This window comes from Rubellimicrobium arenae, from assembly GCF_017916275.1.
Taxonomy (GTDB): domain Bacteria; phylum Pseudomonadota; class Alphaproteobacteria; order Rhodobacterales; family Rhodobacteraceae; genus Rubellimicrobium; species Rubellimicrobium arenae.
The window spans coordinates 224,327-279,609 of sequence record NZ_JAFMST010000007.1 but is presented as its reverse complement, the minus strand read 5'-3'; the positions used below and the strand labels follow the sequence as shown (position 1 = coordinate 279,609).

The window sequence follows — 55,283 nt, the reverse complement described above, 5'->3', positions numbered from 1 at the left end:
AGGACGGCGCCGCCCCGCTCGACGTAGTCGGCGACGTTCTGGAGGTATTCGTTGGGCAGGATGCCCTGCCGCCGGTACCGGTCGAAGATGACGAGGTCGAAGTCCTGCAGCTTCTGGACGAACAGCTCGTAGGTCGGGAAGGCGATCAGCGACAGCTCCTCGACCGGCACGCCGTCCTGCTTTTCGGGCGGGCGCAGGATGGTGAAGTGCACGAGGTCCACCGAGGCGTCGGACTTGAGCAGGTTCCGCCAGGTCCGTTCGCCCGCATGGGGCTCGCCGGACACCAGCAGAACGCGCAGCCGGTCCCGCACGCCGTTGATCTGCACCACGGCGGCGTTGTTGCGGGCCGTGAGCTCGCCTTCCGCTTCGGGCGTCTCGAACTGGAGCACGTTCATGCCGCCATGCGGCAGCACCAGCGGAAGCTCCATGTCCTCGTTGATCGGGACGTCGAACTTCATCGGGGCGCCGCCGTCCACGGCGATGGTCAGCGGGACCGTCGCCGCCTCGGGGGCCGCGCCCTGGTCCTCGACCCGGATGGTCAGGTGCAGCTCCTCGCCCAGGATGCCGAAGGCCGGGGCGTTCCGGACCACCAGCCGCCGGTCCCAGTCGCCCTCGTGGCCGGTCAGCAGGGTGTGGAGCGGGGCCGGAAGGGGCGGCGCTGCCGGGAGGTCGTGCACGCGCCCGTCGGTGATGAGGACCATGCCGGCGATGCGGCCCTGCGGCTCCTGGGCCAGCGCCTCGCCCAGCGCCCCCATGACCAGCGAGCCGCCGTCGCCCTCGGCGTCGCCGACGCGGACGACGCGCAGCTCGGTGTTGGGCCGGGCGGCGACCTCGGCCTCCAGGCCCGCCAGGGCCTCCTCGGTCTGCTGCGGGCGGTCGGCGATGCGCTGCGACGCGCTCTCGTCCACCACGGCCACGACGATGTCGGTCAGGGGCTGCCGCTCCTCCTCCTGGAGGGAGGGGTTGAGCAGCGCCGCAAGCAGCGCCACCCCGGCCAGCCCCCGAAGCCACCAGCCCGACAGCCGGCGCCAGGCGGCCAGGATCACGGCCACGTCGACCAGCGCCACCGCCACCCAGATCACGGGCCAGGGCAGGAGCGGGTCGAAGATGATCTGATCCGCCGTCATGTCACGCCTGTTCCTTCAAGCTGCGTCCGTCCGTCATCGTGCCTGCTTCCGCGAGGGCGCCGGGGTCATTGCCCCAGCCGCTCCAGCAGGGCGGGCACGTGCACCTGGTCGGATTTGTAGTTCCCCGTGAGGACGTGCATCACTAGGTTGACCCCGAAGCGGAACGCGTATTCGCGCTGCTGCTCGCCCGCCATGCCGCGCCCGACCGGGTAGAGCGGCGTGCCGTAGTCGTCCACCGCCCAGGCGGACGCCCAGTCGTTGCCGCCGATCACCACCGGCGTCACGCCGTCATTGAGGTCGCGGAAGGGCATCCCCTCGGCCTGCTGGGCGTCGGGCGGCGCGGCTTCGACCCAGACCTCGGGGTCGTTGAACCGGCCCGGGAACTCCTTGAGCAGGTAGAAGGTCCGGGTCAGCACATGGTCCTGCGGCATCGGCTCGAGAGGCGGGATGTCGAGCCCGCGCGCGATGGCCTGGAGCCGCTCCCCTTCGGGCGTGGCGGTGCCGAAGCCCCCCATGTCCGCGTCGCGGGTGTCGAACAGGATCATCCCGCCCGAAGCGAGGTAGCGGTTGAGCTTGTCGTAGGCCGCCCGCGACGGAATCGGCATGTCCGCCGTGACGGGCCAGTAGAGCAGGGGGAAGAACGACAGCTCGTCGGTTTCGATGTCCACGCCCATGGGGGCGGTGGGCTCCACGGCGGTGCGGCTCCAGAGCGTGTTGGACAGCCCCAGCAGGCCGGCCTGCGCGGTGTCGTCCACCTCCCGGTCGCCGGTCAGCACATGGGCCAGGGCCACCTGCTCGGTGGCGGCCAGGGCAAAGTCGTCGGCCTCCGGGTCCGGCGCGGCCTGGGCGTCGGCCAGCGCGGCGGGGTCCTGGGCCGCCGCGGGAACGGGATGCCAGGCCAGCATGAGCGCGGCCAGCACCGCCACCACCCCGGCGCGCGCGCCCCGCAGGCGCCCCGACAGGAGCAGGGAGGCGAACACGTCCACCAGGAGCAGCCCCAGCGCCAGCGCCAGCAGCGCGCCCTTGAGCGGCAGCTCCCGCGCGACCTGAAGCCCTTCGAGGCGCACCGAGGCGGGCCAGGAGGCCGGGGCCAGCGTCGTTTCCGCGTTGATGGCGTTGATCGCGATGCGCCGATCCTCGCCCGCATAAAGGCCGGGACGCAGGTCGGGGCCGGCGCGCCCGCCCACCAGGCGCTCTCCCGGGACGCCCGGCTGGGTGTCGAGCTGCGTGAGCCGCCCGTAGGCGTCCAGGGCGGCCTCGGGCACCCAGGTCGTGCCCTCGAGCTCCGCCTCGGTCGGCGGAGCCGCCCGCGAGGACACGGCCAGCCGCTCCAGCATCTCGACGAAGAGGCCGGACAGGGGCAGGGTCGACCACTCGGCATTGGCGGTGACGTGAAAGAGCACGACCTGCCCTTCGCCCAGCTCCTTCCGCGTCACGAGCGGCGTGCCGTCGCTGAGCTGGGCGATCACCCGCTCGGCCAGGGTGGGGTCCGGCTGGGCCACGACCTGGGCGTCGACGGTGACGTCGGGGGGAATCGCGAGGCCGAAGAACGGCGAGCCGTCCTCGAAGGGCGAGAGCGACCTGGGCTCGCCCCAGCTCATGGCGCCGCCGACGGCCCGCCCGCCCGCCCGCAGCCGCACGGGAAGGAGAGGGTCCTCTTCGGTGCGGGCGAGATCGGAGGCGGCCAGGCGCGGCCCCGCAAAGCGCAGCAGCAGCCCACCCTCCTCGACCCAGGCCGTCAGGTCCTCGGTCTCGGCGTCGGACAGCTGGGCCACGTCGGCCAGGGCGATCACGTCGGGGTTGGCCAGGATGACGTCCGAAAGCGTGCCTTCGACAAGATCCGCATTGGGGGCGAGCGCCTCGCGCAGGTAATGGAGCGGATCGAGCAGGTCGAGCGCCTCCCGCTCGCGGCCGCCCGCCACGAGGCCGATCTCGCGCCGACGCAGGCCGTCGTCCGTCAGGGCCACCGCCGCGGCCGACCGCAGGCCCGACAGCTCGAACCGGGTCACGCGGTTGCGCAGTTCGGCGGGCAGCTCCAGGCCGACCTCCGCCTCGGCCGCGCCGGGCTCGAAGGCCAGGGTCGCGGTGGCGAGCTGCCGTTCGGCCCCGGCCGGATCGAGCCCCATGGCCGCGACCGGGATCTCGCCCGCAGGGCCGGTGGGCGAACGGATGGCGGACAGCACGATGGTCCCCTCCTCGAAGCGGGCCGGCCGCAGGGCGACGATCTGGCGCGGGGCCTGGACCACGGTGACCGACCCCTTGTCCTCCAGCACCCGCAGCAGCGTGGCCCGCCCGTCGCGGGCCAGGCCGTCGGACAGCCAGACCGTGTCGAAGCCGCCCTCGACCTGCCCCAGCGCCTCGGCCCAGGCGGCGTCGGCCTCGGCATCGGGGAGCCAGGGCTGGGGTGCGAGGTTCGGCAGATGCTGCAACGCGGCCTCGGCATCGTTGAAGACCGGAGCGCCGGTGGGCGGCGTGGTCAGCGCCACCACGGCGGCCGTGCGCCCCTCTCGCGAGGCTTCGCCCAGCAGCGTCTCGGACCGGTCCATGCGCGCGGCCCAGTCGCGGGCGTCGGCCCAGGTGCCGTCCAGCACGATCAGCAGCGGGCCGGTGCCGCCCCGGTCCTCGCGCGGGTTCAGGATCGGACCGGCAAAGCCGAGGATGACCGCCGCGACCGCCAGGAGGCGCAGCAGCATGAGCCACCAGGGCGTGCGGTCCGCCTGCGCTTCGCGATCCTCCAGGCCCAGGAGCAGCGCCACGCCCGGGAACCTGCGCCGGATCGGGGCAGGAGGGACGGCCCGCAGGATGAGCCAAAGGACCGGCAGCGCGACCAGCGCGGCCAGCAGCCAGGGGGCGGTGAACCCGAGGGGACCCAGCATCCACATCAGATGCGCCGCTCCAGGGCCGCATGGAGCCAGAGCAGGGCGCGCGCGGGCACCGTGTCGGTGTGGTGGGTCGAGAACATCCAGCCCGTCGCCCGCGCGAGGTCAGCCAGCCGGGCCTTCCGCTCGGCCAGCCTGTCGAGATAGCGGGCGCGAAGCTCGCCGGCCTTCAGGGTCTCGTGCCGCAGGCCGCCGCCCATGCTTTCGAAGATGGTCCGGCCCTGGAACGGGAACGCCTCCTCCTGCGGGTCGAGGATCTGGAGCATCGCCCCCTTGATGCCCCGGTCGGCGCTTTCGGCCACCGCGCGCTCGATGGGCGCGGGGTCGCCCAGGAAGTCCGAGACGAACAGGGCGCGGGACCGTGGCGGCATCCCGGTGGTGTCCGGCGCCACGTACTCCTCCGCCCGGTCCTCGGACAGCGAGGCCGCGAGCCGGGCCAGCATGGTCGCCCCCCGGCGCGGCGGAAGCCCGTCCGCGCCCCCGAGGCCCACCCGCTCGCCCCCCCGGACAAGGAGGATGGCGGCGGCCAGAGCCAGCAGGCGCGCCCGGTGACCCTTGGCGGGCAGGGCGGGCACAGAGGCAAAGGACATGGCGCGGCCCCGGTCCACCCAGACCATCACGGTCTGCGCGGTCTGCCATTCCTTGTCCTGCACGAAGGCGACGTCGGCGCGGCCCGATCGCCGCCAGTCGATTATGCGGGAATCGTCGCCCGGCTGGGCGGCGCGGTATTGCCAGAAGTCCGCCCCCATCCCCGCGCGCCGCCGCCCATGCTCCCCCAGGACGATGGTGGCGGCAAGGTGCTGCGCCTCGGCCAGGAGCGCCGGCATCGGGCCGGCCAGGGTTTCGGCCTCGGCGCGCAGACGGGCCGGGGCGGCGGGGATCTCCGCCGTCACGCGGCGGCCTCGACGCGGGTCGTCTCGGTGGCCACGCGTTCGATCAGGTCGGTCAGCTGGGCGCCCTGGGCCCGGGCGGCGAAGGTCAGGGCCATCCGATGCTCCAGGACCGGCACGGCCAGCCGCCGCACATCCTCGGGCGACGGGGCCAGGCGCCCGGTCAGCAGCGCCTCGGCCCGCACGGCAAGCATCAGGGCCTGCGCCGCGCGCGGCCCCGGCCCCCAGGCGATCTGCTCGTTCATGTAGGCGGGGGCGTCCGGTCCCGGACGGCAGACGCGCACGAGGTCGAGGATCATCTCCACGATGGCCTCGCCCACCGGCATCCGCCGCAGCAGCGCCTGCGCGGCCAGCAGCTCCCCGCCGCTGAACACCGGCTGCGCCGCGGCTTCCTCGGCCCCCGTGGTGGCCAGGAGGATCTCGCGTTCGGTGGCGCGGGTCGGATAAGGCACGTCGATCTGCACCAGGAAGCGGTCGAGCTGCGCCTCGGGCAGGGGATAGGTGCCTTCCTGCTCGATGGGGTTCTGGGTCGCGAGGACGTGGAACGGCACGCCCAGGGGACGGTGCTGTCCGGCGATGGTGACCTCGCGCTCCTGCATGGCCTGGAGCAGGGCGGACTGCGTGCGCGGGGAGGCGCGGTTGATCTCGTCCGCCATGAGGAGCTGGCAGAAGATCGGCCCCTCGATGAACCGGAAGGCGCGGGAGCCGTCGGCGCCGGTCTCCAGCACCTCGCTGCCCAGGATGTCGGCCGGCATCAGGTCCGGCGTGAACTGGATGCGCCCGCCCCTGAGCCCCATCACGGTGGCCAGCGTGTCCACGAGCCGGGTCTTGCCGAGCCCCGGGAGCCCGACCAGGAGCGCGTGACCCCCGCAGAGCAGGGCCGTCAGCGTCAGGTCCACGACCCGCTCCTGCCCGATGAAGCGCCGGGCGATGGATCCGCGGGCCTCGGCGAGGCGGGCCTCCAGGTTCTCGATCTGGGTGACCAGACTCGCATCGACCATGACAACACTCCCCTGCGGCCCTATCTTCGCAACATAGGAGTAGAACGGCCCCTGGGGATGGGAAAGACAAACAAGAGTGAGACGGGCGCCAGCGCCCCCCCTTCCGCCGAGGGACTGGCCCATGCGGCCCGGGCCGAAGGCCGCCGGGGACCGCCGCCGGTGCATCTATGGAACCCGCCGCATTGCGGCGACATCGACATGCGCATCGCGCGGGATGGCACCTGGTTCTATCTTGGGACGCCCATCGGGCGGCCCGCGATGGTCCGGCTCTTTTCCTCGATCCTGCGGAAGGACCCGGAGGGCTACGTCCTCGTCACCCCGGTCGAGAAGGTCGGGATCACGGTGGACGACGCCCCGTTCGTCGCGGTGGACGTGGAGGCGCGGGACGGCGCCCTGACCTTCCGCACCAATGTCGACGAGGAGGTGACCGCCGGCCCCGACCACCCGATCCGGGTGGTCCGCGCCCCCGGGACGGGCGAGCCCTCGCCCTACCTCCTCGTGCGGCGCAATCTCGAGGCGCTCATCGACCGCAAGACGTTCTACAGGCTCGTGGACCTCGGCGAGGTCGCCGGGCATGATGGGCGGGACTGGTTCGGCCTGCGGTCGCAGGGGGCGTTCTTTCCGATCATCCCGGCCGAGGACCTGCCGGACTGATCGCCGCCTAGCGCTGCGCGAGCAGCACGCCGGCCGCGACCACGGCGGCCCCCGCCGCCTGCATCCAGGACCACTGGCCCCCCAGCGCGATCAGGATCAGCATGACGTAGAAGGGGGCGAGGTTCATGTGGAAGCTCGCGATCGCGACCCCCAGGCGGTGGATGCTCAGGATGAACAGGAGCTGCGACAGCGCGAGCGCCCCCATCCCGTACACCGCCAGGAGCCCGAGGTCGCTGGCCCGGAAAGGGTCGGCGGGCAGGGCGGTCCAGCCCAGCGCCGTCGCCAGGGCAACCAGCGCCGTCATCGCCACGCAGGCCCCGGTCAGGGTCGCGGTGGTCTGGCCGAGGCCGGACAGGGTGGGAAGCTGGCGCACGGTCATGTAGCTGCCCCAGGAATAGACAAGGCTCGAGCTCACGGCGAGCACCGCGCCCAGCCACAGGTTGCCCTGGCCCGCCCCGCCCCCCATCGTCGCGATCACGCCGCCCGCGATGGTGGCGGCCAGGCCCAGGAGGAAGGCCCGCGTGAGCGGACGCCGCTCGTAGATCCACTCGACCAGGGTCGCCGAAAGCGGCGCGATGGAGGCGATCACCGCCACCGTCACCGGATCGGTGGCCGCCTGGGCGAAGATCGCCGCGACCGCCGCGCCGCCGATGCCGATCGTGCCGATCAGGAAGCAGCGGCCCCAGGGCACCCCGCGCGGCCAGCCCTCCAGCGCGAGCCACACCGGAAGCAGGAGCAGGAGGCCCATCGCCAGGCGGGCCGGAACGAGGGCGAGCGGTTCCCAGTCCGACAGCAGCCCTTCGGCCGCCGGGAACCCGGCCGCCCAGACCACCATGGAGCCCATCGCCAGGAGGTTCCCCGGCAGGCGCGCGCCCGGCAGAGGGCGGGCCTCCGCAGGGGCGGTCCCGGACGGGAGGGGTCGTGCGGTCATGGACGGGCTCCGTCGGGCGAGCGGTGCGCGTGGAGCTAGCACGCCCCCGGAGCCGCGACGAGGGGTGTCGCATCCGCTTCGCGGACCCGCCGGGCCAGCGCCCCGGCGCCGGCCGGCGGGGCTATTCTCCGCCCTGGGCCGGAGGCGATCCGCCGAGGGTGGCGCGCCCGCCGGAAGGAGGTGGCGGTCCCGAGGGCGCATGCCTTAAATGCCGCCACCCTTCGAGGAGGCCCGATGCCCCGGTTCTGCGCCAATCTGACGATGCTCTTTCCCGAACTGCCGTTCCTTGAACGGTTCGGCGCGGCCAAGGCCGCCGGGTTCGAGGGCGTCGAGGTGCTGTTCCCCTACGACTGTCCCGCCCCGCAGATCCTGGAGCGTCTGGACCGGACCGGGCTCCGGCTCGTGCTGATCAACTGCCCGCCCCCGAACTATGCGGACGGACCCCGCGGCTTTGCCGCCGTCCCGGCCCTGGAGGACAGGTTCCGCAGCGACTTCCGCCGGGCCGCCCGCTACGCGGCGACGCTGGGCGCGCAGCACCTCCACGTCATGGCCGGGGTCGCGGAGGGGTCCGAGGCCCGGGCCTGCTTCGTCCGCAACCTGACCTGGGCCGCAACGGCCGCGCCCTCGCTTTCGCTGACTATCGAGCCGATCAACGGGCATGACATGCCGGGCTACTTCCTGCGCGACTTCGGCCTGGCCGCCGATCTCCTGGAGGAGGTCGGGGCGCCCAATCTGCGGCTCCAGTTCGACGCCTATCACGCGCACCGCATCACGGGGGACGTCATGGGAACCTGGGACCGGGTCCGCCATCTCGTGGCGCATGTGCAGGTCGCGGGCGTTCCGGGGCGGCACGAGCCGTCCAAGGGCGAGATCGACTACCCCGCCTTCTTTGCCCGGCTGGACGCCGAAGGCTATGGCGGCTGGGTCAGTGGAGAGTACAATCCCAAGGGCCTGACCCGGGAAGGTCTGGCCTGGATGCAGCAGGGCGCCCCCCATCCGGGCCGGTCCCCTGGCCGGGACGCCCCGTCCCGACTAGCGTAGGACGGTCACGACGCCGGAGGCCTGCCTTGATCCCCAGCCGTTTCGCGCCGATCCTTTTCGGGCTCATCCTGTCGGGGCTGATGTCCTGCATCGTGTCCGGGATCGCCACCCTGCGGGCCGCCGGGCTCGTGCCCGGCTTTCCGGGAATGTGGGCGCTGTCCTGGCTCACGAGCTGGTCGGTGGCCTTTCCTTCCGTCCTCCTGCTGGCGCCCGTCACGCGGCGGATCGTGGCCCGCCTGACCGCCTGACGGACCCAGGCGTCACTCCGCCGCCAGGCTCTGGGCCAGCCGCATGAGCTGCACTGCCTCGGTCCGGTAGCCGAACGGGTCCTCGCCCCGGTTGGCGCTGGCCAGGTCGATCGCCTGGCCGTAGCCCCAGGTGCCCAGGTGATCGTCCGCGCGCAGGAGCTGGCCCCAGCCCGCGATCGCGGCGGCAAATCGCGCCTCGGACCCGGCTGGCTCCTGGCCGGTGATGGGCGTCTCCAGAAGCCGGCTCTGCCCGCCTCCGGGCGCCTTCCAGCGGAGCCGAAGGAAGCCCAGCTCGCCGGTGCCGTCGCCGGCGGCCGGTTCCGGCCGGTAGCGCAGCGGCTCGGTCAGTTGCGCAGGGCTGCCCACCGGGGTCACCTCGTAGAGCGCGGTGACGGAATGGCCGGCGCCCAGCTCGCCCGCGTCCACCCGGTCGTTGGCAAAATCCTCGCGCCGCAGGGCCCGCGTCTCGTAGCCGATCAGCCGGTATTCGGCGACCGTGGCGGGGTTCCACTCCACCTGCACCTTCACGTCCTGCGCGATGGGAAAGAGCGCGCCGGTCAGCTGGTCCACCAGCACCTTCTGCGCCTCCTGCAGGGAGTCGATGTAGGCGGCCTGCCCGTTCCCGTTCTGCGCCAGAGCCTGCATGGTCGCGTCGTCGAGGTTCCCGCGCCCGAAGCCCAGGACCGACAGGAAGGTGCCCGTCTCCCGTTCGCGCGCGATGTAGTCCTCGAGCGCGCCGGGATCGCTGAGCCCGACGTTGAAGTTGCCGTCCGTGGCCAGGATGACGCGGCTGACCTCGCCCTGGGCGGCCATGTCCGCCGCGACGTCGTAGGCTTGCTCGAGCCCGCCCTGGCCGTTGGTGGAGCCCCCGGCCATGAGCCCGTTCAGCGACTTGAGGATGGCCCTGCGGTCCGACGCCGGCGTGGGCGGCAGCACCAGCCCCGCGCTGCCCGCATAGGTGACGATCGCGACCTGGTCCTCGGGCCGGAGCTGGTCCACCATCAGCCGGAACGATTGCCGGAGAAGCGGAAGCTTGGTCGGGTCCTCCATGCTTCCCGAGGTGTCGATCAGGAACACGAGGTTGAGCGGGGGGCGATCCGCGATGGCGGGCATCTCGCCCTGGAGACCGATGGCGACGAGCCGGGTGTCGGGGTTCCAGGGCGTCGCCATGACGCTGACCGTTGGACGGAACGGCCCTTCCCCGGCCGCGGGGGCGGGATAGTCGTAGGGGAAGTAGTTCACCATCTCCTCGACCCGCACCGCCTCGGGGGGCGGCAGCGCCCCGGACATGAGCGATTGCCGCACGACGGAATAGGAGGCCGTGTCCACGTCGATGGAAAAGGTCGAGACCGGCTCCTCGGCCGTGATCCGCAGGGGATTTGGGTCCTCGTTGGCGAAGGCCTCGGTGTCCGGCCGGGGCAGGGGGGCCAGGCCCGGCTCGGGCGCGATGACGGGAGCCGGGGCAAGCAGGGACGGCGCGACACCGTCGTCCGACCGAGGCGGGGGCTCGGCCGCGACGGCTCCGGACGCGAAGGCCTCGGCGTCCGCAGCGGGGGCGGCGCCCGTTTCGGCCGTCGTCGGATCGGACGTCGCCTCGGCCAGCCGCGAACGGGCGATCTCGGGGGCGACCGCCTGTGGCGCCACCAAAGGCGTGACGGGCGGGGCCTCGGGCTCGACCGGGGCGGCGCCGTCCTTCATCGCCGGTTGCGGCATGGGCTCGGGGGCGGTCCGTCCTGAACGTTCGTCGCGCTCGAGGGGCGATCGAAGCACCTCCCGCCCGATCGGCGTCAGCAAAAGGACGCCGCAGGCCACCAGCGCCGTGGTCAGGGTCAGTCCACCCCTGCTCGTCAATCCGTCCAACATCTTCCTCACTCCCACCCGGACGCCCCCCTTCGGGCGTTCGAGGATGAGACGGGCGGGATCGACGGCGCCTTGGAGCCGGTCGAAATTTTCCTGCGCGAGCCGCAGGTGAGCCGCCCGACGGGTGGGATCAGGGCGGGGGGTGGCTGCGTCCAGAGCGGACCGGAGATCATCCAGATCGAAATCGTCGTCGGGCGTCATCACGCCTCCTCCGCCGCGCGCAGGGCACGCAGCTTTTTCTTGGCCTCGGACACGCGCCAGCTCACGGTGCCTTCCGAGACGCCCAGGATCGTCCCGGCCTCCGCATGACTGACCTCGTCGAGCACGAGCGCCAGCGTGTCGCGAAGATCGTCGGGCAGTTTCGCCATCGCGCGCAGAAGCCAGTCCACCCGTTCGCGCCCGTCCTCGATGTCGGCCTGCCGCGCGGTCTCCCAGTCGCCCCACCCGTCCGAGGCCTTCAGGAAGGTGGCCCGCCGCCGCCGCCGATCATGGGCCGCGTTCACGGCCACGCGCCATAGCCAGGTGGTCACCTTGGCCTCGCCGCGCCAGCCCTGAAGCTTGGCCGGCAGCGCCGCGCAGATGTCCTGCGTCAGGTCCTCGGCCTCGGCCCGGGCGCCGGTCAGCCGGAAGCACAGGCGGAACAGCCGGTCGTAGTGCCGGTCGAGCAACGCGGCAAAGGCGGCCCCGTCCCCTTGGGCGGCCGCCCGTGCCAGATCCTCGTCGCTTGCCGTCATGCGCATGGTCCTTGGACGCGCGCCGCCGGGCGGTCCTTGGTCACGACTCCGCGCGCAGCGCCACCGGCCGGAGGTCGAGGCGCGTCACCAGGAGCTTGTCGATCCGGCGCCCGTCAAGGTCCATCACCTCGAAGCGCCAGCCCCCGGCCTCCACCTGGTCGCCGAGCTGCGGAAGGCGATGGAGCTGGTTCAGCACCAGCCCGGCCACCGTCTCGTAGTCCCCCGCAAGGTCGCGCGGCAGCCCCAGCCGTTCGGTGAACTCGTCGGCGGCCATCCAGCCCGACACGAGATAGCTCCCGTCCTCCCGCTCGTGCATGGCGGGCTCTTCCACCGCCGTCTCGCGGAAGGTGCCGGTGATGGCCTCCAGGATGTCGCCGGTCGTGATGATGCCCTGGAAGCTGCCGTATTCGTCATAGACCAGCCCCATGTGGTTCTGGGCACGGCGGAGGATGTCGATCACGTCGAGGGCATCGGCGCTTTCGAAGATGACGGGGACTTCGCGCATCAGCCGTCGCAGCTCCAGCGGCTCTCCCCGGGACAGGGCGGCGAAGGCATCCGTGACGTAGAGCACCCCCAGAACCTCGTCCGTCTCGGGGTCCTGCACGGGCAGGCGCGGCCGCCCGCTTTCGCGGATCGCCTGCAGCGTTTCCTCGGAGGTGGCATCGACGTGCAGCATCTCCACGTCGCGCCGCGGGGTCATCAGCCCCCGGGCCGACCGGTCGGCCAGCCGCATGACGCCCGACAGCATCTCGCGCTCGGCGCCCTCGATGACGCCCTCGTGCTGCGCCTCGGAAAGGATGACGCGAACCTCTTCCTCGGTGACGCCGGACCGTTCCTCGCCGCCCTGGCCCAGGAGGTGGAGCACGGCCCGGCCGGAGGCGTCGAGCACCCAGACGATGGGAGAGGCCAGGCGGCTCACGACGGTCATGATCGGCGCGGCGCGGCGCGCCACCCCCTCGGGGTTCTTGAGCGCGATCTGCTTGGGAACCAGCTCGCCCGCTATGAGCGACAGGTAGGCCAGCAGCACCACCACGCCGCCCACGCCCAGGGTGTTCGCCCATTCCGGATCCACCCCGCGGGCCATGAGCCAGTTGGCAAGCCGCACGCCCAGCGTGGCGCCCGAGAAAGCCCCGGACAGCACGCCGACGACGGTGATGCCGATCTGGACGGTGGACAGGAACCGGCCCGGGTCGGCGGCCAGGTCGAGCGTCATCTGCGCCCCCCGGTCTCCGTTGTCGGCGAAGGCCTTCAACCGCGCGGGCCGGGCCGAAACGATCGCGAGCTCGGACAGGGCCAGCGCGCCATTCAGCAGGATAAGGACGATGACGATGAGGATTTCCGTCAGCACGGCAAGGCGTCCGGCGGCATGAAGGGGCGGGGCAGCGTGGGCCTCAAATGATGGCGCCCGGCTCGGGGCCGGGCCACCCTGTAATTATGGGCAGCTTGGGCCCGCGGCAAGCGCCGCGACGGCATCGCGGCAACGATGCGCCCGAGGCAAGGCCCGGCCCGCGTCCGGCGCTGCGGCCCGACGCGCCCGGCTCCGGGTCAGACCTGGGTGCAGATGTACTTCATTTCCAGGTAGTCCTCGATCCCGTGGCGCGACCCCTCGCGTCCGAGGCCCGATTGCTTCACGCCGCCGAAGGGAGCGACCTCGGTCGAGATGAGGCCGGTGTTCACGCCGACCATCCCGTATTCGAGCGCCTCCTGCACGCGGATCACGCGGCTCAGGTCGCGGGCGTAGAAATAGCAGGCCAGGCCGAAGATGGTGTCGTTCGCCTGCTCGATCACGTCCGCCTCGTCCTCGAAGCGGAAGAGGGGCGCGAAGGGGCCGAAGGTTTCCTCGTGGGCGACCTTCATTTCCCTGGTGGCTCCGGCGACGATGGTCGGCTCGAAGAAGTTGCCGCCCAGGGGATGGCCATGCCCGCCGGTCAGCACGCGCGCGCCTTTGGCCACGGCGTCCTCGATGTGCTCGCGCACCTTGTCGGCGGCTTTGGGCTCGATGAGAGGGCCGAGCTCGGTCCCCTGGTCCAGCCCGTCGCCCACCTTCATCCGCCCGACGGCGGCGGCCAGCTTCTCGGCGAAGGCGTCGTAGACCCCGGCCTGCACGTAGATGCGGTTGGCGCAGACGCAGGTCTGCCCGTTGTTGCGGAACTTGGAGACGATCGCGCCCTTGACGGCCTCGTCGAGGTCGGCGTCGTCGAACACGATGAAGGGCGCGTTGCCCCCGAGCTCCATGGAGCATTTCATGATCTGGCCGGCGGCCTGCCGGAGCAGGATCCGCCCCACCTCCGTGCTGCCGGTGAAGGTCAGCTTGCGGACCTTGGGGTTCTCGCAGAACTCCTTCCCGGCCTCCGAGGACGAGGTCGTGGTGACGACGCTGAACACCCCCGGCGGCACGCCCGCCTCCTCGGCGAGCTTGGCCATGGCCAGGGCCGACAGGGGCGTTAGGGCCGCCGGACGCGAGACGAACGCGCAGCCGGCCGCCAAGGCCGGGGCCACCTTGCGCGCGATCATGGCGTTCGGAAAGTTCCAGGGCGTGATCCCCGCCGCGACCCCGATGGGTTGCCGGATGACGGTGATCCGCTTGTCGGCCATGTGGCCGGGGATGGTCTCGCCGTAGATGCGCTTGGCCTCTTCGCCGAACCATTCGACGTAGGACGCCCCATAGGCGACCTCGCCCCGGCTTTCGGACAGGGGCTTGCCCTGCTCGGCGGTCATGATGATGGCGAGGTCTTCCTGATGTTCCATCATCAGGTCGTGCCAGCGGCGCAGGATCCGGGCGCGCTCCTTGCCGGTCTTCGCGGCCCAGGGCTTCTGGGCGGCGTGGGCCACGTCGATGGCGCGCGCGATCTCCTCGCGGTTCAGGTCGGGGAGGACGGCGATGACATCGCCGCGCGCGGGGTTGCGGACCTCGAAGGTCTTGCCGGACGCCGCCTCGACCCATTCGCCGCCGGCATAGGCGCGCAGGCACAGGAGGTCCGGTCGCTTGAGGAGGGACGAAAGGTCCGTGGTATGGTCGAGCATGATCGCCTCCGTTACGGTCGCACCCAATCAGCACGGCGGACGGATCGCGTCCAGCCGGATCGCGACAGGACCGATGCGGGAATGGACCTCTCCGACGCCTATGCCAACGCGGCTCACATCCCCGGCGGCGCAGCCTTTCCGGACCGCTGGGCCGAAGCCTCCAGCGCTTTCCGCGCCGCGCACGCCCCCGAGGACATCCCCTACGGCGGGCACCCGCGGGAGCGGCTCCTGCTGGTCCGGCCCGCCGGGGTGCCCCGGGGACTCGCGGTTCTGGTCCATGGCGGCTACTGGATGGCCTTCTCGGCGCCGGACTTCGCGCATCTGGCGGCGGGGCCGCTGGCCCGGGGCTGGGCCGTGGCGCTGCCCTCCTATCCGCTCTGCCCCGACGCCCGGGTCGGCGGCATCGTCCGCAGCCTCGCCCGCGCGGTGGAACGGGCCGCGGCGGAGGTGGAGGGGCCGATTGCTTTGGCCGGACATTCCGCCGGGGGCCATCTGGTCGCCCGGCTGGCCTGCGGGGACGTGCCGTTGTCCGTCCGCGACCGTCTGGCCCGGGTGGTCCCGATCTCGCCCTTGTCCAGCCTCCTGCCCCTGCTGCGCACCGGGATGAACGCCACGCTGCGGCTCGACATCGCCGAAGCGGTGGCCGAGAGCCCGCTCTTCCGCCCCCGCCCGGCCGTTCCCGTCACGGTCTGGGTGGGGGAGGACGAGCGGCCAGCCTTCCGCGACCAGGCGCTCTGGCTGGCGCGATGCTGGGGCGCCGCGCTGTCCGTGGAGACCGGGCGGCATCACTTCGACGTCATCGCGGGGCTCGAGCGACCCGAGCACCCCCTGACCCGCGCCCTTGTCGAAGGCTGACGGCCGAACGGGGCTAGAGCCTTCGCCCGCCATCGAGCGGCAAGGTCAGCCCGGTCACCAGGTCCGTTTCCAGAAGCCACAGGGCGGCCTGGGCGACCTCCGGCGGCGTGGCGGCCCGGCTCAGCGGGGTGGCTGGGGCGCTGGCGGCCCCCCGTTGCAGGAAGCCGGGAAGGCGGCCCCCGGTCCCGAGGACGGGGGCCAGGCCGTTCACCCGAATGCCCTGCGGCGCCAGTTCGCGGGCGAGGGTGGCCACGGCCGCCTCCCGCCAGGCGAGCAGGGGGACGAGCCAGCCGGCCATGGGCAAGGCAGCGGGCAGTGCCGACACCACCAGGATCGCCCCGTCCCGAGGCATCCGGGCGGCGCAGGTGGCCGCCCGGGACAGGGCGCGCCCCGAAGCCAGCAGCGCGTCTTCCCATGCGCCGGCCTCCGAGAGGCGGGGCCCCATGGCCGGCAGGGGGGCCGCGTCCACCAGGATGTCGGGGGACGTCTCCTCGGCCCAGCCGGCCGATACGGGGTCGGCGCCGATCCCAGCCGCGATCGAGCGGGCCAGCGTCTTGTCGGCCGCTTCCACGCTCAGGCGCACGCCGGCTGCCACAAGGCCGCGCGCGATCGCAGCCCCGATCGGGCCATCGACCCCGGTCACCACGCCCGTCCTGCCAGCGATCCGCATCAGCCGTCCTTCATCCGCGCCAGGCCTCATGCCGCGACACCCTGGCAACGGCAAGCCGGCGGGCCGATGGGCGGCGGGCCCCTGCCGAAGGAGCTTGCGCCTGGCCGCGGTTGCCGCCAGTCTCGGCTCCGAGCTCGTGGCGATGGCGTCGCCGCAGGGGTGTCGTGCCCCATCGCTTGCAGGCAGCAACCTGCCACGTCCTGTACGCCGGGACCTTTCGGGGTCCCTGCACACAGGCGCGCGGACCCCCACCAAGGGTCTGACACGATGACGATGAACCGTCCCGCCACTTACCGCTTCCACCAGGGGGAGCGCACCCTTCCCTTTGCCGACACCGAGTATGACGCACGGCTGAAGGGCCTGCGCGCCATCATGGAGGAAGCGGGCGTCGAGGTCGCGCTGATCACCTCCATGCACGGGATCGCGTATTATTCGGGCTTTCTCTACTGCTCGTTCGGGCGGCCCTACGGGCTGGTGGTCACCCCGACCCAGAGCGTGACGATCAGCGCGGGCATCGACGCGGGCCAGCCCTGGCGGCGCGGCTACGGCGACAACCTCACCTATACCGACTGGGCGCGGGACAACTTCTGGCGGGCCGTGGCCCAGGTCGCCGGAAACGCCAGGACGATCGGGATCGAGGGCGACCACCTGACCCTCCTGCAGGACCAGAAGCTCAGGGCCGTCCTGTCGCCCGAGCGGGTGGAGGACATCGCCCCGGCCGCCATGCGCCAGCGGATGCACAAGTCCGCCGCCGAGATCGCCCTGATCCGCGCCGGGGCGGCCGTCGCCGACGTCGGCGGCCATGCCATCCGCGAGGCGGCGCGGGTCGGCACCCGCGAGATCGACGTCGCCATGGCCGGCCGCGACGCCATGGAGCTGGAGATCGCCTGGCGGTTTCCGGACGCCGAGTACCGGGACACCTGGGTCTGGTTCCAGTCCGGGATCAACACCGATGGCGCCCATAACCCGGTCACCGCGCGTCAGCTGCAGGTCGGCGACATCCTCAGCCTCAATGCCTTCCCGATGATCTCGGGCTATTACACCGCGCTGGAAAGGACGATGTTCGTGCGCGAGGTGGACGCCGCCTCGCTGGCCTACTGGGAGGCGAACGTCGCTGCCCATGAATACGGCATGAGCCTGCTCCGGCCCGGCGTGTCCTGCGCCGAGGTGACGCAAAGGATCAACGCCTTCCTCGAGGAGCGGGACCTTCTGCGGTACCGGACCTTCGGTTACGGCCATTCCTTCGGCGTGCTGTCCCATTACTACGGCCGCGAGGCGGGACTGGAGCTGCGCGAGGACATCGACACCATCCTGGAGCCCGGGATGGTGATCTCGATGGAGCCGATGCTGACGATCCCCGAGGGCCAGCCCGGGGCCGGCGGCTACCGGGAGCACGACATCCTGGTCATCACCGAGGACGGCGCCGAGGACATCACGGGCTATCCCTACGGCCCGGCCTTCAACGTGGTGGGCTGAGCCGGCGGCCGAGCCAGGGCGCCAGGGCCGCCGCCAACGCGGCCAGGCCAAGGGTGGCCAGGAAGGCGGCCGGTTGTGCCGAGAATGCTGCAGGCAGCAGGCCCAGGCCCGAACCGGGCCGCGTCGCGGCCCCCACCCAATCCGAAGACGTGGTGGGGGCCGGGGCGGCCGCTTGGGCGATAATCGGGCTCATCTATGCCTCGTGGAAACAGATCGTTCGAAAAGGTCGGTGCAAAATGCTTGTGCCGCGTCCTTTAGCCGCGCGACACCCTGCTCTGACAGTCGGGTTTTCCTGACCTTGCACGGATTCCGGCCAATCGGCCCGGATCGGGCGAGTTGTCCACAGGTGATGGTTGAACGGCGGATTGCGCAGCGGTCTTGACCTGTTAACGTGATTCGGAGCCCTTCCGCCAAAGGTGATCGTCCGTATGTCCCGTCTTTCTTCCGGTCCCAGGGTCGCGTTTCGCGCCCTCGGCCTTTGTGCGGCGCTGAGCCTGGCCGCCTGCGCCGCTCCGCCGCCGCCCCAGCCCGAGCCGATGATCGACGGCATCCCCGTATCGCAGATCGTCCCGGGCTACGAGCGATTGGAGGACAACGGCTATGTCCTGCCCCCCGTGCCGCCGTCCTATCTGGGCGGCGTCAACCGTCGCGCGACCGTGGCCTACCGCGGCGAGCAGGCGCCCGGCACCGTCGAGGTCGATCCTTACGCCAAGTTCCTCTACTGGGTGCAGCCCGACGGCATGGCCGTCCGCTACCCCATCGCCGTGGGGCGGGAAGGACGTGGCATCGGCGGGTCGTTCCGTATCCAGCGCAAGGCCGTCTGGCCCGGCTGGACCCCGACCGCGAACATGCTGCGCCGCGAGCCCGAGGTCTACGGACCCTACCGGGGCGGGGTGCCCGGCGGTCCGGCCAGCCCTCTGGGGGCCCGCGCGCTTTATCTGTATCGGGGAGGCGCCGACACCTATTACCGGATCCACGGCACCAACGATCTCAGCTCGATCGGGAACTCCGGGTCGGCGGGATGCATCCGGCTGTTCAACCACGATGCCATCGACCTCTTCAACCGCGTGCCGGACGGGACGCGCGTCGTCATCCGGTCCTACGAGGATTCGGTTCGGATCGAAGGACCGCTGATGGCCACCCGGGGCATCCAGCTTCCGCCCTTCTATTCGGGCGAGGGCCAGCGTCCGGCGGTGCCGCAGGCCATGGTGCCCGAGCAGTACTACGGGAATCCGGCGGCCCAGGAAGGCGTGGCCTACATCCCTGACGCGACCGACATCTACGGGGCCGACGGTACGATGATCGCGCCCGCCGCGCCGACCCTTCCGGCCGGGGACGCCACCACGCCCATCCTGTCGAACGCAGAGGTGCTGGCGCCCCAGGGCGCGGCCGGGGTGCCCAACCGGGGCTGATCCTCAGGCAAGGACGACGTAATCCTTGAGCGTCGTCTCCAGCACCTCCCAGGTGCCCCGAAATCCGGGGCGGATCACGAAGCTGTCGCCCGTGCGGACGATGCGGGCGGCACCGCCGTCCTCGGTGACCACCGACAGCCCCTCGAGGATGCGGCAGTACTCCCATTCATCGTAATGGATGCGCCACTTCCCGGGCGTGCTCTGCCAGAGGCCGCAATACAGCGCCCCGCGCTCCTCGACGTTCCAGGTCGTGAAGACCGGGTCGCCGGCCACGACCCGGTCGGCCGGGGGGCGCGACTGGACGGGTGCTGCGGCGTTGCGCGACAGGAAGCGGAACAGCTCATCGCTCATCGGACCCCTCCGAGGCTGGCCGATTCGGCGCGTGACGCACCTTTCCAACCTGCGTTACACATCCCACTTAACACGGAAATGCGAGTGCAGGAGAGGACGCGATGGCCGACTTCGAGACCCAGATCCGTGAAAGCCAGGCCCAGGTGGCGCAAGCCCAGGCCAAGATCTCGGAACTGACCTCCCGCATCGAGGGGGCGCGATCCCGCGTCGGGCAGGGCACCGAGGTGCCTCTCGACATCGAGAATGCGACCCTGCAGGACGTGCACAGGCACACCGAGGTGATGAACGCCAACATCGCCGAACTGATCATGGGCCTCGACGACGTGACCGAGGCCTTCTCGCGCGACTTCGCGGAGATGCGGAACAAGACCGGCTGGGAAACCTTCGTCGGCTTCTTCAACGCCACCAGGTCCGAGGCCATGCGGCAGGAGCGGATGCGGATGGCGACCATCGACGACAAGCTCCAGGACCTGATCGCCAAGTCCGACACCATCGTGAAGCTGCTCGAAAACCAGCTCGGCGTGCTGGAGGAGCAGAAGACCAGGGTGGACGGCAACCTCGCCTCGACCCTGGCCGAGCGCGAGCAGGTCGTGACCGAGCTGGAAGCCGTCCGGCGCGACATCACCGACATGGATCCCAAGATCATCGACCTGGAGAACCGCATCGGGGCCGAGACGGACCCCGCCGCCCGTACGCGGCTGGAAACCGATCTCGCCCAGATGAACTCCCGCCACAACGAGCTGGTCCGGCAGGAGCAGGTGAAGCTCGCCCTGTCCCAGACGCTGGAGCGCTACATCGAGAGCGGCAAGACCTGGATGGACTCGCTCCAGAACCAGGCGGCGACGCAGATGGTGCTGATCAACAAGCTCCGGACCGACACGCGGCAGCGGGTGGTGCTTTATGACGCGCTGTCCAAGTCGCTCAAGACCGCGCAGCAGCAGGACGTGGCGCACCGGATCAACGAGATCGGGGTCAAGACCGACCAGGAGGCGCAGACCGCGATGGCCGGCATCGGCGCGGCCACCAACGCCCGGATGGCCGACATGCTGGAAGCGCACGAGCAGCAGATGATCTTCTCGCGCGATGTCATGGAGGCCAAGGCCCGCGCGGACGAGCGCTTCATGCGCCGCTTCCAGGCCATCGTCGAGAAGCACGACAAGAACCTCTACGGGTCCCAGGGGGGCGGGCAGGGCTAAGGCCGTGGCATCCCGGGAAGGCGGTCCGTCATGGACCTGACGCTCGATCATCAGGTTCTCGCGGACACCGTCGCCACCCGCCGATACTTCCGCAAGTTCGAGCGGATCACGACGCACCTTGCCACGGTCGCCGCCGAGGAGCAGGCGGCGGGCCGCATGACCGCGCCCGAGGTCGAGGCCCTGGCGCGGAGCCTCGTGTCCCTGAACCTCACCTTCCGGGCGCTGGCGCTCAAGTATCATTTCGCCGGCGCGGCGCGGGAGGCGGGAACTCTGACCTTCGACCGTGTGGAGTCGGGGTTCCCCGTCGCGGCCGAGCTCATGGAGATGGCCGCCGACGCCACCCAGGCCGAGCGGAACCTCGCGAGCCTGCCCACGCCCGACACGCTCAAGGACGAGATGGTCCGGGTCATCCTGTCCGAGCGCGTAACGCCCACCCGGCTGCAATACGCCCTGAGCCAGCGGCTTTACTACGAGGAGCTGCGGAAGGGGGGCCTCTTCTGGGCGCGCAACGACCCCGAGGCGGTCTGGCTCGGCAACATCGGCGGCGGGCGGGCCGAGCGGCGGCAGTACCTCCTCCGCTGGGGTGTCTACGAGGCGACGGACAACCTCCCCGTGATCTACCTGATGACGCTGGAGGACACCGGACGGGACGGGCTGCCCAAGGACGGGATGCGATGGCCGATGGTCCAGCGCCACCTGATGGCGCAGTCGGTGGGCGGGCTCACGCTCCTGACGATCGCCAAGGGCTTCGACCAGGACTTCCAGGACCTGCATCCCAAGCGCCTGCGCCGCATCCGGCTCGGCCCGATGTATTCCTCGGCCTTCACCACGCAGACCGGCCCGATCCGCGACGTGCTGGCCGCCGCCCGCGCGCCCGAAGGCGAGGACTGGGCGCTGGCCTGGACCGAGGAGGACCTGATCTCGGAGCGCGTGGACGAGGTGAAGTCCGGCTGGTTCGGCCTCGAGGAGCGGGAGGTCTTCGCCCTCGCCGAGCCCAAGGAGCAGGGAGTCTCCGGCCTCGACCGTTCCATCATCCTGCCTGCGCGTCCCTACCAGGCGCTGGCCGAACTCGACCCGCCCGCCTTCCGATCGATGCGCAAGGTGGTCGTGGGCGGGGGCGGGCGGATCCTGAACCTGAAGTGAGACTGGAATGAGCCTGTCAGCCGACCTCATGGAGTTGCGCGAGGAGGACATACGCCGTCACTACCCGGCGGCGCTGAACCTCCTTCAGGGCTTCGATCACGCGCCCCGCATCGCCCAGGCGGCAGCGGCCCCGGCGCAGGAGCGCTCGTCCGGCCTCGGCACACGCCGGGCCTTCCGGCCCACGACGCCGGGCCTCGCGACCCAGCGGACGACGACCGCCGGCTCCGTTCACCTGCTGGCGCGGATCGAAGGGGTTCCGGGGTCCGAGGGGCTGCCGTCCCCGCTCCAGGCCACGGTCGCGCAAGGCATCCGCCGCGCCATCGCCATCGCCATGGCCCTGGCCGAGCAGGTGGCGCTGCGATCCGGGCTGGCGGACCTGAAGCGCGCCAACGCGGGGGGGAGCCTTGCCCCGGCGCAGCAGCCGGACTTCGCCGAACTCAGCACCGCCGATGCGCTGGTGACGCTTCACGTCTTTGCCGATGCCCTGGCGGTCCTCCTTGCCCCTCATGCAGGGGGCGAGCCGGTGGAGATCGGCCAGCTTGACGAGGTGCTGACCGACAATGCCCCTCTCGCGCTCATGGGCGCGCTGTGGGAGCTGGACCAGGACATCGCCCAGCTTGCCACCACCGATCAGCGCCTGGCCGGTACGGCGCTGGCCTTTGCCGAGACGCTGATGGCCCGCGTCGCCGCGCGGGCGGCGCATGCGCCGGGCCTTGGGGCCTTCACCTCGGCCAGTTGGCGCGTTGCGGCGGATGACCTGACGATCCAGGGCTTCACCCCGTCCCGCAAGGGGCGCGGCCCCGCCCTGCAGATGACCTTCAAGCGCCCCGAGGAGGTCGTCGGCAACCACATCGCCAAGCACCAGGCCATGAAGCTCGCCAAGATGCTGATGGCCTATGACTTCGAACGGCGCCTGAACCCCTTCGTGGAGGAAGGGGGCTTCATCTTCACCTTCATGGGCGATGGCGCGCCGGGAACGGGCAAGACCACCCTGATCCAGATGATGGCGGGCCTCGTGCACGGCTATTGCGAGGTCGCGGGCGTGCCGTTCCGCTACCGGAACCTTTCGACCGACAACATCGACTCCTACCAGGGCAAGTCCGGCCAGAACGCCAAGGCCTTCATCACCGAGATCACCGACCCTACCGTGATCGGCTTCGGCACGATCGACGACATCGACACGCTGGCGGGCAAGCGGGGCGACCGGCAGGCCTCGGCGGGCCAGCTCGAGATCACCGCCGTCCTGATGGAAAGCTTCGCGGGCGCGAACACGGTGGTGCGGGGGAACTGCACCTTCGGCATGTTCTCGAACTATCCCGAGAACGTGGACGACGCCCTGCGGCAACGGGCGGGCGCACGGTTCCTGGTGGACGGGCCGCAGACGCGCGAGGACTACATCGACATCCTGGCGCTGCTCCTGGGGCGCAACCACGGGATCCCCATGGGCGATCACCGGCTGTTCGAGGCCCAGGCGATCCAGCGCGCGGTGGCCGAAAGCTATGCCGCGCACAGCCGCCCCAAGGAGGAGGGGCTGATGGAGGTCTGGGGCCGCGTGGAGGCGCAGCTCGGCCCGCTCGACACGCTCGCCAAGATCGGCGCCTACCTGAAGGCGATCCAGGAGGTGGAGCCGCGCTTCACCGGGCGCGCGATCAAGAACATCACCGATGCGATCAAGGTCCGCGCCATGGACGTGGAGCTTCCGGACGAGTGGATGGCGAACCCGGACCTGTTCCTGCGCCGCGACTACGACACCAAGGCCGCGATGATCCGCGAGCTGCGCCGCCCCATCACCGTCGAGATGGTCCTGCAGGAGATCAACCGCTACGCCGACAGCGAATTCCGCTACAGCGACAAGTCCGACGAAACGGCCATCGAGGCCGCCGTCCGCGACATGCGCCGGATGGAGGAGGCCAGGCGCCGCTACCTGGCCGAGCGGGGACCGGCGTGATCCGGGAGTTCTCCTCGGGCCTCCTGCTCCCCGCGCTGGTCCTGGCCGCGCTGGGCTGGATGGTGCCGCGCCTTCTTGGCCGCGTCTGGCCCGAAGGCGTGCGGCCCCTGCTGGTCCTGGCCTTCGTCTCGACGCTGCTCCTTCTCGTGGTCGCGGCGGTGTTCTTCCTGCTTCTCTACGCCTGGCAGGGGGCGCCTGTCGCGGCGCTGTTCCAGCCGGGGCTCGCGGCGGGTCTTGCCCACTTCCTGCGGCTGGGCCTTCTCTCCGCGCTGCTCTGGGCGCCGATCATGATACTCTCGGTCGCGAGCCTGCCGAAGCATTGGGTGAAGGAGACGTGGTGAAACGCCTCATCGAGAAGGGCCTGATGTTCGGCGGCCTCGTGCTCGTGGACAGCCCGGTGCTGGTGGAGCGCTACAAGCGCGCCCTCAAGCACCTGACGGGCACGGAGACGGCGCTCCAGGACTTCCACATCGACATCTCCGGCTTTTCGCCCGAGATCGGGGACGAGCTGGGCGACGATCATTACCTGAACCCGCCGGGCTTCAACCGGCAGTTCATCCTGCTCGGCACCGAACAGAAGAAAGCCCCGCTCCTCAATGCGCGGTTCTCCACCTCGCGCGGGATCCTGCGGCAGTTCATCGAGGCCAACGAGGCCGAGCTGTTCGCCCTGACCGCCCGCGACGCGGTGGCGGGGGAGCTGGTGAACTCGGTCTATGCGGCCGACGCCCCGGCGCGGCTGTTCGACATCCGCAAGGTGACCGTGGAGGCCGACACCACGCAGGGCACGGTCGCCACGGCGGAACGGCTCACCGGGCTGATCGACCGCTTCAAGTCGGAGCCGGACGCCTGGTGGGACGACGCGCTGATCGGCGAGATGATCCAGCTGGCCGGCGTCACCGGGGATCTCACGCGCAATCCGGTCCGGCTCCGGGCCATGAGCTTCGAGCAGGACGACTTCTGGACCTCGCATTTCGGCGGCCTGTACGTCTTCCGCTCCGTGCCCCAGCCAGGCGCGATCGCGGCGGGCGACAAGGATGATCTCGGGCCGCTTCCCATTCCCGAGGTGCTCGACCTCGGGGACCGCACCGCGATCGCGAGCTTCCTGGCCCGGAACGAGCTCGTGGAGCCCATCGTCTCGGGCCGCAGCGCCGAGGTGGCGGCCCTCCTGCGCCAGAAGATGGACTTCATCGTGGCCGATGTCGCCGGAGCCGAGGGGCGCCTGGCCGAGGGAACGACGCGCCGGGATCTCCGCACGCTGGCCCGCCGCTACGCCGGCCGGCTCCCGCCCGAATGGGAGGGGCTGGCGGCCCTGGTCGCCTGGGCCGAGGAGGGCGCCCGCTGGCCGCGCATCACCTCGGATCACCCGGCCTATTTCTATACCCTGCGGGCCCGGCGGACCCCGGTGGCCGACATCGTGAACATGCTGCTGGCGGAACTGGCCCCGCTGGACGTGAGGCAGCTCTTCATCTGCCACAAGGAAGCGTTCTACCGCCTGTATCGGGGCTGGCCCGAGGGGAAGCAGGCCTATGTCGCCGACGCGCTGGCGCAGGAATACATGGTCGACAAGGCCGGCACGCGCGAGGCGCTGTTCGGGCCGGACGCGCCGATGGAGGAGCCCGTCGTTCCCACCGCCGGTCCCTGGGGCCGCCCCGCCGAGCCCCGGCCGGCGCCGGCCGGCGAACCGCGCGACCTGGTCGACCGTGTCGGACCCTGGGGGGCGGTGAGGCGACGCTGATGGCATTCCTCCGCCCGCTGGTCCTTTTCGCCCTGTTCCTGGTCGTGCTCTATGCCGTCCTGTCGGTCTGGCTGCGCCTGCGCGAGCGACGGCGGCTGTCCCGGGAATGGAGGAACGGCGACCAGCTCGTGGACGAGGACATCTTCGTGGACGAGGGCATGGCCGCCTACGACCACTCCCTGCGCAAGCGGCTGCTGTGGCTGGTGATCGTCGGGCCCATGGCGGGCCTGCTGGTCCTGCTCTATGTGCTCAACGTGTCGTAAGAAGGAAGAGTCGATGCGCGTCGTGAAATGGGTTGTCGGGCTGGTGGTTCTGGTCCTTGTGGGCACGTTCCTCCACTATGTCCTGCCCAAGCATGCGGTGGTCTATGTCACCTCCACCGAGAACCGGATCGTCTCTCCGGACGAGGTGCGCGGCTTCCGCTCCTTCAACGAGGCCACGGCCAACGCCCAGGGCCAGATCGTGACCGACGTGTTCTTCATCAACACGACCAAGCGCGATGGCGGCCCCCTGGTGTTCCGCAACGAGGATACGGGCTTCGGCTTCCCGACCTACTTCAAGTTCGACAGCGCCAACCTCCAGGCCGAGGCGCAGGACGCCGTGTCGACCCGCGACACGCCGCGCTGGATGATCGTGCGCTACTACGGCTGGCGCATCCCGTTCCTGTCGATGTTCCCCAACGCCGTGTCGATGGAGCCGGCCTCGAGCCGCGACGTCCAGATCATCCCCTGGTTCAACGTCATCTTCCTGATCGTGGTGATCGCCGTGGTCTGGGCGATCTGGGCGCGCATCCGCCGCTGGAGCCGCCGCCGGGCCGATCCGATGTCCGCCGCCTGGCAGCCCGAGCGGCCCCGGCGCGGCTGGTTCGGGCGCTAGGGCGCCCAGGACCACCCCCTCGAAACGAAAGGGAGGGGGCGTCTCAGCCCTCTCCGTAGGGTATCCAGACTGTCTTGACCTCGGTCGCGGCGTCGATGAAGGCGCGGTCGTCGGGGCGGGTCCAGTCCCGCGAGCGGGTCTCCACCCAGGTCCGCTTGAGGTTGCCCGAGGACTTGGCCTCGATGACCGACGCGAGAGGCCGGGACGAGAAGCTCCAGACCGCGTCGATGTCGAGGTGCGAGGCGAGCACCGGCGCCAGCTCCGTGTGCGAGCCCGTCAGGATGTTCACCACCCCGCCTGGCACGTCGGACGTCTCCAGCACCTGATAGAAGTCGGTCGCGGCGAGCGGGAAGGGCTCGGAGGCCACCAGCACCGTCCGGTTCCCCAGGGCGATGGCGGGGGCCAGGGTCGCGATCAGCCCCAGGAGGGGCGCGCGGTCGTCGCACAGGACGCCGATGGTGCCCACCGGCTCCCGCATGGCCAGAGCCACGCCCCGGAACGGCGCCCCCGCCGCGCGGCCATCCACCTTGTCGGCCCAGGCCGCCCAGCGGAACAGGGTGCGGAGCGACGCCTCGACCTCCTCCGCGCCGCCCCGCCCGGTGAGCCCGTCGATGCGGCGGGCGAATTCCTCGGCGCGGGCCGACAGGTTCTCGGCCAGGAAATAGAGGACCTGCGCCCGAGCGTGCCCCGTCGTGCGGCCCCAGGAGCGCGCGGCATTCGCGGCCTCGACGGCGTTCCTTAGGTCCTTGCGGTTAGCGAGGCTCGCGTGCCCCAGCAGCGCGCCGGACGGTCCCCAGACCGCGCGGGAATAGCCGCCGTCGGGCCGGGCCTGCTTGCCGCCGATGTAGAGCTTGTGCGTGCGGTCGAGGGGATCGGCGGGCTCCCCTTCACCGGTGAAGGCCTCGACCGGGGACAAGGCCCGGCCGGGATCGTGGGCGGGCCGGGTGTAGGCCGCCAGCCCCTCCCAACCCCCCTCGCGGCCAAAGCCCGACTCGCGGACCCCGCCGAAAGGGGCGGCGGCGTCGAACATGTTGGTGCCGTTGATCCAGACCACGCCCGCCGCCAGCTTGGGCGCGATGTCGAGCGCGAGGTTCACGTTCTCGGTCCACACCGTCGCGGCAAGACCGTAGCGCGTGTTGTTCGCCAGCTCGATGGCCTCGCCGGGCGTGCGGAACGTCGTGGAGACCAGCACCGGGCCGAAGATCTCCTCCTGCATCAGCGGCGCGGCGGGCGACAGGCCCGAGATCAGCGTCGGCGGGTAGAAGGAGCCCGTGGCCGGAAGCGGACAGGGGGCGACGTAACGCTCCCCTTCGGTGTTGGCGTCCACGAGGCGGGTGATGGTGGCCAGCTGCACCGGGTCGACGATGGCGCCGATGTCGATGACCTTGTCGAGCGGGTCTCCGATCCGCAGCCGGTCCATCCGGGACTTGAGCTTGCGGGTGAAGGCCGTCGCGACGCCTTCCTGCACCAGCAGGCGCGAGCCCGCGCAGCAGACCTGGCCCTGGTTGAACCAGATCGCGTCCACCAGCCCCTCGACGGCCGAGTCGAGGTCGGCGTCGTCGAAGACGATGTAGGGGGACTTGCCGCCCAGCTCCAGGGTCAGCGACTTGCCCGTCCCGGCGGTGGCCTCGCGGATGCGGCGGCCGACGGCTGTGGAGCCGGTGAAGGCGACCTTGTCGACCTCGGACCTCACCAGCATCTCGCCCACCGCGCCGTCGCCGGTGACGATGTTGACGACGCCCTTGGGGACGCCCGCCTGGCGGCAGAGGTCGGCGAACAGAAGCGCCGTCAGCGAGGTGTACTCGGCGGGCTTGAGGACGACGGTGTTGCCCATGGCCAGCGCCGGGGCGACCTTCCAGGCCAGCATCAGCAGCGGGAAGTTCCAGGGGATCACCTGCCCGCAGACGCCCAGGGGGGCGCGGTCGGGCAGCTGCGTTTCCATCAGCTCGGCGTAGCCCGCGTGGTGATAGAAGTGGCGCTGCGCGAGGGGGATGTCGATGTCGCGGCTTTCCCGGATGGGCTTGCCGTTGTCGAGCGTCTCGAGAACCGCGAACAGGCGCGACTGCTTCTGCAGGATACGGGCGATGGCATAAAGGACCCGGGCGCGGTCATGCCCGCCCAGGGCCGCCCAGCCCGGCTGCGCGGCGCGGGCGGCGGCCACGGCGCGGTCCACGTCGGCTTGCGTGGCCTGCGTAATGGCGGCCAGCGTCTCGCCAGTGGCGGGGTTCCTGGTCGGGAAGGTCTCGCCCGGTTCGGTGAACGACCCGTCGATGAAGCCGCCGAAGCGGCCGCCATGGGCGCCGATCCAGGCCAGCGCCTCGGAGGCGCTCTCCGGGGCGGGGCCATACTCCATCGTGTCGAAGATTTCCTTGATGCTCATGGTTCCCCCCTTTGGGTCGGGCCCTGGCGGGGGCGTGGCGATGCCCCCAACTCTGCCGCGCAATCCTTGACGAAACCTTGGACCACCGCGCGGTGCATTGACGGTTTGGTCAGGCCAGCGCGTGCCGCCACGAGGCGGAATAGGCGCCGGTCAGGTGATGCTCGAGCTGCCGCTCGATGTCGCCCAGGAGGCTGGACGCCCCGAAGCGGAACAGGTCGGGCTGGAGCCAGCGGTCCCCGAGCTCGTCCTTGATGAGCGCGAGGTAGTTGAGCGCGTCCTTGGCCTTGCTGATGCCGCCCGCGGGCTTGTAGCCGATGCGGATGCCGGTCGCGTCATGGTAGTCCCGGATCGCGCGAAGCATGGTCAGCGTGACGGGCAGGGTGGCGTTGACGCTTTCCTTGCCGGTCGAGGTCTTGATGAAATCCGCGCCGCCCATCATGCAGACCAACGACGCGCGCGCGACGTTGCGCAGGGTCCCGAGCTCGCCGGTGGCGAGGATCGCCTTCACATGGGCCTCGCCGCAGGCGGCCCGCATCTCGCGCATCTCGTCATGGAGCGCCTGCCAGTTCCCCGTCAGGACGTGGCGGCGCGAGATCACGATGTCGATCTCCCGGGCGCCCGCGGCGACGCTTTCCCCGATCTCGGCGATGCGGAGATGAAAGGGCGACAGGCCCGCCGGGAAGCCGGTCGAGACGGCGGCGACGGGGATGTTCGTTCCGCGCAGCGCGGCGACGGCGGCGGGCACCATGTCGTGGTAGACGCAGACCGCGCCGACGGTGAGGCCGGTCATGCCGAGCCGGTCGAGGATCTCGGGCGAGACCGGCTGCCGGGCCTTGGCGCACAGGCGGCGCACGCGGCCTTCGGTGTCGTCGCCCGACAGCGTCGTCAGGTCGATCACCGAGATGGCCTTGCAGAGCCAGGCGGCCTGCCAGTCCTTCTTGACGCTGCGGCGGCCGGGCAGCGTGGCGGCGCGCCGTTCGATGGCCGAGGTGTTGGCCTGCACGCGCCGGACCCAGTCGAGGTCGAGCGGCATCCCCGGGTTGCGGGGCTCATGGAGGGGGGGAACTGCCACGAGGCCGTGGCTCTGGGGTCTGTCGATCTGCACGGGCGACCTCCCTTGTCTGCCCGAGATGTGGCACGCGAGGGGGGCTCAGGCAACCTCGGACCGTCAGGCCTCCTCGTTGGCGTCCTTGGCCGCGAGGCCCGGCTGCGTGACCTCGCGCTGGTGCAGGCGCCGCCAGGCGCCCGGGGTCATGCCATGCGCCGCGCGGAAGAGGCGGTGGAAGTGGCTCAGGTTCTCGATCCCGCATTCGGCGGCGATTTCGGGCAGCGGGTCCGCCGACCCGGACAGCCGCCGCGCCGCATGGGCCATGCGCCGGGCGTTGACGTAGTCGGTCGGCGTCTGGCCGAGGTAGCGCTGGGCGGTCCGGCTCACATGGGGGTGGGCGCGCCCGGCGGCCCGGACGAAGCCCGCCGCGCCGTCGCGGAACACCCGGGGCGTCTGCGCCGCAAGGCAGGCCGTCCGCAGCCAGTCCGGCGCGCCCGCAGGCAGCGCCACATCCTCGGCCAGGAGGCCGGCGACCAGGGGGAGGAGGAAGGCCTCGGCGGCCAGGGGGTCGCGCGCGCTCCGCTCCAGCCGCAGGGCGGCCTGGTTCAGCTCGGCCAGCTGGCGGCTGTCGCGCGACAGGAGGGACGGCGCCGTTCCCCAGAGCAGCCGGCCGGCCAGGGAGGGATGGCGCTGGGCCAACTCCTCGACCAGGTCCGGCCGCAGGGTGACCGACACGACCAGCGTGTCGTCGCCCCGGCCCTGGAGCGCATGGGCGTGCTCGGGGCGCAGGAAGAGCAGGGTCCCTTCGGGCAGGTCGCGCCGACCAGCCGCCGTGTGATGCCGCAGGGTGCCGTTCTGAACCCAGAGGATTTCGTGGAAGTCGTGGTCGTGAAGGCCGGGCGGGCGCGCGGGCGACAGGGTGGCGCGGCTCAGGCCGATGGCGTCACGGCCCAGGATCTCGGCGTAGCGGAGCGTGCGGAGGATCTCGGCCATGCTGGTCCCTGGTCCCGATCGGCCCGGAGGCGCGGGCGCTCCGCCGGCTGTCCGGGGTCAGCCTCCGGAAGGCGCCCGGCTGAACGACGGCCCGCGCGGCGCGGTCAGGCCCCCTTGGTCATCTGCTGGATGCCCGCGACCCCGCTTTCGCCCAGCGGGACGGACGCGAACGGCCCGCCGAGCCGCATCTGCGCCGGGTTCTGCGGATCGGGCGTTCCCGCCTTGGCGAGGATCTCGGCGGCATAAGCCTCGGCGTTGTCCTGGGGCCGGTAGCCCAGGAACGCGACCTTGGCGTTCGACACCGGCGCACGGTCGTTGGCCGAGACGCCGTAGACGACGCAGAAGCCGGTCGTGGGCGAATCCACGGCCCGCTCGACCATGCGGACCAGATCGGGACGCGACAGCCAGGTGCCGAGCGCGCGGGTGTTCTGCGGCGTCTCGGTGGCCGAGAAGATGCGCAGGCACACGGCCTCGAGGCCCCGCTTTTCCCAGTAGAGGCGGGCGAGGTCCTCGGTGAAGCATTTGGACAGGCCGTAGAAGGTGTCGGGGCGGTGGGGCGCGTCGGTGTCGATGCCGGCGTTGGTTTCATGCATCCCGACGGCATGGACCGAGGAGGCGTAGACCACGCGGCGGGCGCCGGCGCGATGGGCGGCCTCCCAGACGACGTAGGAGGAGATGAAGTTGGGGCGGAGCAGCTCCTCGAAGGAGCGTTCGTCGGGGATGGCGGCGAAATGCACGACCATCTCGGCGCCCTCCATCAGCGGCGCGACCTCCTCCATCTCGGCACAGTCGGCCACGGCCCAGGTCTCGTTGGAGGCGAGGGGTCCGGGCGCATCCTTGATGTCCACGGAGGTGAGTTGGTCGCACATCCGCGACAGCCGCTCCCGGAGGGCGGAGCCGAGGGAGCCTGCGGCTCCGGTCAGGACGATCTTTTTCAGCATGGCGATCCCTCAGATGATGGCGCGTTCGCGCAGCGGCTCGCCCCGGAGGACGCGGTCGTAGCCCAGCGGCGACAGGTCCAGGCTGCGCCAGCCGCCGTGGATGATCCATTCGGCGAGGCCGCGCCCGACGGCAGGGGCCTGCTGGAAGCCGTGGCCCGAGAAGCCGTTGGCGAACAGGAGGTTGGGCAGGTCCGGCGACGGCCCCAGCACCGCGTTCTGGTCGAGCGTGTTGTAATCGTACTGGCCGACCCAGGTGGAGACCACGCGCAACCGCTCGAAGGCGGGGATGCGGGTGGCCAGCGCCGGCCACATGAACTCCTCCCACAGGGCGTGGTCCATGACGAAGTCGTCGGGGTCGGCGCCTAGGTCGGGGTCCGGCACGCAGCCCGCGAGGTAGTTGGCCCCGTTCGGCAGGACATGGACCCCGGCCGGGTCGATGGTCAGCGGGATGTCCTTGGGCAGCGGCTCGGCGGCGGAGAACAGGACGGAGTAGCGCTTGCGCGGCTCCACGGGCAGGGGCAGCCCCGCGAGGGCGGCGATGCGCGAGGCGCGGGTTCCGGCGGCGTTCACGACCCAGTCGCAGGCCACGGCCTCGCCTGAGGCGAGCCGCACGCCCGTCACGCGGCCGTTCAAAAGGTCGAGGTCCGCGACCTCGTTGCGGATGTACTCGACGCCCTGCTGGCGGGCCTTGCGGCGGAACCAGTCGAAGATGGTCGCGCCGTCGAAGTAGCCTTCGTCCACCGGGTTGTGCGAGCCGCAGACGAGGTCGTCGACCTCGAACCAGGGCCATTCGGCCTTGATCTCCTCGGGGGTGAGGATGCGGGTCGCGGCGCCCAGCGCGTTCTGCATGGCCGCGTTGTCGCGCAGCACCTCGGCGAAGGGTTCGTTGTCGGCGAGGTAAAGGTAGCCGAAGCTCTGGAGCCGGATCTCGGGCGCCTCCAGGTCCTGCATCCAGTCGCGGAAATTGTGGATGAACTCGGCCGCGAAGCGGGAGATGCGGACGTTCACCTCCGACCCGAACTGCTGGCGGATCGAGGAATGGGACAGCGAAGAGGCCGCCTGGGCGTAGGTCGGGTCGCGTTCGACCACGAGGACGCGGCCCCGGAAGGCCGGGTCGCGCGACAGCCACCACGCGACCGAAGAGCCGATCATGGCCCCGCCGACGATGACGACATCATAGGAGGCGTGCTGGGGCGACTGGGTCATGGCGTCCATCCGTAGTCGCGCCGCGCGGCCTCCTCGGTAATGTAGCCGAGGCGGACGTCGCGGGCGACGGCCTCCGGGTCGCGGGCGGCGGGGGACCCCATGCCGCCGCCGCCGGGGAAGGCGAGGCGCACGGTCTGGCCGGGCGGCACCTGGAAACGGGCCTTGGCCGGGAAGTCGGTGCCGTCCGACAGTTGCACCACGGTCGGGCCGCCGGTCTGGCCGCCGTCGCGTCCGCGGGCGGGGTATCTCTTGCGGTCGAACTGGGCGCGGAACTCCATGGCGAAGCCGTCGCGCGGGCCGACCTCCATGTATTGGCCGAGCCCGCCGCGGGTCTGGCCCGCGCCGCCCGAATCGGGGCGAAGCTCCTTGCGGTGGATGACGATGGGGCCCGCGTGCTCCGTCGCCTCGACGGGCATGGTCATCACGCCGGAGGGGAAGGCGGTGGCGTTCAGGCCGTCGAGGCCGGGCCGCGCGCCGGTGCCGCCGGAGTTGAAGCACAGCACCTCGCTTCGCGCGCCGTTCGGGCCGCGCAGGGAGACCTGGAAGTTGCAGAGCGCGCCCGCGCCTTCGGCGGGGACGGTGCCGGGCAGGATCTGGTCCAGCGCGCCGAAGACGGTGTCGGGGATCAGGTGGCCGATGACGTGGCGCAGCGCCACCGGGTGCGGGCGGCGGGCGTTGACGATGGTGTTTTCGGGCGCGGTGACGCGGAAGGGGGCGAGCGATCCGGCGTTGTTCGGCACCTCGGGCGCCAGCACGATCTTGAGCGCGTAGGCCGCGTAGGCGACCGTGTAGATGAACGGGACGTTGATCCCCTTGGGATCGGGCGGCGAGGTGCCCGCGAAATCCACGAGGACGTGATCCGGGTGGGTCGCGACGGTGCAGGCCAGCGTGATGGGCGTCGCATAGCCGTCGGTGGTCATCGTGTTGCAGGCCGTCGCGCGGGGCAGGCGGGCGATGGCGGCGACCGTGGCCGCGTGCGAGGCGTCCACGATGAAATCGGCGAGGGACTCGATGTCCGCGAGCCCGTATTCGCCCAGCATGGCGCGCAGGCGGCGGAGCCCGACCTCGTTGCAGGCGGCGAGGGCGTAGATGTCGCCGATGACCTGATCGGGCTCGCGGGTGTTGACCCGGAGCATGGCGATCAGGGTGCGGTCGACCTCGCCTTGGGCGGCGAAGCGCATGATGGGGATCTGGAGGCCTTCCTCGTAGACCGATTCCCCGTCGGCGCCGAAGCCGCGCCCGCCGATGTCCACGACGTGCGCCGTGCAGGCGAAGTAGGCCACCAGCTGCCCGCCCTGGAACACGGGCGTCACCACGGTGATGTCGTGGAGGTGGCCGGTGCCCATCCAGGGGTCGTTGGTGATGTAGACGTCGCCGTCGTGCATCGTGTCCGTGCCGATCTCGCGCATGACGTGGGCGACGGCGGCGGCCATGGCGTTCACGTGGCCCGGCGTGCCGGTGACGGCCTGCGCCAGCATCCGGCCCCGCTGGTCGTAGATGCCCGCCGACAGGTCCCCGGCCTCGCGGACGGAGGTGGAGAACGCCGTGCGGATGAGGGCCTGCGCCTGCTCCTCCACGATGGAGATCAGGCGGTTCCACATGATCTGGCTTTGGACGCTCATGCGGTCCTCCTCGGGGCGTGGGGAGAGTGTCGCAGGGATGGGTTGACGGAGGCTTGGGGCACCGCGCGTTGCGTCATGCGGTCCTCCGGATGTCAAGGCAGCCGTCGGCGCGGCCGGTGACGGTGAAGCCGCGAGGGACGATGACGGTCGTCTCGGCCTCGGTGACGGCGAGGGGGCCCGGGGCGGTCATGCCGTCGGTCAGGCGTTCGCGGGGGAGGGTGCGTCCGTCGGCCCATTCGCCCGCGACGGGGTCGAAGAGGCGGCGGTGGGTGCCCTCGGCCTCGCCGGAGGCCGTCGCATCGGGGGTGGGCTGGGTGGCGGCGAGGGGCGTGGAAGCGTTGACGGCCCAGACGGTGATCTCGATCGGCAGACCCTGGACCGCGCGGCCGAACAGGGCGGCGTAGTCGGCGGTGAAGCGGTCGCGCAGCGCCTCGGTGGTGGGGGCGGCGGCGAGGTCGGGGGCGAGGGGGACGGGGATCTCCCAGCCCTGGCCCTTGTAGCGCATGTAGAGCTTCACGTCGGTCAGGATCGTCGCCTGCGGATCGCAGGAGCGGACGAAGGCGCTGGCCTCCTCGGCGAGGTCGTGGAGGATCGTGCGGGCGGTGTCGCCGTCGAAGGCGTCGAGGCGCATGTAGACCGAGCGCGTGGCCTCAAAGGCGTAGGGGGCGCGCAGGAAGCCGATGGCGGAGCCGACCCCGGCCCCCGGCGGGACGAGCAGGCGCGTGATGCCGAGCTTCTCGCAGAGCCGCCCGGCGTGGAGGGGGGCCGCGCCGCCGAAGGCGATCATGGTGTAGTCGCTCAGGTCCTCGCCATTCTCGACCGCGTGGACGCGGGCGGCGTTGGCCATGTTCTCGTCCACCACCTCGGAGACGCCGAAGGCGGCCTGCACGGGGTCCATGTCGAGGTGCTGCCCGACCTCGGCGCGCAGCGCGGCCTCGGAGCGGTCGGGGTGGAGGGGGATGGAGCCGCCGGCGAAGTTGTCGGGGTCGAGGCGGCCGAGGATCAGGTCGGCGTCCGAGACGGCCGGGCGTGTGCCGCCGCGCCCGTAGGCGGCGGGGCCCGGTTCGCTGCCCGCCGATTCCGGGCCGACGCGGATCTGGCGCATGGAGTCCACATGCGCGAGGGAGCCGCCGCCGGCCCCGATCTCCACCATGTCGATGACGGGGATGCTGATCGGCATCCCGGAGCCCTTCTTGAAGCGGTAGCTTCGCGCGACCTCGAAGACGCGGGCGGTCTTGGGGGCGAAGTCTCGGATCAGGCAGATCTTGGCGGTGGTGCCGCCCATGTCGAAGCTGAGCACGCGGTCGAGGCCGTGGCGGCGGGCCACGTCGGCGGCGAAGATCGCGCCGCCCGCGGGGCCGGATTCGACGAGGCGGACGGGATATTGGGCCGCCGTCTCGATGGAGACGATGCCGCCCCCCGAGTGCATCAGGAAGATGGGGCAGGCCGCGCCATCGGCGGCGAGGCGGTCGCGGAGGCGGCCGAGATACGACTCCATCATCGGCTTGACGTAGGCGTTGGCGCAGGTGGTGTTGAAGCGTTCGTATTCCCGCATCTGCGGCGAGACGTCGGAGGAGAGCGACACGGACAGGTGCGGCAGGCGGTCGGCCAGCACCTCGCGCACGAGGCGCTCATGATCCGGGCGCAGGTAGCTGTGGAGGAAGCCGACGGCGACGCTGTCGAACCCCTCAAGCTCCGGGACCAGCGCCTCGATGTCGGCGCGGGCGAGGGGGTGGAGGACATTCCCCCCGGCGTCCACGCGTTCGCGCAGGGTGAAGCGGGCGTCGCGCGGGATAAGGGGGAGGGGCAGGACGAGGTTGAGGTCGTACTGCTCGAAGCGGCTTTCGGTCCGCATCTCGATCACGTCGCGGAAGCCCTCGGTGGTGATGAGGGCGGTGCGCGCGCCGCGCCGCTCGATCAGGGCGTTGGTGGCGAGCGTGGTGCCGTGGATGATGCGGGTGAGCGCGGAGGGCGGCAGGCCCGCCTTGGCGCAGACCTGGCGCAGGCCGTCGAGGATCGCGTCCTCGGGCGCGGCGTAGGTGGTCAGGACCTTGGTGGAGTGGAGACGCCCGCCCGTTTCGAGCACAACGTCCGTGAACGTGCCGCCGATATCGACGCCCAGGTTTGCTTCATCCGTCATGGTGGCGCGACGCTAGCCGCGCCACCCCGGGAAGGGAACCCCCGCCCAAATCCGGTTCGTCAGGCCCCGGCCCCGACTGCCGCGGCTGCCCCCGAGGTCTCGGTCGAAACGTCCAGCGCAGCGGCCGACTCGAGATAAACGTAGCCGTGCGCGGGAAGGGTCACCGTCCGGCCCGCCACCTCGGCCTGCTGGGGGCCGACGGGTTGCGCCTCGTCCGACAGGGTCAGGCCGAGCGGCCGTTCGCTCAGGTTGAACAGGCAGGTCAGGACCTTGCCCCCGTGCGAACGCACGACGCCCAGGATCGGTTCGGGAAGGTCGAGGAAGCCCGTGGTGCCCAGCCGCAGCGCGTCATGCGACTTCCGGAAGGCGAGGCTGGCCCGGTAGGCATGAAGGACGGAGTCGTTCTTCGCCTCCTGCAGGTCCACGGACCGGGCGGCCTGCGGTTCCTTGACGGGAAGCCAGGGAAGGCCGGTCGAGAAGCCCGCGTTGGTCTGCGCGTGCTCCCAGACCATGGGGGTGCGGCAGCCGTCGCGGCCCTTGATCTCGGGCCAGAAGGAAATGTAGCCGAGGTCGCGCAATTCCTCGAAGAGGATGTCGGTCTCGGTCTGGCCCAGTTCCTCGCCCTGATAGAGGCCGAGCGTGCCGGGAAAGCTGCAGAGCATGGCGACGGACTGCCGGGCCACCGCGTCCACGTCGCCGCCGGGCTTGGTCCAGCGCGTGGCGTGGCGCGTCACGTCGTGGTTCGAGAAGGACCAGCAGGGCCAGCCGTTCGGGGCCTTGTCCATGAAGGCCTGGACGCGGCTCCGGAAATGGCGGGCCGTGTGGTCGGGGCCCAGGAACTCGAAGGAATAGGCCATGTGCAGCTTGTCGCCGCCCGAGGTGTATTCGGCCATGATGTCGATCTGGCGCCCGGCTTCGCCGACCTCCCCCACCATCATGATGTCCTGGTATTCGTCGGTGAGCCGGCGCATCCGCCGCAGCACGTCGATGTTCTGCGGCCGCGTCTTGGAGAAGCGGTGGTCCTGCGCCTCGTAGGGGTTGGTCGGGAACTCGGTCCATTCCGAGGGCGGGTTGTCGCGCAGCTGCCTGTCGTGGACGAAGAAGTTCACGGTATCGAGCCGGAACCCGTCCACGCCCCGGTCGAGCCAGAAGCGCATGGCGTCCAGAAGCGCGTCCACCACCTCGGGGTTGTGAAAGTTGAGGTCGGGCTGCTCGGTCAGGAAGTTGTGGAGGTAGTACTGCCGCCGCCGCGCCTCGAACTGCCAGGCCGAGCCGCCGAAGACCGACAGCCAGTTGTTGGGCGGCGTGCCGTCCGCCTTGGGGTCGGCCCAGACGTACCAGTCGGCCCTGGGGTTGATGCGGTCCTGGCGGCTTTCCTTGAACCAGGGGTGCTGGTCCGAGGTGTGCGAGAGCACCTGGTCGATGATGACCCGAAGCCCGAGCCGGTGCGCTTCCTCGACCAGGGCGTCGAAATCCTCGATCGTGCCGAAGAGCGGGTTCACCGCCTTGTAGTCGCTGACGTCGTAGCCCATGTCGCGGTCCGGCGAGGCGAAGAAGGGCGACAGCCAGATCGCGTCGGCGCCCAGGGCCGCCACATGGGCGAGCCGCCGCGTGATCCCGGGCAGGTCCCCGACGCCATCCCCGTTCGAATCCTGGAACGACCGGGGATAGATCTGGTAGATCACCGCGTCCCGCCACCATTCGCGCATTCTGCCCGCTCCGCTTGCTGCACCGCAGCGTGGCCTTACCGTGGATCGGTTCGCCCCGCTAGGCGGAACCTTGGCCCGAAATCAGTGCAGGGCGGAAGGCCGCTGCCAGGACACGAGCGCGCAGCGCAGGGCCAGGCCGGCCTCCTGGGCAAGCTGCACGAGCGAGGGGGCGAGATCGGGCCGCACCATCAGGCAGGCCAGCATCAGCGCGTCCTCGCGCTCGCCTTCGGTGGCGGTCTGGACGAGCTGGGCGAAGGCCGCCTCGTCCGCGCCCAGGCAGGGGCAGCCGCCCCCATGGCGCATCAGCGGCCGGCGGCAGCCGCCCAGGCAATGCCGGCACAGCGCGTCGAAGGCGCGCGCCGCCCGTTCGCCATGTCCCTCGCCCAGCGCGCAGCCGAGATCCTCGGCCAGCGCCTCGCGCCCGCCGTCGCACCAGCGCCGGAGCGCCCGGACCGACAGCCCCTCGAGCGGCTGGAGCGTGTCGATATGCCCGACCGGGGCGCCCCCCACGGGAACGGGCGCGCTCATTTCGTGAGGATCAGCTTGCCCGCGCGGGTGATGCGCAGGGTGTAGGTCTGGCCGTCGAGGACGATCTGCGCCTGCCCGGACGACCCCACGAGGTCGCGGGCGTCGTGGACCGGGGGAACGGGGATGCGCGGGTTCGGCGCTGGCACGAACGAAAGCGTGGCCATCGGGGAGCCTCCTGGGGACGCGGGACGGACGATGGCTGTCCCGCCGGAGCGGGATGGCTGCGGCTATAGTTGAGTGAAACAGTAGGGCATGTCAACGCCCGTCATCCCTTGAGCATCCGAAGCCCCTGCGTCACGTCGGTTCGCACCGCGAGCCGCAGCCCCGGCTCGTCCCCGGCCTTGAGCGCGGCCAGGATCAGGCGGTGGTTCCGGGGCGGCTCGGTCCGCTGGAGGCGGCCATAAAGCGCCCGCATCGTCGGGCCGAGCTGCAGCCAGACGGTTTCCGTGAGCGCGAGGATCGCCGGCGACTGGGCGCGCAGATACAGCGTCCGGTGGAATTCAAGGTTCAGGCGGATGTAGCCGGTGGCGTCATGGCGGGCGACCATGCGGCTCACGCCCTCGTTGATCGCCTCGAGCCGGTCGATCAGCGCGAAGTGCGCCCGGGGCAGGGCGCGGCTGGCCAGCTCGGGCTCGAGGAGGGCGCGGAGGGTCGCCAGCTCCTCGATGCGTTCGTTGGACAGCGCCGGGGTCGAGATGCGCCCCGACAGCGACATGGTCAGCGCCCCCTCGGCCGCGAGCCGTTGCACGGCCTCGCGCGCGGGCGTCATGGAAACGCCGAACTCCTTGCCGATGCCGCGCAGGGTCAGCGCCGCGCCGGGCGCGATCTCGCCATGCATGATCCGGGCGCGCAGGGCGCGGTAGATCCGGTCGTGGATGCGCGCGCCCGAATCGGTGGGCTTTTCGGACAGGGCGGGGCGGGGTTCGGGCGTCATGGCCTTTTGTGGGCGCCTCCGCCCCCCGGGGTCAACCGAGCCTCAGCCGGTGCAGTCCGATCCCTTCGACCCGCAGCCAGTCGCGATGACGCTCGAAGTCGGGGCAGATCCCCTCGACGAGGGTCCAGAAGGCGGGCGAATGATCCATGCGGGCGAGATGCGCGACCTCGTGGGCCGCGACGTAGTCGAGCACCTCGGGCGGGGCGAGCACGAGCCGCCAGGAGAACATCAGATGCCCATCCGCCGTGCAGGACCCCCAGCGCGAGCGCGTGTCGCGCAGGGTCAGGCGGGTGTAGCTCCGGCCGATGCTGCGGGCGTGGCGGTCGCAGGCCGCCGCCAGCCGGTCCCGGGCCGCCGCCCGAAGGAAGGCCGAGAGCCGGGCCGCCAGCCGGTCGCCCCCGGACGGCACGAGAAGGCGGTCCCCGTCGATCGCGATGCGGTTGCCTTCGCCGGGGCAGAGCAGCAGGTCGCGCCCTTCGAAGGGAATCGTCCGGCCGAAGGCGGGCAGGATCAGCGTCGGCGCCTGGGCGAGATGGTCCCGAAGCCAGCCCTCCCGCTCGCGCAGGAAGGCCAGTCCGTCCCCCAGGCGCGCCCGCAGCGGCAGCGTCAGGGTGACCCGTCCGTCGGTCCCGGAGATTCGCAGGGAAAGTCGTCGCGCCCGGGCCGATCGCCGCAGCGAGACGGCCACCGGGGGGTCCCCCGGTAAGATATGGTCCTGCACCCGATGTCCCCCCGAACCCAAAGCACTTGCCACGCGTTTGCCGTTATGGCAGGGGACCCCGATGCGCTGCAAGTGCGAGGTTCTCTGGACTCGCATCCGCGCGATCCGCTGAACCGGAAAGGATCATCCGATGCCCAAGGAAGAATGGGGCAAGAAGCGAGTCTGTCCGACCACGGGCAAGCGCTTCTACGACCTGAACCGCACCCCCGTGGTAAGCCCCTACACGGGCCAGATCGTCAGCATCGACGTGGGCCGTTCGCGGACCATGGTCGCTGACGCCGAGGATGCGCAGACCAAGCGCCTCAAGATCGGAGACGAGGACGATCTGCTGCTCGACGACGACGACGCGGTCGACGACGACGCCGATCTCGGGGACGAAGTCCTGGAGGACGACGAGGACGAGGAAGTGTCCTTCGAGGATCTGGGCGACGTCGCCGGCGACGACGAGTGATTGACGCAGGGGGAGCGCAGGGGGACGAAAAAGAACCCTTGCGCTCCTCCTCGACGCCCACTAGAGAGCGTCGGGCAGGCAGCAGACACCCAAGCCTGCAACCGGATGGGGCCATAGCTCAGTTGGGAGAGCGCTTGCATGGCATGCAAGAGGTCAGGGGTTCGACTCCCCTTGGCTCCACCAAACAAACCAATCTTGAGAATTTTGACGAGTCGCGGTGATGAGGGTTGTTGCCTTGTGCAAGGCTGACCGACTCGCGCCGGATCTGCTCACTTCGCAAGACATGTCCTGAGGCGCCGTCCGCCGTGGCCTGCTCCTGCGGGCGTTTGGCAGAGGCCTGGTGTTCACCTGTGGAGTGGTCCTGCCAGGCGGCAGCTTGGGCTTCAGACGCGGGTCTGGCCTTCGGCTGATCCCGTGGATCAAGGGGCTTCGCCTGTCGGCTGGCGGGAGCTCGTAAGTCCCGCAATGTCGTCCTGGACCCGTCCTGATCCAGGGCCGGATGGCTCGGCAGACGCCGGGCGGCCCCGTCGGCCCTGCGTCAGGCGGCCGGCTTGCGCCGGCGCATCAGGCCCAAGCCGCCCAGGGCGCTAAGGAGCAGGACGCTCCCGGCCGGAAGCGGGACCGGCGAGGGCTGCGCAATGGTCGCGGCCTCGGAGCCGGCAGTCAGGATCGGCGCGCTCGTTGCCATGGGGCTGCCCGAGAGATCCGAGAGGACAGGGGTCACAAGGCTTCCCGACGTTCCAAAGCCCATCGACGGAAGGGGCTGGCTCGGGGCGGCCTCGACCACCAGCGCGCCCGAGCTGGTCGGCAGGGCCTCGGCCGTGATCGTGGTCTTGGCCGGAGAGGCCACCGGGCCCGGGTTGGTCGTGGTCGATCCGGCGGGAACGGCGGAGCCAGCCGAGGCGGCCGAGGCCAGCCCGCCATTCAACGTGACCGGCGCATCCGCCAGTCGGGCGTAGAGGGTCACGTGCGACAAGGCGTTCTTGCCGGTGGTGGCCCAGCGTCCCGAGGACACGCCTTGCGGCAGCAGGAAGGCCGCCCAGGTCGAGATCGTGTTGCTGTTGCCGCCGGTCTTGAAGGCCAGGATCAGGTCCGTGAACACCTTGCCGGCCGGGGGCAGGAGCGAGGCGATCGACCAGGTTCCACCCAGCGTTCCGTTCGCGACCGACAGCGCGGTGGGCCGCAGGCCGCTGCTGGCGTCATCGCTCTTGTCAAGAAGCTGCAGGCCCGCGCCGTAACGGGCAAAGATCGGGTCCGGGCTCGCTCCACCAGGGTTGCCCGAGGTGTTCGCATCGACCCCTGGCACGGCCGCAGCAAAGCATGTGGCTTCTGCGGACGTGGTCAGCGTGAAGCTCTGGCCGACGGCGGCGCAGGTCGCGGCGCCAGCCGGATCGGAGCCCAGCCCCAGGACGAGGGTGACTGCGGCGGCGGCGGTGACTGCGAGGCGTCCCATTCATCTGCTCCTGTACGTGCCCACGGCGCCGCCCTGCAGCGGCTTGGCCGATCACCCGAACAGGTTCGTCTTGATGGACCACCGCCGGGGCGCTGCACGAGATATCAATCGCTCTCGATGCAATCGCGTGAGTCCTTTTCCAGATTCGCGGCCCTGCGTCAAGCGCTTGCGACTAAATCGCATTCGATTTATCAGTCTCGCAGACGAAGTTCGGCAATCCGCCCTTGTGCATGGTGCGATGTGATTGATTCCCCTGGTGGGCAGGTGCGGTGGATAAGTTTGGCGGACTGGGGCCTCGGCATCCGGATCCGTCGGGCCTTGGTCGCCCGGTGTGGATCGGTTCGGCGGAAAACCGTCGCGGCAATGGCTGCAAGACGCCTTTCCACTGCCTCGGATTAACCATTTTGACCCAACATTCCTGCAAAGAACTGCAGAGCCCGCACGCGGTCCCGTCTTGGGCCGTCAGGACGCAGAGGACACCATGACCGAACTATCGAGCGCCTTTGGGAGCAATCCGTTGAACCTGTTCCCATGGTCGTCCCGGAGGCGGCCGGACCATGCATCCACGGCCGATCACGCGGATGCGGAACCGGACGAACAGACGGAGGCCGATCTCCTGGCCGCCTGCGACGCCGGGCTGATGCCGGCTTTGTTGCTGGGGGCGGCGATGTTGTCTGCCTTGGCCATGTGGGTCGTCCTGGTCAGGGCCGTGGTGAACCTCTTCCTCTCCTGATGTCCTTTCAGGCTATGACCATCTCCCGGGCAGGGCAGCTCGGGTCGCGTTCGGGCAAGGACCGGCGCCGGCCTGCAATCTGACGGATGTTGCGGCTCGCCTGAAGATCGTCGCCGGCGTCCCTGGCGTCAGGGCGACCCGGTTCCGGCCAGGGTCGTGGGGCTGCGTCGCCTGTCCGTCCCAAGGCGTGCGGCCGCCCCGCCGCGCGTCAGGTGGGGGCGCACCCGATTCGGAGCGGCTGGCCCCTGACCGGTTCGAACTGTGCAGGTCTGGCAGGCAGCGCAGGTCAATGCGACGCCAAATCGGGCAATGCGCCGGATCAACTGGAAATTGATTTTTCAGACAGGTCGTAATGACTGGCGGTTGATCGGCTGATCGACTGGGATGAAGGCTGATTTCAACCTTCATCATCCTGTTTCACTGCTCGTGCACAATCCGTTAACAATTATCTCCAAGAGCAATTACTGTTGACATGAAAGATGGCTAGAAAGTGGCAGTATTGCGGCGATAATGAAGTTGCATTATGTCTAATCGCGTAGGTGGTCAGGCCTGCGTGCAATTCGAGGACCCGATGAGGCGCCGTCCCTCCGGCAGGATTACGAGAAGAATGTCTTCGACTCTGCCGGAGCCGAATGCCTCATCGTCTTGGGTGGGAGCCTCCTATTCCATTGGCCCTGGAAGTGTCGGCCAGCCCGCTGCGATGTTTCGATGCAGCGGTGTCGCCCGGCGGCTGGACGGCCCGAATGACCTGGCCGCACGGGCAAGCGGGGCTCGGGGCTCCGTAGGAGATTGTGGCAAACTGGCCTGGCGGAACGTGACTCCCGTGGTCGATCCCGGGGCGCGAACCGGATCCATGGAGATTCGCCGCGCGAACGCGTTCAAAGCGGCTGATCGGAGATCCCTGGCCCGTCGGTCCGTTCAGCTCGAAGATGTGCAGTTAAGACCGCTGAAGTTGTGCGAACAGGGTCAGGTCGGCAGGAGCAGCGAATGTTCAGTGAATTTGGCCAAGTAGTTATGCACATTTATCATATCAGCTTTCTCCTCTGTGCATGAAGGTAAAGCCGTTGCCGCCTCGACCACCCGGGGCACGGCCCTAGTTCCGGGCTGGGGCGAATTGGACCGCGTTGGACTGCAAAGGACGCCATGAACCAATTGTATAGCCCTATCGCGAGCGATCGCATCGAACGGCGCATGTGGCCGGTTCAGGATCTGCTGGTCGCCGAGCCTGATCTCGAACCCGTGCAGGTGGTGGAGCGGGTGGCCGGGCCACCCTCGATCAGCGAGGCCGACCTTCTCGGGCGCTGTGAGGCGGGTCTGGCGCCGATGCTGCTGCTTGGGACGGTCCTGCTGGCTTGCCTGGCCACCTGGGTCCTGATGGTCAACGCCCTGCTGGCTCCGTTCCTGTCCTGATCCCGGACCGGTCGGGGCCGGGAGGAGTTCCAGGCGCGGCGCTGGCCTTGACGGGTCCTATGCGGTCAGCCGGCCGTCGCGGCCTTCATGTAGGTCCGGGTCCCGGCCAGCAGCCGTGCGCCCAGTGGGGTCAGTCGGGCGTGCTGTTCCAGGACGCCCAAGCCGTTCCAGAAGGCCGTCCGGCTCTGGTTCAGGTGCTCCCGCGCCTGATCGGCTTCCTCGGGGCGGAGGTCCAGTCGTCCTTCGGCTCCGGCCGCCAGCAGCCGGGCGTGCGCCAGATGCATCCGCGCCGAGACGTAGGTGGCATGAAAGATGCCATCGAGCGGTCGCGCATCCTGCCGCAACGGCGACGCGTGACGTTCGCTGGGAGGATTGCGCACGAAGGGCCGCCCCAGCGACAGGCCGTAAAGGAGGGCATGGCCGCTTTCGTGGGCAAGCCCGTCGAGCATGTCGATCCGGCTCCCATGCTCCTCGGCGTTGAGGAAAAGGGCGCCCCAGGCATGGAAGCTGGTCGCGCCGTCGAAGCGGCCGCCGCCGTTCACCGTTCCCGCCACCAGAACGATCTGGGACAGCAGCTCCTTCACCTCGGCGGCGAGCGCCGGCAGGGCGATGTCCAGGGCGGCGAGGGCCGTTTGGGCGCTGCTCCGGGCGGCCTGCACCGCGTCCTCGTCCGGCGCCGCGAGGTCGAGCACCGTGGTCGGGTCGAGCGACAGCGCGCCCGCAAAGAGCCGCCGGACCGAGGGGTCCAGGGCGCCCCAGTCCGAAAGGAACTCGGGCCGGCCCGCGTCGAGAAGATCGGGCAGGGCTAGGAGCCGGTCGGCCGCCTGCTCCACGTCATCGGCCTTCACGGCGGCGAGGAGCGCGAAATAGCTGGCCGAGACGACCGGATCGACCGACCCGGCGCTGCGGAGCCGGTCGCCCAGCTCCGTCACCCGAGCGGGGAGGCTGCGGTGGGGGGCGACGCCCGCCACGACCTCGTCCAGGCTGCCGGCAAGGGCTTCCGCCACGCGCCGCTGCACCTCGCGGCCGCGCTGGCCGTCCGGACGGAAGGCGGTGAGCCAGGGAAGGTCCTCCAGCATCGGCGCGGTGCCCGCGACCGTCAGGATCGTTTCCATGAAGCCCTCCGCCTTCCTGTTCATGTCCGCCCGGGGGGCCGCGATCAGCGGACCGGCGGCGGCGGGGGCTTCACGCCGACGGCGACGGGCGTCGGTCCCCCGTCCGCGCCGACGGATTCGATGCCGACGAGACGGCTGGCATCCACGACGAGGCGGCGTGCCTGGGTGGGGGCGCTGGTTCCGGACTTTGTCATGATGTCTCCCTGAAACGGCTTGCGTTGGCCTGCCCGACCGACGCTACACAGGACCTTGGGGCCCCTCAAGGCGGGAGCAGGCATTGATCCGATTCATCGTGACTCCGGGGTTCAACCGGACGGTCAGGTCGTTGACGGAGGCAAAGTTCGGGGTGCCGACTCCGCCCTGCCGGGCGGTGACCTATCCCGACCTTTTCGCCGCCCGGCGCGTGCCGGCCGGGACCTACGTGTTCTGCGACCTCGAACGCCTGTCGGACATCGATCTCGTGACGGCGGCCGAGCTGCACCGCGCCCTTGCCGCCACCGGACGTTGCCGCGTGCTCAACGACCCCGCCCGGGTCCGCACCCGCTATGCCCTGCTTCGCGGCCTGCACGAGGCGGGGATCAACGGCTTCGATGCCTATCCAGCCCATGGATGGCCGCGCCCGCGCCGCTTTCCCGTCTTCGTCCGCTCCGAGGCCGAGCATCTGCCCGCCCTGACCGACCTGTTGCCGGACCAGGCCGCCCTCGAATCCGCGCTGGAGGACCTGGCGCGCCGGGGGCGGCCGCTCCGGGGGCTGGTCGTCATCGAGTACTGCGCCCAGCCGGTCGCCCCGGGCATCTTCCGCCGGTACGGGACCTTCCGGATCGGGGCGGCGGTCCAGCTCGACCACATCGTCACCGAGGACAGCTGGAACGTGAAATGGGGCAAGGCCGGGCTCGTGGGGGAGGACACCTACCGGGCCGACGACGCCGCCGTGCGCGGAAACGATCACGCCGACGTGCTGGCGCGGGCCTTCGAGGTGGCCGGGATCGACTATGGACGGGCCGACTTCGGGCTCGTGGATGGACGGCCGCAGATCTACGAGATCAACACCAACCCCAGCTTGGGAGAGTTGCACGACCATCCGTCGGCCACCCGCAGGGCCACGATGCGCCATTCGCACGAACGGTTCGCCGAGATGCTCGGGGCCATCGACACGCCCGACGCCAAGGGGATGGTCCGGCTTCCGGACGGGGCGCGCCTCGTGCCCTTGCGGCGGTCGGCCGAGCGGCGGGCGCGGGCCGAGCAGGCCAGGGCCGAGGAGGCCGCGGCCGAACTCGCCCGGCTTCGGGCCGAGCGCGACGCTCTGCAGGAGGAGCGGGACAAGGCCAGGCGGCGCGTGGCCGCGCTCCGCCGGGACAAGGAGGCCCTGGCGGCGGAACGGGCCGCGCTGGCCGACGCGCAGGCGGCGCTTCGGGCCGAGGCGGGGCGGCTGGGCTCGGACGTAACCGTCCTGCGCCGGCGCCTGCGTGCCGTCACCGGCAGCATGTCCTGGCGGCTGACCGGGCCTCTTCGCGCCGGACGTGCGATCCTGCGCCGGCGCGGCCTGCCCTGAGCGTCGGCCCCGGGCGGCTCAGAGCACCTTCAGGTGCCGTTGCAGGGCGCCGTTCAGATGCTGGCGCATCGCGTCCTCGGCGCCGTCGGGGTCGCGGGCGCGGCAGCGGTCCAGCACGTTCAGGTGCTCGCGCATCGTGGTCTCCAGCGTCCGGGGGCTCCAGGCCGAGTCGAGACGGATGATGCGCAGAAGCGTGGCGAGCCTCCGGTAGGCCGCATCGATCTGCCGGTTGTCGAGCGCGCCGATCACCCCGCGATGGAACATGGTCTCGAGCGTGGCGGCACGGTCGGGCAGGCTGTCTGCGTCAGGGGCGCGGGCGAGGTCCCCGAGCATGTCGTGATGCGCCTCGGCGATGCGTGCGATGTCCGGCATGGGGGCGGACTCGGCGAAGACGCGCACCGCCGCGCGTTCGAGGATGCCACGGAACTGGTAGGTGGACCGCGTGAGCTCCACGCCCGGGCGGACGAACTGGATGCCGGATCGCGGATGGATCTCCAGCACGCCGTCGGCCTCGAGGACCTTGAGGGCATCGCGCAGGGGTCCGACCGGCGAGCCGGTGATGCGGACCAGATCCCCCTGCGAGACGAAGGCCCCGGCGGGCACGCGACGGTCGAACAGCGCCTCCAGCACCGCGCGATACGCGGCGTCGCTGAGGCGGTCGGCGGACGGGGAGGGAGGAGCGACGAGCGGCTTCATTCCGCCACCCTAGCACTGATCGGGGTTCAAGGCCAGTTGACAGAGCAGTTGGCCTAAGCTGATATATCAGGGCAGGCGGCGGAGGAGATCAGCGTGGCGAGACGGATCAGCGGCTTCACCCTTACGCGGTTCCAGTTCGCCCGGGACCGGGTGATCGGCGACAGCCAGGTGCGGGCCGAGCATGTCCATGCCGTCGCCGTGGAGCTTCATGCCAAGGATGGCGAGTCGGGACTGGGCTTCGCCCAGTTCCTGTTCACGCCCTTCCCGGATCTCGAGGAATGCGAGGCCGTCTTTGCCGCCGAGGTGTTCCCCGGCCTTGAAGGACAGGATGCCCTGGCCCTGGTCCACCGCGTCGACCGCCCCCGTGGCGGCAACCGGCGCGGGCCGACCCTTCCTTATGGCGAGGCCGTGCAGGTCGCGCTCTGGGACCTCGCGGCGCGGCAGGCGGGGCTGCCGCTCTGGAAGATGCTGGGCGCGCGGCGGGACCGGGTGCGGGGCTATGCCAGCGGGCTGGATTACCACCTGTCGGACGCGGAGTTCTCGGACCTGTTCGGCCGGGCGGCCGCGCAGGGCTACACCGCCTTCAAGATCAAGGTCGGCCACCCGGACCCGGAGCGGGACCTGCATCGGCTCGATCTGCTGGCCCGCGCCGTGGGCCGGGGCCGCCTTGTCATGGTGGACGCCAACGAGGCCTGGAGCCCCAAGGAGGCGCTGATGCGCGTAGAGGCCATGCAGGCCGCCGGGCACCGCCTCCTGTGGGTCGAGGACCCGATCCTGCGGGACGACTTCGACGGGCTGAAGATGCTGCGCCACGAAATGAAGGGCACGCAGCTCAACTCGGGCGAGTACCTGGACCTGTCGGGCCGCCGCGCGCTCCTCGAGGCGCGGGCGACGGACATGCTCAACGTCCATGGCCGGGTGGGCGAGGTGATGCAGGCCGGATGGCTGGCGGCCGACATCGGCATCCCGGTCACGGTGGGCAACACCTTCCTGGAGATGGGCGTCCACGTCGCCGTGGCGCTGCCCGAGGTGCAGTGGATGGAGTACTCCTTCCAGAACTACGACATCCTGGCCGAGGAGCCGATCGAGATCCGCGACGGCTGGATCCACGCCCCCGACCGTCCCGGCCACGGCCTGCGCCTGAGCGGCGCGGCCCGGCGCGACCTGGCCTGCCCCCGGCGCCGGCCCGACGCGGACCTGCCCCCGGGACCGCCCTGCGACCGGCTGGGGCCCGGCCTCGGGCAATCGCACCACACGCAGAACATAGCGGCACATGCAGGGAGGAGCTGACGAATGGGACGCATCGCACGCTGGCTGATCGGCACGGCCCTGGTAGCCGGGCCCACCCTGGCCCAGGCCCAGGAGCTGACGGTCTGGGACTGGAAGTCGGGCGACCCCGTCGCCGCCAACTACTTCGCCGCCGCCAAGACGGCCTTCGAGGCCGCGCATCCGGGCGTCACCGTCAACTTCGTCATGCAGCCGCATGACCAGTACTACACGCTTCTGGGCACCGCGCTGGGATCCGAGAGCGGGCCGGACGTGATGCTGCTCCATGGCGGGGCACAGGCCACCAGCCGGGCCGCCGCGCTGAAGCCTCTGAACGACATGACCGAGGGCCTGGCGGGGGTCGCGGACTTCACCGCCGACGGCAACGCCATTGCCCTGCCGCTGACCATCCAGGGCTTCGTCGTCTATTATAACAAGGCGCTCTACGAGGCCGCGGGCCTCGATCCCGACGCGCCGCCCCGGACCTGGGACGAGCTCAAGTCCGTCTGCGAGGCGTTCAAGACCCAGGGGGAGGTCCCCTGCTTTGCCATGGGCAATAAGGAGGGCTTCGGGGGCGACTTCTTCCTGTCCGTGCTGGCCGCCGATATGTTCACGCCCGAGCAGCAGGCCCAGATGGCCGCCGGCGACCTGCCCTGGACCGACCCCGCGCTGCGGACCATCGTCGAGACCTGGGTCCAGACCTCGCAGGACGGCTGGTACCCCGAAGGCGCGAACGCCATGGCCAAGTTCATGGACGAATACGAGACTTTCATGCGGGGCGAGGCCGCGAACACCATCGGCCTCCTGTCCGACGTCGCCCACTGGAAGCAGTTCGAGGAGTTCCTGGGGCCCGACGCCCTGGGCGTCTATCTCCACCCCGCCCCCGGAGGCGAGCCGCGGCTGCCGGTCTCGGGCGGCATCGGCTACGCGGTGAACGCGAACAGCGCCAACGCCGACCTTGCCGCCGAGCTCGTGAAGGTGCTGAGCGCGCCGGAGCAGGCCGCGATCTTCGCCGTGGACACCGGGGCCCTGCCGGCGAACACCGCCGTCGACACCTCGGCGCTGTCCAGCCCGACGCTGACGACGATCCTGGGGATGCTCGACGGCCCGACCGCGCCGCTGGCCCATGCCGTCATGGCGCCCACCGTGATGGAGGAATGGCACCGGCAGAGCCAGCTCCTGCTGAACGGCGAGACGACGGTCGACGACGCGCTGGCCCGGATGGAAGAGATCCGCCAGCAGGCCAAGTCGAACTGAGCCGGGGAAGGGCGGGGACATGGCGCGGCGGGTCATAGGCCAGGCAGAGCGGCGGTTCGCCGCCCTTGTCCTTCTGCCCGCCGCGGGCCTGCTGCTGGTGTTCCGGATCGTGCCGCTGATCTGGGGCTTTGTCCTGTCCTTCACCAACTCGGACGGGCTGGGCCAAGCCGACTGGGTGGGGCTGGCGAACTACCGGGGCGTCGTCACGGACCAGGCGTTCCGGGACTCCCTGGTCAACACGGTGCTGGTGCTGGCGACCCTGCCGATCTGGATCCTGCTGCCCATGCTGCTGGCGCTGCTGATCCACCAGGGCGTGCCGGGCGGCCGGTTCTTCCGCGCCGTCTATTTCCTGCCCGCCGTGCTGTCCTCGGTCATCGTCGGGTCGATCTTTAACGTGGTCCTGCGCTTTGACGGAAGCCTCAACGCCGCGCTCAAGGCGATTGGGCTCAGTCCGGTGGACTGGCTCGGGAACGGGGGGACGGCGCTGGCCTCCCTGGTGGCCGTCCACCTGTGGTCCACCTTCGGCATGAGCGTGCTGATCTTCCTCGCGGGGCTGTCCACCATCAACCAGGAGATGCTGGAAGCCGCCAAGCTCGACGGCGCGAAGTTCTGGGCACGGCTGCGCTTCATCGTCATCCCGACCCTGCGGCCGATCATCGAGTTCGTGGCCGTGGTCACCACCATCGGCCTCCTGACGGGCATGTTCGGCCTGATCTACGTGCTGACGGCCGGCGGCCCCGGCACCTCGACCACGCTGCCCGAGTTCCTGATCTGGCTGGAGCAGGGCAAGCTGAACCGCCCGGGCTACGCCGCCGCCATCTCGGCGGTGCTCTTCGCCCTGATGGCGGGGGTGGCCTGGGCGCAGGTCCGCATCATGTCGCGCAACGCGGAGCTGTAGCCATGGCCGCCGTCGGAAAACGCGAACGCCGGTGGCTCTGGATTGCCGCGATCCCGATGGCGCTCCTGGCGCTGTCGTGCATCTACCCGATCGTCTTCGCGATCAACAACGCGCTGAAGACCTCCAAGGGCTACATCCTCGACCGCTTCGGGATGGTGACCGATCCCACAGTGCAGAACTTTGCCGACGCCTGGGGGCGGGCGCGGTTCTCGGAGTATTTCGTGAACTCGGTGCTGGTCACCGCCGGGGCGGTGGGGCTCCTGCTGCTCCTGTCCTCGCTCGTGGGCTTCGCGCTTGCCATGCTGCGGTTTCCGTTCCGGCGGCTGGTGTTCGTCGCGATCCTGGGCGCGCTGATGATCCCCATCCAGGTGGTGCTGGTGCCCTTCTACCGGACGGTCGAGGGGCTCGGGCTGCTCAACACCCGGGTCGGGCTGGTGCTGGCCTACACGGCCTTCTTCCTGCCCTTCTCCATCTACCTGATGACCGCCTTCTACCGGGGCCTCCCGCGCGAGCTGCTGGAAGCGGCCCGGATGGATGGGGCGCGCTTCCTCGAGGTCTGGTGGCACGTCATGCTCCCTCTCGGGCGGCCGGCGCTGCTGACGCTCGGCATCCTCAACACCCTCTACTGCTGGAACGACGTGCTGATCTCGCTGCTCGTGCTGCAGGACCGGCGCACGCTGATGGTCGGCATCGCCGCGCTGCGGGGGGAATACACCACCAACGTGCCGCTGCTGGCCGCCGGGATCGTGCTGGCCGCCGCCCCCATCGTCCTCGTGTACCTCGTCTTCCAGCGCCGGATCGTCGGCGGCATCAGCGTGGGCGCGGTGAAAGGCTGACCATGATCGACCTTCGCAACGTCTCCAAGCGCTTTGGCGGGATGACCGTCATCGACCGGGTGAACCTGTCGGTCGAGGAAGGCGAGTTCATCGTCTTCGTCGGCCCCTCGGGCTGCGGCAAGTCCACGCTGCTCCGCATGATCGCGGGGCTCGAGGACATCTCCTCGGGCGATCTCTGGATCGGGGGCGAGCGGATGACCGACGCCGAGCCCTACGACCGGGGCGTGGCGATGGTGTTCCAGAGCTATGCGCTCTACCCCCACATGACGGTGGCCGAGAACATGGGCTTCGCGCTCCGCATCCAGGGCGTCGGCGCGGCCGAGCGGCGGCGCATGGTCGAGGCGGCGGCCACCAAGCTGCACCTCGACCACCTGCTCGACCGCAAGCCCGCGGCGCTCTCGGGCGGGCAGCGCCAGCGCGTCGCCATCGGGCGGGCCATCGTGCGCGATCCCAAGGTGTTCCTGTTCGACGAGCCGCTCTCGAACCTCGACGCCGAGCTGCGCGTGCAGATGCGGATCGAGATCGCGCGCCTGCACCAGAGCCTTTCGAACACCATGGTCTACGTGACCCACGACCAGACCGAGGCGATGACGCTGGCCGACCGCATCGTGGTCCTGCGCGCGGGCCGGATCGAGCAGGTCGGGCGTCCCACGGACCTTTACGACGATCCCGACAACATCTTCGTCGCGGGCTTCATCGGCAGCCCCCGGATGAATTTCCTGCCGGGCGTCGCGACCGGCCCCGCCAGCATCCGCGTCGCGGGGGTGGACGTCCAGGTGCCGGGGCTCGGCACGCGCCTCGCGCGCGAGCAGGCGGTCCAGGTCGGACTCCGGCCCGAGCACCTGACCGCGCCCGAAGGCGTGGAGCTGCCCCTCGCCATCGAGGTGGTCGAGCAGCTTGGCGCGATGGCCTATGTCCATGGCTCCCTGGCCCCCGAGGCTCCGGTCGTGGCGGAATGGCGCGCCGGGCGGCCCTCGGTGGGGGAGCGGGTGCCGCTTCGGTTCCACCCCCGCGACCTGCGGCTCTTCGACCCTGAGGGGCGGCGGATCCGCTAGGCCGCGCTCAGTCCCGCCCCAGGAACCCCGCCCGGAAGGGCAGGCGGCGGTGCGCGCCATGCTCCCCGGTGATCTCCACGGCGTCGCCGTCCTCGCGGATGGCGGCGACCGGCTCCCCCGATGGCCAGGCGATGGCGCCGATGACGTGCCGCACCTCGGCCAGCCCGTCCGCGGCCAGGTCCAGGGCCCCGGGACCGGCCAGGTCGGATTCGGCCGACACGCCCAGCTTGTCGGCGGCCGCGCCTTCCTCGACCCCCAGGCAGCCGACATGGCGCCCCGACCAGGGGGCATAGTCCCGCCCGCCGTTCGAATGCCAGAACATGGTCATCGGCAGCACCCGCGCATCCCGGAGCGACAGGTAGAGGTCTCCGTCGCCGGGGCGGGTCACGGCGGTCCAGCCGAGCCGATGGCCCCTGGCCTCGAGGGCGGTGACGAAGTCCTCGTGCCGGGGCCCCCAGGGATAGCGCGTCAGGTCCACGGGCCCGTCCTGTCCCGGGAAGGCGTGGGGGTCCCGCGACCGCGCCGGATAGGTCAGGGCTGAGCGGCCGCGGGCCGGGTCGCCTTCCAGCGGGGTCCTGGGCGTTTCCCAAGCCGCCTTGGCCGAGGTGCGGATGATCCCGCCCCGCAGCAGCGAGACGTTCGCGTGGTTGGCGACCGCCACCCGGCCCGTCCCGCCCACGAAGACGTGGCGCTGGTAGAGGAAGGGATGGCCGTCCTCGACCCGCAGCTCCTTGACCACGGTCGCTCCGAACGCCGCCCGGGTCAGGGCCGCCCGCAGCACCCGTCCGGTCCGGTGCACCACCTCCCAGCGCGCGCCGGCGGTCCAGCCATGCAGCGGCGAGCCGTCCTCGGTGGCCCCGAAGGGCGCGCAGAAGAAATCGCCCTGCAGCTTGGCCATGAGCGGCGCCGTCCCCTCGGGCATGGGCTCGGTCCCGACCCAGGGCGCCCGGTGCAGCGGCGCGACCGTTTGCCCGCCGTCCGTCACGGCGAGGTCCGTCACCACGCCCCCCTCGGGATCGAAGCCCAGCGTGATCCCGGCCGCCTCCAGCCGCTCCGTGCCGGCGGTCATGCAGCCATGTGCTCGCCGGTGATGATGTCCTCGACCTGCTGGATCGAGGAGGTGCGGGGGCTCAGGTCGTCGGCCACCACGGTCCCCCGCCGCATGACCACGATCCGGTCCACGACCTGGAAGACGTGGTGGATGTTGTGGGCGATGAACACGCAGGAATGCCCGGTGTCCCGCGCCTCGCGCACGAAGCGGAGCACGCCCTGCGTTTCGGCCACGCCCAGGTTGTTCGTGGGTTCGTCGAGGATGATGAGGTCGCTGTCGAAGTACATCGCGCGGGCGATGGCGACGGCCTGCCGCTCCCCGCCCGACAGAGAGCCGATGGGCGTGGTGGGCGGGATGTTCTTGGAGATGCCGACCCGCTTCAGCAGGTCGGCCGCGACGGCGTTCATCCGGTCGAGGTCCAGCCGGTCGAGGATCCCGGCGCCCTTCCGAAGCTCCCGCCCCAGGAACAGGTTCCGCGCGATGGACAGCTGTGGCACCAGCGCCGAATCCTGGTAGATCGTCTCGATCCCGTTGGCGATCGCGTCCAGCGTCGAGCGCATCTGGACCGGCCGGCCCTTGATGCGGATCTCGCCGCTCGTGTAGGCCACCGCGCCCGAGAGCACCTTGATCAGCGTGGACTTGCCCGCGCCGTTGTCGCCCAGGAGCCCCACGATCTCGCCGCGCTCGATCCTGAGGTTGACGCTGCGCAGGGCGTGGACGCGGCCGTAGAACTTCTCGATCTGCCGCATCTCGACCAGGGTTTCGGCCATGGTCACACCCCCGCGTTGTGCCGGCGCTCGAGGCCGGAATGGAGAGCCATCATTCCCAGGATGATCGCGCCGATGAAGATGTTGTAGGCCAGGCCCGGCACGCCGATCATGACGATCCCGTTCCGCATGAGCCGCAGGATCAGCACGCCCAGCACCGTGCCCAGGATGGTCCCGCGCCCGCCGGTCAGGACCGTGCCGCCGATCACCACCATGGCGATGACCTCGAGCTCGTAGCCCGTGCCGGAGTTGGGGTTCGCCGCCGAGACGCGGATCGAGGAGATGATCCCGGCAAAGGCGGCCATCAGCGCCGACACCATGAAGAGCGCGACCTTGACGCGGCTGATCTTCACGCCCCGGTTCCGGGCGGCCCCGGGGTTGCCCCCGGTGGCCTGGATCCAGTTCCCGAAGCGCGTCCGGGTCAGGGCATAGTGGAACATGACGGCGAGGAGGATGAACCAGATCAGGCT

Annotated in this window: 53 protein-coding genes and 1 tRNA gene (2 of these 54 running past the window's edge); 23 read left to right on the top strand and 31 right to left on the bottom strand. The window is 70.6% G+C overall.

What is annotated here, in order from left to right; translation table 11 throughout:
• The 4 genes from J3P31_RS13190 to J3P31_RS13175 all read right to left on the bottom strand — a co-directional run.
• On the bottom strand, positions 1-1,127 hold the 5' portion of the coding sequence (locus J3P31_RS13190; RefSeq protein WP_210528935.1) for a hypothetical protein. The gene continues 949 nt to the left of window position 1, outside the view; 1,127 of the gene's 2,076 nt are visible here — the first part of the coding sequence; the start codon lies at positions 1,125-1,127; its stop codon lies off the left edge, out of view.
• A gap of 65 nt (positions 1,128-1,192) precedes the next feature.
• A complete protein-coding gene (locus J3P31_RS13185; protein WP_210528934.1) occupies positions 1,193-4,009 on the bottom strand; it encodes a DUF4159 domain-containing protein in 2,817 nt (938 codons plus the stop codon).
• Positions 4,009-4,833: a DUF58 domain-containing protein gene (locus J3P31_RS13180; RefSeq protein ID WP_210528998.1), complete on the bottom strand. Its 825-nt coding sequence runs from the start codon at positions 4,831-4,833 to the stop codon at positions 4,009-4,011. Before J3P31_RS13180 ends, J3P31_RS13185 begins: the two co-directional genes overlap by 1 nt.
• 62 nt (positions 4,834-4,895) lie before the next feature.
• Positions 4,896-5,897, bottom strand: a complete 1,002-nt coding sequence (locus tag J3P31_RS13175; RefSeq protein WP_210528933.1) for an AAA family ATPase — start codon at positions 5,895-5,897, stop codon at positions 4,896-4,898.
• A 57-nt stretch (positions 5,898-5,954) separates the two neighbouring features.
• Here J3P31_RS13175 and J3P31_RS13170 point away from each other — a divergent pair, with 57 nt between their 5' ends.
• A complete protein-coding gene (locus J3P31_RS13170; RefSeq protein ID WP_210528932.1) occupies positions 5,955-6,551 on the top strand; it encodes a DUF1285 domain-containing protein in 597 nt (198 codons plus the stop codon).
• Between the two features lie 7 nt (positions 6,552-6,558).
• On the opposite strand, the gene J3P31_RS13165 is transcribed toward J3P31_RS13170, so the two are convergent.
• Complete coding sequence (locus tag J3P31_RS13165) at positions 6,559-7,482, bottom strand: DMT family transporter (protein ID WP_210528931.1); 924 nt, start codon at positions 7,480-7,482, stop codon at positions 6,559-6,561.
• A gap of 234 nt (positions 7,483-7,716) precedes the next feature.
• Between J3P31_RS13165 and J3P31_RS13160 the strand changes: the two genes are divergently transcribed.
• The gene (locus J3P31_RS13160) at positions 7,717-8,523 is read left to right on the top strand and encodes a hydroxypyruvate isomerase family protein (RefSeq protein ID WP_210528930.1); all 807 of its coding nucleotides are present in this window, start codon (positions 7,717-7,719) and stop codon (positions 8,521-8,523) included.
• Between the two features lie 26 nt (positions 8,524-8,549).
• Positions 8,550-8,771, top strand: coding sequence for a DUF2798 domain-containing protein (locus J3P31_RS13155; protein ID WP_210528929.1), 222 nt, complete (start codon positions 8,550-8,552; stop codon positions 8,769-8,771).
• A gap of 12 nt (positions 8,772-8,783) precedes the next feature.
• Here the strand turns inward: J3P31_RS13155 and J3P31_RS13150 are convergent, their stop codons facing one another.
• From J3P31_RS13150 to J3P31_RS13135, 4 genes are all read right to left on the bottom strand, one after another.
• Positions 8,784-10,832 carry a VWA domain-containing protein gene (locus tag J3P31_RS13150; protein WP_210528928.1) on the bottom strand — a complete coding sequence of 683 codons (2,049 nt, stop codon included), beginning with the start codon at positions 10,830-10,832 and terminating at the stop codon, positions 8,784-8,786.
• Entirely contained in the window at positions 10,832-11,365 is a 534-nt protein-coding gene (locus J3P31_RS13145; RefSeq protein WP_210528927.1) for an RNA polymerase sigma factor, read from the bottom strand. Before J3P31_RS13145 ends, J3P31_RS13150 begins: the two co-directional genes overlap by 1 nt.
• Before the next feature lie 40 nt (positions 11,366-11,405).
• Positions 11,406-12,713: a hemolysin family protein gene (locus J3P31_RS13140; protein ID WP_210528926.1), complete on the bottom strand. Its 1,308-nt coding sequence runs from the start codon at positions 12,711-12,713 to the stop codon at positions 11,406-11,408.
• A 197-nt stretch (positions 12,714-12,910) separates the two neighbouring features.
• Positions 12,911-14,389, bottom strand: coding sequence for an NAD-dependent succinate-semialdehyde dehydrogenase (locus J3P31_RS13135; protein ID WP_210528925.1), 1,479 nt, complete (start codon positions 14,387-14,389; stop codon positions 12,911-12,913).
• Positions 14,390-14,470: 81 nt separating this feature from the next.
• Between J3P31_RS13135 and J3P31_RS13130 the strand changes: the two genes are divergently transcribed.
• A complete protein-coding gene (locus J3P31_RS13130; protein ID WP_210528924.1) occupies positions 14,471-15,244 on the top strand; it encodes a hormone-sensitive lipase in 774 nt (257 codons plus the stop codon).
• Between the two features lie 13 nt (positions 15,245-15,257).
• On the opposite strand, the gene J3P31_RS13125 is transcribed toward J3P31_RS13130, so the two are convergent.
• Positions 15,258-15,914, bottom strand: a complete 657-nt coding sequence (locus tag J3P31_RS13125) for an SDR family oxidoreductase (protein ID WP_210528923.1) — start codon at positions 15,912-15,914, stop codon at positions 15,258-15,260.
• A gap of 273 nt (positions 15,915-16,187) precedes the next feature.
• Between J3P31_RS13125 and J3P31_RS13120 the strand changes: the two genes are divergently transcribed.
• Positions 16,188-17,390, top strand: coding sequence for an aminopeptidase P family protein (locus J3P31_RS13120; protein WP_210528997.1), 1,203 nt, complete (start codon positions 16,188-16,190; stop codon positions 17,388-17,390).
• Here J3P31_RS13120 and J3P31_RS13115 read toward each other — a convergent pair.
• Complete coding sequence (locus J3P31_RS13115) at positions 17,374-17,583, bottom strand: hypothetical protein (protein ID WP_210528922.1); 210 nt, start codon at positions 17,581-17,583, stop codon at positions 17,374-17,376. The two genes, J3P31_RS13120 and J3P31_RS13115, sit on opposite strands and share 17 nt — an antisense overlap.
• A 235-nt stretch (positions 17,584-17,818) precedes the next feature.
• On the opposite strand from J3P31_RS13115, the gene J3P31_RS13110 reads away from it, so the two are divergent.
• On the top strand, positions 17,819-18,802 hold the full coding sequence (locus J3P31_RS13110; protein ID WP_210528921.1) for a L,D-transpeptidase: 984 nt from the start codon (positions 17,819-17,821) through the stop codon (positions 18,800-18,802).
• 3 nt (positions 18,803-18,805) lie between these two features.
• On the opposite strand, the gene J3P31_RS13105 is transcribed toward J3P31_RS13110, so the two are convergent.
• A complete protein-coding gene (locus J3P31_RS13105) occupies positions 18,806-19,153 on the bottom strand; it encodes a cupin domain-containing protein (protein ID WP_210528920.1) in 348 nt (115 codons plus the stop codon).
• A gap of 101 nt (positions 19,154-19,254) precedes the next feature.
• Between J3P31_RS13105 and J3P31_RS13100 the strand changes: the two genes are divergently transcribed.
• Genes J3P31_RS13100 through J3P31_RS13070 form a run of 7 tightly spaced genes read left to right on the top strand, consistent with a single transcriptional unit; the run spans position 19,255 to position 26,051 of the window.
• Entirely contained in the window at positions 19,255-20,349 is a 1,095-nt protein-coding gene (locus J3P31_RS13100; RefSeq protein WP_210528919.1) for a hypothetical protein, read from the top strand.
• 30 nt (positions 20,350-20,379) lie between these two features.
• Positions 20,380-21,492: a hypothetical protein gene (locus J3P31_RS13095; protein ID WP_210528918.1), complete on the top strand. Its 1,113-nt coding sequence runs from the start codon at positions 20,380-20,382 to the stop codon at positions 21,490-21,492.
• A 7-nt stretch (positions 21,493-21,499) separates the two neighbouring features.
• The gene (locus J3P31_RS13090) at positions 21,500-23,440 is read left to right on the top strand and encodes an AAA family ATPase (protein WP_210528917.1); all 1,941 of its coding nucleotides are present in this window, start codon (positions 21,500-21,502) and stop codon (positions 23,438-23,440) included.
• Complete coding sequence (locus tag J3P31_RS13085; protein WP_210528916.1) at positions 23,437-23,781, top strand: hypothetical protein; 345 nt, start codon at positions 23,437-23,439, stop codon at positions 23,779-23,781. Before J3P31_RS13090 ends, J3P31_RS13085 begins: the two co-directional genes overlap by 4 nt.
• Positions 23,778-25,175, top strand: a complete 1,398-nt coding sequence (locus tag J3P31_RS13080) for a DUF6638 family protein (protein ID WP_210528915.1) — start codon at positions 23,778-23,780, stop codon at positions 25,173-25,175. Before J3P31_RS13085 ends, J3P31_RS13080 begins: the two co-directional genes overlap by 4 nt.
• Positions 25,175-25,438: a hypothetical protein gene (locus J3P31_RS13075; RefSeq protein ID WP_210528914.1), complete on the top strand. Its 264-nt coding sequence runs from the start codon at positions 25,175-25,177 to the stop codon at positions 25,436-25,438. Before J3P31_RS13080 ends, J3P31_RS13075 begins: the two co-directional genes overlap by 1 nt.
• Before the next feature lie 13 nt (positions 25,439-25,451).
• On the top strand, positions 25,452-26,051 hold the full coding sequence (locus tag J3P31_RS13070; RefSeq protein WP_210528913.1) for a DUF1523 family protein: 600 nt from the start codon (positions 25,452-25,454) through the stop codon (positions 26,049-26,051).
• Between the two features lie 43 nt (positions 26,052-26,094).
• Here J3P31_RS13070 and J3P31_RS13065 read toward each other — a convergent pair whose 3' ends face one another.
• The 12 genes from J3P31_RS13065 to J3P31_RS13010 form a co-directional block, all read right to left on the bottom strand.
• The gene (locus tag J3P31_RS13065) at positions 26,095-28,431 is read right to left on the bottom strand and encodes an aldehyde dehydrogenase family protein (RefSeq protein WP_210528912.1); all 2,337 of its coding nucleotides are present in this window, start codon (positions 28,429-28,431) and stop codon (positions 26,095-26,097) included.
• A gap of 109 nt (positions 28,432-28,540) precedes the next feature.
• Complete coding sequence (gene deoC, locus J3P31_RS13060; RefSeq protein ID WP_210528996.1) at positions 28,541-29,464, bottom strand: deoxyribose-phosphate aldolase; 924 nt, start codon at positions 29,462-29,464, stop codon at positions 28,541-28,543.
• 135 nt (positions 29,465-29,599) lie between these two features.
• A complete protein-coding gene (locus J3P31_RS13055; protein WP_210528911.1) occupies positions 29,600-30,472 on the bottom strand; it encodes an AraC family transcriptional regulator in 873 nt (290 codons plus the stop codon).
• A 104-nt stretch (positions 30,473-30,576) separates the two neighbouring features.
• The gene (locus J3P31_RS13050) at positions 30,577-31,413 is read right to left on the bottom strand and encodes an NAD-dependent epimerase/dehydratase family protein (protein WP_210528910.1); all 837 of its coding nucleotides are present in this window, start codon (positions 31,411-31,413) and stop codon (positions 30,577-30,579) included.
• Positions 31,414-31,422: 9 nt separating this feature from the next.
• Entirely contained in the window at positions 31,423-32,619 is a 1,197-nt protein-coding gene (locus J3P31_RS13045) for an NAD(P)/FAD-dependent oxidoreductase (RefSeq protein ID WP_246849482.1), read from the bottom strand.
• Positions 32,616-34,241, bottom strand: a complete 1,626-nt coding sequence (locus J3P31_RS13040; RefSeq protein WP_210528908.1) for a hydantoinase B/oxoprolinase family protein — start codon at positions 34,239-34,241, stop codon at positions 32,616-32,618. Before J3P31_RS13040 ends, J3P31_RS13045 begins: the two co-directional genes overlap by 4 nt.
• 73 nt (positions 34,242-34,314) lie before the next feature.
• Positions 34,315-36,381 (bottom strand): hydantoinase/oxoprolinase family protein, encoded by a 2,067-nt coding sequence (locus J3P31_RS13035; RefSeq protein WP_210528907.1) that lies wholly within the window; start codon positions 36,379-36,381, stop codon positions 34,315-34,317.
• A gap of 59 nt (positions 36,382-36,440) precedes the next feature.
• On the bottom strand, positions 36,441-38,090 hold the full coding sequence (locus J3P31_RS13030; protein WP_210528906.1) for an alpha-glucosidase: 1,650 nt from the start codon (positions 38,088-38,090) through the stop codon (positions 36,441-36,443).
• An 81-nt stretch (positions 38,091-38,171) separates the two neighbouring features.
• Entirely contained in the window at positions 38,172-38,618 is a 447-nt protein-coding gene (locus tag J3P31_RS13025) for a hypothetical protein (RefSeq protein WP_210528905.1), read from the bottom strand.
• Positions 38,615-38,782, bottom strand: a complete 168-nt coding sequence (hemP, locus tag J3P31_RS13020) for a hemin uptake protein HemP (protein WP_210528904.1) — start codon at positions 38,780-38,782, stop codon at positions 38,615-38,617. Before hemP ends, J3P31_RS13025 begins: the two co-directional genes overlap by 4 nt.
• A 101-nt stretch (positions 38,783-38,883) precedes the next feature.
• Positions 38,884-39,552, bottom strand: coding sequence for a GntR family transcriptional regulator (locus tag J3P31_RS13015; protein ID WP_210528903.1), 669 nt, complete (start codon positions 39,550-39,552; stop codon positions 38,884-38,886).
• 31 nt (positions 39,553-39,583) lie between these two features.
• Positions 39,584-40,273: a M48 family metallopeptidase gene (locus J3P31_RS13010; protein ID WP_368373076.1), complete on the bottom strand. Its 690-nt coding sequence runs from the start codon at positions 40,271-40,273 to the stop codon at positions 39,584-39,586.
• A gap of 130 nt (positions 40,274-40,403) precedes the next feature.
• Between J3P31_RS13010 and J3P31_RS13005 the strand changes: the two genes are divergently transcribed.
• Positions 40,404-40,724 carry a TIGR02300 family protein gene (locus J3P31_RS13005; protein WP_210528901.1) on the top strand — a complete coding sequence of 107 codons (321 nt, stop codon included), beginning with the start codon at positions 40,404-40,406 and terminating at the stop codon, positions 40,722-40,724.
• Positions 40,725-40,831: 107 nt separating this feature from the next.
• A tRNA-Ala gene (locus tag J3P31_RS13000) sits at positions 40,832-40,907 on the top strand.
• 355 nt (positions 40,908-41,262) lie between these two features.
• Here the strand turns inward: J3P31_RS13000 and J3P31_RS12995 are convergent.
• Positions 41,263-42,177 carry a VPLPA-CTERM sorting domain-containing protein gene (locus tag J3P31_RS12995; RefSeq protein ID WP_210528900.1) on the bottom strand — a complete coding sequence of 305 codons (915 nt, stop codon included), beginning with the start codon at positions 42,175-42,177 and terminating at the stop codon, positions 41,263-41,265.
• A 454-nt stretch (positions 42,178-42,631) separates the two neighbouring features.
• Here J3P31_RS12995 and J3P31_RS12990 point away from each other — a divergent pair, with 454 nt between their 5' ends.
• Both J3P31_RS12990 and J3P31_RS12985 read left to right on the top strand, forming a co-directional pair.
• Complete coding sequence (locus J3P31_RS12990) at positions 42,632-42,910, top strand: hypothetical protein (RefSeq protein WP_210528899.1); 279 nt, start codon at positions 42,632-42,634, stop codon at positions 42,908-42,910.
• A 1,143-nt stretch (positions 42,911-44,053) separates the two neighbouring features.
• A complete protein-coding gene (locus J3P31_RS12985) occupies positions 44,054-44,320 on the top strand; it encodes a hypothetical protein (RefSeq protein WP_210528898.1) in 267 nt (88 codons plus the stop codon).
• A 65-nt stretch (positions 44,321-44,385) separates the two neighbouring features.
• Here J3P31_RS12985 and J3P31_RS12980 read toward each other — a convergent pair whose 3' ends face one another.
• Both J3P31_RS12980 and J3P31_RS12975 read right to left on the bottom strand, forming a co-directional pair.
• Positions 44,386-45,435: an aKG-HExxH-type peptide beta-hydroxylase gene (locus J3P31_RS12980; RefSeq protein WP_210528897.1), complete on the bottom strand. Its 1,050-nt coding sequence runs from the start codon at positions 45,433-45,435 to the stop codon at positions 44,386-44,388.
• A 44-nt stretch (positions 45,436-45,479) separates the two neighbouring features.
• Positions 45,480-45,629, bottom strand: a complete 150-nt coding sequence (locus tag J3P31_RS12975; RefSeq protein WP_210528896.1) for a hypothetical protein — start codon at positions 45,627-45,629, stop codon at positions 45,480-45,482.
• Positions 45,630-45,712: 83 nt separating this feature from the next.
• Here J3P31_RS12975 and J3P31_RS12970 point away from each other — a divergent pair, with 83 nt between their 5' ends.
• Complete coding sequence (locus J3P31_RS12970) at positions 45,713-46,987, top strand: hypothetical protein (protein ID WP_210528895.1); 1,275 nt, start codon at positions 45,713-45,715, stop codon at positions 46,985-46,987.
• Between the two features lie 18 nt (positions 46,988-47,005).
• On the opposite strand, the gene J3P31_RS12965 is transcribed toward J3P31_RS12970, so the two are convergent.
• Positions 47,006-47,683, bottom strand: a complete 678-nt coding sequence (locus tag J3P31_RS12965) for a GntR family transcriptional regulator (protein WP_210528894.1) — start codon at positions 47,681-47,683, stop codon at positions 47,006-47,008.
• Between the two features lie 93 nt (positions 47,684-47,776).
• On the opposite strand from J3P31_RS12965, the gene J3P31_RS12960 reads away from it, so the two are divergent.
• Genes J3P31_RS12960 through J3P31_RS12940 form a run of 5 tightly spaced genes read left to right on the top strand, consistent with a single transcriptional unit; the run spans position 47,777 to position 52,995 of the window.
• Positions 47,777-48,973, top strand: coding sequence for a mandelate racemase/muconate lactonizing enzyme family protein (locus tag J3P31_RS12960; protein WP_210528893.1), 1,197 nt, complete (start codon positions 47,777-47,779; stop codon positions 48,971-48,973).
• 3 nt (positions 48,974-48,976) lie between these two features.
• Positions 48,977-50,206, top strand: coding sequence for an ABC transporter substrate-binding protein (locus tag J3P31_RS12955; protein ID WP_210528892.1), 1,230 nt, complete (start codon positions 48,977-48,979; stop codon positions 50,204-50,206).
• Between the two features lie 19 nt (positions 50,207-50,225).
• Positions 50,226-51,104 carry a carbohydrate ABC transporter permease gene (locus J3P31_RS12950; protein WP_210528891.1) on the top strand — a complete coding sequence of 293 codons (879 nt, stop codon included), beginning with the start codon at positions 50,226-50,228 and terminating at the stop codon, positions 51,102-51,104.
• Between the two features lie 2 nt (positions 51,105-51,106).
• A complete protein-coding gene (locus J3P31_RS12945; protein ID WP_210528890.1) occupies positions 51,107-51,940 on the top strand; it encodes a carbohydrate ABC transporter permease in 834 nt (277 codons plus the stop codon).
• Positions 51,937-52,995, top strand: coding sequence for an ABC transporter ATP-binding protein (locus J3P31_RS12940; protein ID WP_303645125.1), 1,059 nt, complete (start codon positions 51,937-51,939; stop codon positions 52,993-52,995). Before J3P31_RS12945 ends, J3P31_RS12940 begins: the two co-directional genes overlap by 4 nt.
• Before the next feature lie 7 nt (positions 52,996-53,002).
• Here the strand turns inward: J3P31_RS12940 and J3P31_RS12935 are convergent, their stop codons facing one another.
• The 3 genes in view from J3P31_RS12935 to J3P31_RS12925 are tightly spaced (at most 2 nt apart) and all read right to left on the bottom strand, a layout consistent with a single transcriptional unit that may run on beyond the window.
• Positions 53,003-54,064: a hypothetical protein gene (locus J3P31_RS12935; protein WP_210528888.1), complete on the bottom strand. Its 1,062-nt coding sequence runs from the start codon at positions 54,062-54,064 to the stop codon at positions 53,003-53,005.
• A complete protein-coding gene (locus J3P31_RS12930; protein ID WP_210528887.1) occupies positions 54,061-54,816 on the bottom strand; it encodes an ATP-binding cassette domain-containing protein in 756 nt (251 codons plus the stop codon). Before J3P31_RS12930 ends, J3P31_RS12935 begins: the two co-directional genes overlap by 4 nt.
• 2 nt (positions 54,817-54,818) lie before the next feature.
• A protein-coding gene (locus tag J3P31_RS12925; RefSeq protein ID WP_210528886.1) for an ABC transporter permease crosses the window boundary here: on the bottom strand, positions 54,819-55,283 show its end. The gene runs 561 nt beyond the window's last position; the window shows 465 of its 1,026 coding nt (coding positions 562-1,026); its start codon lies beyond the right edge, outside the window; its stop codon occupies positions 54,819-54,821.

Coding starts and splice junctions, on each gene's coding strand:
- J3P31_RS12965 (WP_210528894.1), bottom strand. CDS start 47,683: ATGAAGCCGCTCGTCGCTCCTCCCTCCCCGTCCGCCGACCGCCTCAGC.
- hemP (WP_210528904.1), bottom strand. CDS start 38,782: ATGGCCACGCTTTCGTTCGTGCCAGCGCCGAACCCGCGCATCCCCGTT.
- J3P31_RS13045 (WP_246849482.1), bottom strand. CDS start 32,619: ATGACCCAGTCGCCCCAGCACGCCTCCTATGATGTCGTCATCGTCGGC.
- J3P31_RS13110 (WP_210528921.1), top strand. CDS start 17,819: ATGTCCCGTCTTTCTTCCGGTCCCAGGGTCGCGTTTCGCGCCCTCGGC.
- J3P31_RS13005 (WP_210528901.1), top strand. CDS start 40,404: ATGCCCAAGGAAGAATGGGGCAAGAAGCGAGTCTGTCCGACCACGGGC.
- J3P31_RS12985 (WP_210528898.1), top strand. CDS start 44,054: ATGAACCAATTGTATAGCCCTATCGCGAGCGATCGCATCGAACGGCGC.
- J3P31_RS12950 (WP_210528891.1), top strand. CDS start 50,226: ATGGCGCGGCGGGTCATAGGCCAGGCAGAGCGGCGGTTCGCCGCCCTT.
- J3P31_RS13170 (WP_210528932.1), top strand. CDS start 5,955: ATGGGAAAGACAAACAAGAGTGAGACGGGCGCCAGCGCCCCCCCTTCC.
- J3P31_RS13065 (WP_210528912.1), bottom strand. CDS start 28,431: ATGAGCATCAAGGAAATCTTCGACACGATGGAGTATGGCCCCGCCCCG.
- J3P31_RS13015 (WP_210528903.1), bottom strand. CDS start 39,552: ATGACGCCCGAACCCCGCCCCGCCCTGTCCGAAAAGCCCACCGATTCG.
- J3P31_RS13120 (WP_210528997.1), top strand. CDS start 16,188: ATGAACCGTCCCGCCACTTACCGCTTCCACCAGGGGGAGCGCACCCTT.
- J3P31_RS13150 (WP_210528928.1), bottom strand. CDS start 10,832: ATGACGCCCGACGACGATTTCGATCTGGATGATCTCCGGTCCGCTCTG.
- J3P31_RS13180 (WP_210528998.1), bottom strand. CDS start 4,833: ATGCCGGCGCTCCTGGCCGAGGCGCAGCACCTTGCCGCCACCATCGTC.
- J3P31_RS13025 (WP_210528905.1), bottom strand. CDS start 38,618: ATGAGCGCGCCCGTTCCCGTGGGGGGCGCCCCGGTCGGGCATATCGAC.
- J3P31_RS12955 (WP_210528892.1), top strand. CDS start 48,977: ATGGGACGCATCGCACGCTGGCTGATCGGCACGGCCCTGGTAGCCGGG.
- J3P31_RS13135 (WP_210528925.1), bottom strand. CDS start 14,389: ATGCTCGACCATACCACGGACCTTTCGTCCCTCCTCAAGCGACCGGAC.
- J3P31_RS13145 (WP_210528927.1), bottom strand. CDS start 11,365: ATGACGGCAAGCGACGAGGATCTGGCACGGGCGGCCGCCCAAGGGGAC.
- J3P31_RS13050 (WP_210528910.1), bottom strand. CDS start 31,413: ATGCTGAAAAAGATCGTCCTGACCGGAGCCGCAGGCTCCCTCGGCTCC.
- J3P31_RS12935 (WP_210528888.1), bottom strand. CDS start 54,064: ATGACCGCCGGCACGGAGCGGCTGGAGGCGGCCGGGATCACGCTGGGC.
- J3P31_RS13160 (WP_210528930.1), top strand. CDS start 7,717: ATGCCCCGGTTCTGCGCCAATCTGACGATGCTCTTTCCCGAACTGCCG.
- J3P31_RS13030 (WP_210528906.1), bottom strand. CDS start 38,090: ATGCGCGAATGGTGGCGGGACGCGGTGATCTACCAGATCTATCCCCGG.
- J3P31_RS13040 (WP_210528908.1), bottom strand. CDS start 34,241: ATGAGCGTCCAAAGCCAGATCATGTGGAACCGCCTGATCTCCATCGTG.
- J3P31_RS13090 (WP_210528917.1), top strand. CDS start 21,500: ATGAGCCTGTCAGCCGACCTCATGGAGTTGCGCGAGGAGGACATACGC.
- J3P31_RS13100 (WP_210528919.1), top strand. CDS start 19,255: ATGGCCGACTTCGAGACCCAGATCCGTGAAAGCCAGGCCCAGGTGGCG.
- J3P31_RS13095 (WP_210528918.1), top strand. CDS start 20,380: ATGGACCTGACGCTCGATCATCAGGTTCTCGCGGACACCGTCGCCACC.
- J3P31_RS13175 (WP_210528933.1), bottom strand. CDS start 5,897: ATGGTCGATGCGAGTCTGGTCACCCAGATCGAGAACCTGGAGGCCCGC.
- J3P31_RS13165 (WP_210528931.1), bottom strand. CDS start 7,482: ATGACCGCACGACCCCTCCCGTCCGGGACCGCCCCTGCGGAGGCCCGC.
- J3P31_RS13035 (WP_210528907.1), bottom strand. CDS start 36,381: ATGACGGATGAAGCAAACCTGGGCGTCGATATCGGCGGCACGTTCACG.
- J3P31_RS13125 (WP_210528923.1), bottom strand. CDS start 15,914: ATGCGGATCGCTGGCAGGACGGGCGTGGTGACCGGGGTCGATGGCCCG.
- J3P31_RS13185 (WP_210528934.1), bottom strand. CDS start 4,009: ATGTGGATGCTGGGTCCCCTCGGGTTCACCGCCCCCTGGCTGCTGGCC.
- J3P31_RS12945 (WP_210528890.1), top strand. CDS start 51,107: ATGGCCGCCGTCGGAAAACGCGAACGCCGGTGGCTCTGGATTGCCGCG.
- J3P31_RS12975 (WP_210528896.1), bottom strand. CDS start 45,629: ATGACAAAGTCCGGAACCAGCGCCCCCACCCAGGCACGCCGCCTCGTC.
- J3P31_RS12995 (WP_210528900.1), bottom strand. CDS start 42,177: ATGGGACGCCTCGCAGTCACCGCCGCCGCCGCAGTCACCCTCGTCCTG.
- J3P31_RS13075 (WP_210528914.1), top strand. CDS start 25,175: ATGGCATTCCTCCGCCCGCTGGTCCTTTTCGCCCTGTTCCTGGTCGTG.
- J3P31_RS12930 (WP_210528887.1), bottom strand. CDS start 54,816: ATGGCCGAAACCCTGGTCGAGATGCGGCAGATCGAGAAGTTCTACGGC.
- J3P31_RS13130 (WP_210528924.1), top strand. CDS start 14,471: ATGGACCTCTCCGACGCCTATGCCAACGCGGCTCACATCCCCGGCGGC.
- J3P31_RS13105 (WP_210528920.1), bottom strand. CDS start 19,153: ATGAGCGATGAGCTGTTCCGCTTCCTGTCGCGCAACGCCGCAGCACCC.
- deoC (WP_210528996.1), bottom strand. CDS start 29,464: ATGCCGCTCGACCTCGACTGGGTCCGGCGCGTGCAGGCCAACACCTCG.
- J3P31_RS12980 (WP_210528897.1), bottom strand. CDS start 45,435: ATGGAAACGATCCTGACGGTCGCGGGCACCGCGCCGATGCTGGAGGAC.
- J3P31_RS13055 (WP_210528911.1), bottom strand. CDS start 30,472: ATGGCCGAGATCCTCCGCACGCTCCGCTACGCCGAGATCCTGGGCCGT.
- J3P31_RS13070 (WP_210528913.1), top strand. CDS start 25,452: ATGCGCGTCGTGAAATGGGTTGTCGGGCTGGTGGTTCTGGTCCTTGTG.
- J3P31_RS13115 (WP_210528922.1), bottom strand. CDS start 17,583: ATGAGCCCGATTATCGCCCAAGCGGCCGCCCCGGCCCCCACCACGTCT.